The organism is Burkholderia latens (assembly GCF_902499045.1).
GTDB classification, from domain to species: Bacteria; Pseudomonadota; Gammaproteobacteria; order Burkholderiales; family Burkholderiaceae; genus Burkholderia; species Burkholderia latens.
In genome coordinates, this window is the sequence record NZ_CABVPL010000007.1 from 57,672 (window position 1) to 112,700 (window position 55,029).

General features: G+C 65.4%; 55 protein-coding genes, 5 tRNA genes and 1 pseudogene (1 of these 61 cut by a window edge). 29 read left to right on the top strand and 32 right to left on the bottom strand.

The window, feature by feature from the left end:
• Nucleotides 1–131 precede the first annotated feature (131 nt).
• Nucleotides 132–755: a phospholipase D family nuclease gene (locus BSE24067_RS07380; RefSeq protein WP_151063550.1), complete on the top strand. Its 624-nt coding sequence runs from the start codon at nt 132–134 to the stop codon at nt 753–755.
• Nucleotides 756–914: 159 nt separating this feature from the next.
• Here the strand turns inward: BSE24067_RS07380 and BSE24067_RS07385 are convergent, their stop codons facing one another.
• Nucleotides 915–1,133 (bottom strand): hypothetical protein, encoded by a 219-nt coding sequence (locus tag BSE24067_RS07385; protein WP_151063551.1) that lies wholly within the window; start codon nt 1,131–1,133, stop codon nt 915–917.
• Nucleotides 1,134–1,272: 139 nt separating this feature from the next.
• Between BSE24067_RS07385 and BSE24067_RS32405 the strand changes: the two are divergent.
• Nucleotides 1,273–1,509: pseudogene (locus BSE24067_RS32405) on the top strand (GGDEF domain-containing protein); the annotation flags it as partial.
• Between the two features lie 95 nt (nt 1,510–1,604).
• On the opposite strand, the gene BSE24067_RS07395 reads toward BSE24067_RS32405, so the two are convergent.
• The 3 genes from BSE24067_RS07395 to BSE24067_RS07405 all read right to left on the bottom strand — a co-directional run bounded on the left by BSE24067_RS07395 (nt 1,605) and on the right by BSE24067_RS07405 (nt 3,072).
• Complete coding sequence (locus BSE24067_RS07395) at nt 1,605–2,078, bottom strand: VOC family protein (RefSeq protein ID WP_151063552.1); 474 nt, start codon at nt 2,076–2,078, stop codon at nt 1,605–1,607.
• A 393-nt stretch (nt 2,079–2,471) separates the two neighbouring features.
• Nucleotides 2,472–2,699, bottom strand: a complete 228-nt coding sequence (locus BSE24067_RS07400; RefSeq protein ID WP_151063553.1) for a hypothetical protein — start codon at nt 2,697–2,699, stop codon at nt 2,472–2,474.
• Between the two features lie 64 nt (nt 2,700–2,763).
• Entirely contained in the window at nt 2,764–3,072 is a 309-nt protein-coding gene (locus BSE24067_RS07405; RefSeq protein ID WP_151063554.1) for a phosphatidylserine/phosphatidylglycerophosphate/cardiolipin synthase, read from the bottom strand.
• A gap of 201 nt (nt 3,073–3,273) precedes the next feature.
• Here BSE24067_RS07405 and BSE24067_RS07410 point away from each other — a divergent pair, with 201 nt between their 5' ends.
• A complete protein-coding gene (locus BSE24067_RS07410; protein ID WP_151063555.1) occupies nt 3,274–4,017 on the top strand; it encodes a DUF695 domain-containing protein in 744 nt (247 codons plus the stop codon).
• Nucleotides 4,018–4,763: 746 nt separating this feature from the next.
• Here the strand turns inward: BSE24067_RS07410 and BSE24067_RS07415 are convergent.
• Nucleotides 4,764–5,054: a hypothetical protein gene (locus BSE24067_RS07415; protein WP_151063556.1), complete on the bottom strand. Its 291-nt coding sequence runs from the start codon at nt 5,052–5,054 to the stop codon at nt 4,764–4,766.
• A gap of 114 nt (nt 5,055–5,168) precedes the next feature.
• Here BSE24067_RS07415 and BSE24067_RS07420 point away from each other — a divergent pair, with 114 nt between their 5' ends.
• Together BSE24067_RS07420 and BSE24067_RS07425 are read left to right on the top strand one after the other, a co-directional pair.
• Nucleotides 5,169–5,633: a plasmid fertility inhibition factor family protein gene (locus tag BSE24067_RS07420; RefSeq protein ID WP_151063557.1), complete on the top strand. Its 465-nt coding sequence runs from the start codon at nt 5,169–5,171 to the stop codon at nt 5,631–5,633.
• 223 nt (nt 5,634–5,856) lie between these two features.
• Nucleotides 5,857–6,963: an acyltransferase family protein gene (locus tag BSE24067_RS07425; RefSeq protein WP_151063558.1), complete on the top strand. Its 1,107-nt coding sequence runs from the start codon at nt 5,857–5,859 to the stop codon at nt 6,961–6,963.
• A 322-nt stretch (nt 6,964–7,285) separates the two neighbouring features.
• On the opposite strand, the gene BSE24067_RS07430 is transcribed toward BSE24067_RS07425, so the two are convergent.
• Nucleotides 7,286–8,415, bottom strand: a protein-coding gene (locus tag BSE24067_RS07430) for an IS3 family transposase (protein WP_151063559.1) whose coding sequence is annotated in 2 segments (ribosomal slippage) — nt 7,286–8,166 and nt 8,166–8,415 — 1,131 coding nt in all. Because the reading frame shifts where the segments join, the coding sequence is not laid out codon by codon here.
• A gap of 468 nt (nt 8,416–8,883) precedes the next feature.
• Here BSE24067_RS07430 and BSE24067_RS07435 point away from each other — a divergent pair.
• Complete coding sequence (locus BSE24067_RS07435; RefSeq protein WP_151063560.1) at nt 8,884–9,780, top strand: DUF1796 family putative cysteine peptidase; 897 nt, start codon at nt 8,884–8,886, stop codon at nt 9,778–9,780.
• A 606-nt stretch (nt 9,781–10,386) separates the two neighbouring features.
• On the top strand, nt 10,387–10,740 hold the full coding sequence (locus BSE24067_RS07440; RefSeq protein WP_170297433.1) for a hypothetical protein: 354 nt from the start codon (nt 10,387–10,389) through the stop codon (nt 10,738–10,740).
• Between the two features lie 25 nt (nt 10,741–10,765).
• On the opposite strand, the gene BSE24067_RS07445 is transcribed toward BSE24067_RS07440, so the two are convergent.
• The 8 genes from BSE24067_RS07445 to ssuD all read right to left on the bottom strand — a co-directional run bounded on the left by BSE24067_RS07445 (nt 10,766) and on the right by ssuD (nt 15,888).
• Nucleotides 10,766–10,841, bottom strand: a tRNA-His gene (locus BSE24067_RS07445).
• A 59-nt stretch (nt 10,842–10,900) separates the two neighbouring features.
• Complete coding sequence (gene dusA, locus BSE24067_RS07450) at nt 10,901–11,887, bottom strand: tRNA dihydrouridine(20/20a) synthase DusA (RefSeq protein WP_244122183.1); 987 nt, start codon at nt 11,885–11,887, stop codon at nt 10,901–10,903.
• Nucleotides 11,888–12,013: 126 nt separating this feature from the next.
• Nucleotides 12,014–12,268, bottom strand: a complete 255-nt coding sequence (locus tag BSE24067_RS07455) for a hypothetical protein (protein WP_151063563.1) — start codon at nt 12,266–12,268, stop codon at nt 12,014–12,016.
• Nucleotides 12,269–12,327: 59 nt separating this feature from the next.
• Nucleotides 12,328–12,525, bottom strand: a complete 198-nt coding sequence (locus BSE24067_RS07460; protein ID WP_151063564.1) for a hypothetical protein — start codon at nt 12,523–12,525, stop codon at nt 12,328–12,330.
• Between the two features lie 136 nt (nt 12,526–12,661).
• Nucleotides 12,662–12,877, bottom strand: coding sequence for a TOBE domain-containing protein (locus tag BSE24067_RS07465; protein WP_006400187.1), 216 nt, complete (start codon nt 12,875–12,877; stop codon nt 12,662–12,664).
• 56 nt (nt 12,878–12,933) lie between these two features.
• On the bottom strand, nt 12,934–13,908 hold the full coding sequence (locus BSE24067_RS07470) for an ATP-binding cassette domain-containing protein (protein WP_151063565.1): 975 nt from the start codon (nt 13,906–13,908) through the stop codon (nt 12,934–12,936).
• Entirely contained in the window at nt 13,905–14,714 is an 810-nt protein-coding gene (gene ssuC / locus BSE24067_RS07475; RefSeq protein WP_151063566.1) for an aliphatic sulfonate ABC transporter permease SsuC, read from the bottom strand. The genes BSE24067_RS07470 and ssuC overlap by 4 nt, the downstream gene beginning before the upstream one ends.
• A 16-nt stretch (nt 14,715–14,730) precedes the next feature.
• Nucleotides 14,731–15,888, bottom strand: coding sequence for an FMNH2-dependent alkanesulfonate monooxygenase (ssuD, locus tag BSE24067_RS07480; protein ID WP_151063567.1), 1,158 nt, complete (start codon nt 15,886–15,888; stop codon nt 14,731–14,733).
• A gap of 341 nt (nt 15,889–16,229) precedes the next feature.
• On the opposite strand from ssuD, the gene BSE24067_RS07485 reads away from it, so the two are divergent.
• Nucleotides 16,230–16,658 carry a hypothetical protein gene (locus BSE24067_RS07485; protein ID WP_151063568.1) on the top strand — a complete coding sequence of 143 codons (429 nt, stop codon included), beginning with the start codon at nt 16,230–16,232 and terminating at the stop codon, nt 16,656–16,658.
• Between the two features lie 130 nt (nt 16,659–16,788).
• Here BSE24067_RS07485 and BSE24067_RS07490 read toward each other — a convergent pair whose 3' ends face one another.
• Genes BSE24067_RS07490 through BSE24067_RS07500 form a run of 3 tightly spaced genes read right to left on the bottom strand, consistent with a single transcriptional unit; the run spans nt 16,789 to nt 18,808 of the window.
• Nucleotides 16,789–17,937 carry an enoyl-CoA hydratase/isomerase family protein gene (locus BSE24067_RS07490; protein ID WP_174904721.1) on the bottom strand — a complete coding sequence of 383 codons (1,149 nt, stop codon included), beginning with the start codon at nt 17,935–17,937 and terminating at the stop codon, nt 16,789–16,791.
• A 31-nt stretch (nt 17,938–17,968) separates the two neighbouring features.
• Nucleotides 17,969–18,307, bottom strand: coding sequence for a DMT family transporter (locus BSE24067_RS07495; RefSeq protein WP_151063570.1), 339 nt, complete (start codon nt 18,305–18,307; stop codon nt 17,969–17,971).
• 3 nt (nt 18,308–18,310) lie between these two features.
• On the bottom strand, nt 18,311–18,808 hold the full coding sequence (locus BSE24067_RS07500) for a heme-degrading domain-containing protein (protein ID WP_151063571.1): 498 nt from the start codon (nt 18,806–18,808) through the stop codon (nt 18,311–18,313).
• Between the two features lie 213 nt (nt 18,809–19,021).
• On the opposite strand from BSE24067_RS07500, the gene BSE24067_RS07505 reads away from it, so the two are divergent.
• From BSE24067_RS07505 to BSE24067_RS07535, 7 genes are all read left to right on the top strand, one after another.
• A tRNA-Met gene (locus BSE24067_RS07505) sits at nt 19,022–19,098 on the top strand.
• A 183-nt stretch (nt 19,099–19,281) separates the two neighbouring features.
• Nucleotides 19,282–19,827 carry an NUDIX hydrolase gene (locus tag BSE24067_RS07510; protein WP_040144100.1) on the top strand — a complete coding sequence of 182 codons (546 nt, stop codon included), beginning with the start codon at nt 19,282–19,284 and terminating at the stop codon, nt 19,825–19,827.
• A gap of 10 nt (nt 19,828–19,837) precedes the next feature.
• On the top strand, nt 19,838–20,602 hold the full coding sequence (gene aat / locus BSE24067_RS07515; RefSeq protein WP_151063572.1) for a leucyl/phenylalanyl-tRNA--protein transferase: 765 nt from the start codon (nt 19,838–19,840) through the stop codon (nt 20,600–20,602).
• 33 nt (nt 20,603–20,635) lie between these two features.
• Nucleotides 20,636–21,466: an arginyltransferase gene (locus BSE24067_RS07520; RefSeq protein WP_151063573.1), complete on the top strand. Its 831-nt coding sequence runs from the start codon at nt 20,636–20,638 to the stop codon at nt 21,464–21,466.
• Nucleotides 21,467–21,669: 203 nt separating this feature from the next.
• Nucleotides 21,670–22,707: a quinone-dependent dihydroorotate dehydrogenase gene (locus tag BSE24067_RS07525; RefSeq protein WP_151063574.1), complete on the top strand. Its 1,038-nt coding sequence runs from the start codon at nt 21,670–21,672 to the stop codon at nt 22,705–22,707.
• 102 nt (nt 22,708–22,809) lie between these two features.
• Entirely contained in the window at nt 22,810–23,604 is a 795-nt protein-coding gene (locus tag BSE24067_RS07530) for a cystine ABC transporter substrate-binding protein (RefSeq protein ID WP_151063575.1), read from the top strand.
• A gap of 122 nt (nt 23,605–23,726) precedes the next feature.
• On the top strand, nt 23,727–24,419 hold the full coding sequence (locus BSE24067_RS07535; RefSeq protein ID WP_151063576.1) for an amino acid ABC transporter permease: 693 nt from the start codon (nt 23,727–23,729) through the stop codon (nt 24,417–24,419).
• Between the two features lie 62 nt (nt 24,420–24,481).
• Here BSE24067_RS07535 and BSE24067_RS07540 read toward each other — a convergent pair whose 3' ends face one another.
• The 6 genes from BSE24067_RS07540 to rnr form a co-directional block, all read right to left on the bottom strand.
• Nucleotides 24,482–25,468 carry a Gfo/Idh/MocA family protein gene (locus BSE24067_RS07540; protein ID WP_151063577.1) on the bottom strand — a complete coding sequence of 329 codons (987 nt, stop codon included), beginning with the start codon at nt 25,466–25,468 and terminating at the stop codon, nt 24,482–24,484.
• A 101-nt stretch (nt 25,469–25,569) separates the two neighbouring features.
• Nucleotides 25,570–26,286, bottom strand: a complete 717-nt coding sequence (locus BSE24067_RS07545; RefSeq protein ID WP_151063578.1) for a FadR/GntR family transcriptional regulator — start codon at nt 26,284–26,286, stop codon at nt 25,570–25,572.
• Nucleotides 26,287–26,569: 283 nt separating this feature from the next.
• On the bottom strand, nt 26,570–27,262 hold the full coding sequence (gene rpiA, locus BSE24067_RS07550) for a ribose-5-phosphate isomerase RpiA (RefSeq protein ID WP_151063579.1): 693 nt from the start codon (nt 27,260–27,262) through the stop codon (nt 26,570–26,572).
• 94 nt (nt 27,263–27,356) lie between these two features.
• Complete coding sequence (locus BSE24067_RS07555; protein WP_151063580.1) at nt 27,357–28,229, bottom strand: N-acetylmuramoyl-L-alanine amidase; 873 nt, start codon at nt 28,227–28,229, stop codon at nt 27,357–27,359.
• A 114-nt stretch (nt 28,230–28,343) separates the two neighbouring features.
• Nucleotides 28,344–29,087 (bottom strand): 23S rRNA (guanosine(2251)-2'-O)-methyltransferase RlmB, encoded by a 744-nt coding sequence (gene rlmB / locus BSE24067_RS07560; protein ID WP_151063581.1) that lies wholly within the window; start codon nt 29,085–29,087, stop codon nt 28,344–28,346.
• 154 nt (nt 29,088–29,241) lie between these two features.
• Nucleotides 29,242–31,710 (bottom strand): ribonuclease R, encoded by a 2,469-nt coding sequence (gene rnr, locus BSE24067_RS07565; protein ID WP_151063582.1) that lies wholly within the window; start codon nt 31,708–31,710, stop codon nt 29,242–29,244.
• A gap of 249 nt (nt 31,711–31,959) precedes the next feature.
• Here rnr and BSE24067_RS07570 point away from each other — a divergent pair.
• From BSE24067_RS07570 to BSE24067_RS07585, 4 genes are all read left to right on the top strand, one after another.
• Nucleotides 31,960–32,046, top strand: a tRNA-Leu gene (locus BSE24067_RS07570).
• A 338-nt stretch (nt 32,047–32,384) separates the two neighbouring features.
• Nucleotides 32,385–33,374: an aliphatic sulfonate ABC transporter substrate-binding protein gene (locus tag BSE24067_RS07575; protein WP_151063583.1), complete on the top strand. Its 990-nt coding sequence runs from the start codon at nt 32,385–32,387 to the stop codon at nt 33,372–33,374.
• A 112-nt stretch (nt 33,375–33,486) separates the two neighbouring features.
• Nucleotides 33,487–33,573: transfer RNA gene (locus BSE24067_RS07580), tRNA-Leu, on the top strand.
• Between the two features lie 246 nt (nt 33,574–33,819).
• Nucleotides 33,820–33,906 (top strand) — tRNA-Leu (locus BSE24067_RS07585).
• Nucleotides 33,907–33,989: 83 nt separating this feature from the next.
• Here the strand turns inward: BSE24067_RS07585 and BSE24067_RS07590 are convergent.
• The gene (locus tag BSE24067_RS07590) at nt 33,990–34,667 is read right to left on the bottom strand and encodes an Ohr family peroxiredoxin (protein ID WP_341826486.1); all 678 of its coding nucleotides are present in this window, start codon (nt 34,665–34,667) and stop codon (nt 33,990–33,992) included.
• Nucleotides 34,668–34,830: 163 nt separating this feature from the next.
• Here BSE24067_RS07590 and BSE24067_RS07595 point away from each other — a divergent pair, with 163 nt between their 5' ends.
• The 5 genes from BSE24067_RS07595 to BSE24067_RS07615 all read left to right on the top strand — a co-directional run bounded on the left by BSE24067_RS07595 (nt 34,831) and on the right by BSE24067_RS07615 (nt 40,822).
• Nucleotides 34,831–36,078, top strand: coding sequence for an ROK family protein (locus BSE24067_RS07595; RefSeq protein ID WP_151067965.1), 1,248 nt, complete (start codon nt 34,831–34,833; stop codon nt 36,076–36,078).
• Nucleotides 36,065–37,618, top strand: coding sequence for a sugar ABC transporter ATP-binding protein (locus BSE24067_RS07600; RefSeq protein WP_151067967.1), 1,554 nt, complete (start codon nt 36,065–36,067; stop codon nt 37,616–37,618). Before BSE24067_RS07595 ends, BSE24067_RS07600 begins: the two co-directional genes overlap by 14 nt.
• A gap of 40 nt (nt 37,619–37,658) precedes the next feature.
• Nucleotides 37,659–38,696 (top strand): ABC transporter permease subunit, encoded by a 1,038-nt coding sequence (locus BSE24067_RS07605; protein ID WP_151067969.1) that lies wholly within the window; start codon nt 37,659–37,661, stop codon nt 38,694–38,696.
• 97 nt (nt 38,697–38,793) lie between these two features.
• Nucleotides 38,794–39,738, top strand: coding sequence for an ABC transporter substrate-binding protein (locus BSE24067_RS07610; RefSeq protein ID WP_151067971.1), 945 nt, complete (start codon nt 38,794–38,796; stop codon nt 39,736–39,738).
• A gap of 133 nt (nt 39,739–39,871) precedes the next feature.
• Nucleotides 39,872–40,822 carry a carbohydrate kinase family protein gene (locus BSE24067_RS07615; protein ID WP_151067972.1) on the top strand — a complete coding sequence of 317 codons (951 nt, stop codon included), beginning with the start codon at nt 39,872–39,874 and terminating at the stop codon, nt 40,820–40,822.
• Between the two features lie 72 nt (nt 40,823–40,894).
• On the opposite strand, the gene BSE24067_RS07620 is transcribed toward BSE24067_RS07615, so the two are convergent.
• The 3 genes from BSE24067_RS07620 to BSE24067_RS07630 all read right to left on the bottom strand — a co-directional run bounded on the left by BSE24067_RS07620 (nt 40,895) and on the right by BSE24067_RS07630 (nt 43,963).
• Complete coding sequence (locus BSE24067_RS07620; RefSeq protein ID WP_151067974.1) at nt 40,895–42,625, bottom strand: SulP family inorganic anion transporter; 1,731 nt, start codon at nt 42,623–42,625, stop codon at nt 40,895–40,897.
• 23 nt (nt 42,626–42,648) lie between these two features.
• Nucleotides 42,649–43,275 carry a ParB-like protein gene (locus BSE24067_RS07625; RefSeq protein ID WP_151067976.1) on the bottom strand — a complete coding sequence of 209 codons (627 nt, stop codon included), beginning with the start codon at nt 43,273–43,275 and terminating at the stop codon, nt 42,649–42,651.
• Nucleotides 43,276–43,420: 145 nt separating this feature from the next.
• Complete coding sequence (locus BSE24067_RS07630) at nt 43,421–43,963, bottom strand: GNAT family N-acetyltransferase (RefSeq protein WP_151067978.1); 543 nt, start codon at nt 43,961–43,963, stop codon at nt 43,421–43,423.
• A 284-nt stretch (nt 43,964–44,247) separates the two neighbouring features.
• Between BSE24067_RS07630 and BSE24067_RS07635 the strand changes: the two genes are divergently transcribed.
• From BSE24067_RS07635 to BSE24067_RS07650, 4 genes are all read left to right on the top strand, one after another.
• Nucleotides 44,248–45,468 carry an MFS transporter gene (locus tag BSE24067_RS07635; RefSeq protein WP_151067980.1) on the top strand — a complete coding sequence of 407 codons (1,221 nt, stop codon included), beginning with the start codon at nt 44,248–44,250 and terminating at the stop codon, nt 45,466–45,468.
• A gap of 216 nt (nt 45,469–45,684) precedes the next feature.
• A complete protein-coding gene (locus BSE24067_RS07640) occupies nt 45,685–46,503 on the top strand; it encodes a TetR/AcrR family transcriptional regulator (RefSeq protein WP_151067982.1) in 819 nt (272 codons plus the stop codon).
• A 324-nt stretch (nt 46,504–46,827) separates the two neighbouring features.
• On the top strand, nt 46,828–48,582 hold the full coding sequence (locus BSE24067_RS07645; protein ID WP_151067983.1) for an AMP-binding protein: 1,755 nt from the start codon (nt 46,828–46,830) through the stop codon (nt 48,580–48,582).
• A gap of 29 nt (nt 48,583–48,611) precedes the next feature.
• Complete coding sequence (locus tag BSE24067_RS07650) at nt 48,612–49,529, top strand: DUF1571 domain-containing protein (protein ID WP_151067985.1); 918 nt, start codon at nt 48,612–48,614, stop codon at nt 49,527–49,529.
• Nucleotides 49,530–49,556: 27 nt separating this feature from the next.
• Here BSE24067_RS07650 and BSE24067_RS07655 read toward each other — a convergent pair whose 3' ends face one another.
• Nucleotides 49,557–49,838, bottom strand: a complete 282-nt coding sequence (locus BSE24067_RS07655; protein ID WP_151067986.1) for a PXPV repeat protein — start codon at nt 49,836–49,838, stop codon at nt 49,557–49,559.
• Between the two features lie 294 nt (nt 49,839–50,132).
• On the opposite strand from BSE24067_RS07655, the gene hfq reads away from it, so the two are divergent.
• On the top strand, nt 50,133–50,720 hold the full coding sequence (gene hfq / locus BSE24067_RS07660; RefSeq protein ID WP_174904725.1) for an RNA chaperone Hfq: 588 nt from the start codon (nt 50,133–50,135) through the stop codon (nt 50,718–50,720).
• Nucleotides 50,721–50,802: 82 nt separating this feature from the next.
• Here hfq and BSE24067_RS07665 read toward each other — a convergent pair whose 3' ends face one another.
• The 4 genes in view from BSE24067_RS07665 to BSE24067_RS07680 are tightly spaced (at most 54 nt apart) and all read right to left on the bottom strand, a layout consistent with a single transcriptional unit that may run on beyond the window.
• On the bottom strand, nt 50,803–51,510 hold the full coding sequence (locus BSE24067_RS07665; RefSeq protein WP_151064336.1) for a DUF2968 domain-containing protein: 708 nt from the start codon (nt 51,508–51,510) through the stop codon (nt 50,803–50,805).
• Nucleotides 51,511–51,564: 54 nt separating this feature from the next.
• Nucleotides 51,565–52,956: a sigma 54-interacting transcriptional regulator gene (locus BSE24067_RS07670; RefSeq protein ID WP_151064335.1), complete on the bottom strand. Its 1,392-nt coding sequence runs from the start codon at nt 52,954–52,956 to the stop codon at nt 51,565–51,567.
• A gap of 11 nt (nt 52,957–52,967) precedes the next feature.
• Complete coding sequence (locus tag BSE24067_RS07675) at nt 52,968–55,004, bottom strand: pilus assembly protein TadG-related protein (protein WP_151064334.1); 2,037 nt, start codon at nt 55,002–55,004, stop codon at nt 52,968–52,970.
• 5 nt (nt 55,005–55,009) lie between these two features.
• Nucleotides 55,010–55,029, bottom strand: the final stretch of a protein-coding gene (locus tag BSE24067_RS07680) for a DUF3613 domain-containing protein (RefSeq protein ID WP_151064333.1). 310 nt of this gene lie beyond the right edge of the window; the window shows 20 of its 330 coding nt (coding positions 311–330); its start codon lies beyond the right edge, outside the window — the gene reads right to left on this strand; its stop codon occupies nt 55,010–55,012.

Genomic DNA, 55,029 nt, shown 5'->3' on the forward strand with positions numbered 1-55,029 from the left:
CATGGCCCACATAGCCGGCTCGTTCGCGCTGCCTGCGCTACCGTGCCGCGCATTCGCATGAAGGCGTGGCTGCGCCGCCGTGTCTGCGTTACACTCACGGCCCGCTGTCTCAAAATCATTCGCTGTCCAAGATGTTGTCGCGCAAACGCCTCGCCGCCGCCTGCCTCGCCGCTTCCCTGCTCGCCACACCGTTCGCCGCCGTCGGCAAGACGCACAACGAATCGCTGCTGCAACAGGCGATCGATTTCATCGCGCAGCTATTACCGGCCCCGACCCACGAAGCGCCGGCCACGCAGGTCGTCGAATCGGCGTTCTCGCCCGACGGCGGTGCCGAGGCACTCGTGCTCAAGGCGATCGGCGCCGCGCGCAGCTCGATTCGCGTCGCCGCGTACTCGTTCACGTCACCGCCCGTCACGCGTGCGCTGCTGGCTGCGAAGCGGCGCGGCGTGAATGTCGCGGTCGTCGTGGACGACAAGGGCAATCGCGCGAAGAACAGCAAGCAGGCACTGAACCTGCTCGTCAATGCGGGCATTCCGACGCGCACGATCGACGCCTATGCGATCCACCACGACAAGTATCTCGTGATCGATGCCGAACACGTCGAGACGGGCTCGTTCAACTACAGCGCTTCGGCCGCCAGCCGCAATTCGGAAAACGTCGTCGTAGTGTGGAACAACCCGCAGCTCGCGTCGCGCTACCTCACGCATTGGCAGAGCCGCTTCGATCAGGGCACGCCGTACCGGTCGTCCTACTGACGCATCGCGCGCACGCGAGCGCCGTTTGCGACGCCCGCCGTTGGCCGTTGCCCGCCTTCGCCGCAGGATGTCGTCAATGATCGCCGCGCACCGGGCGCCAATCAACCTGGCCGAACGGCCTGTCCGCCGGGCGTGACATCGTCGCGGCAAGCAGCCGGATTAGCGGATATTGGTCGATCGCTCCGAGATTTGCGCGACCGCGACACAGCTGCGCGCGTGTGCATGCGCATCGCTCGTCGCGGGCTTCGGCAGTTCGCGGACGCCGCCCGGCAGCGCACCGAGTACGCAGTCCGTGCTGAAATTCAGCGTGTTCTGGACCATCGGGTACAGCAAGTACAGCGCAAACGCGAGATACCCCGCGTACAAGAGTCGAACCATGGTGTGATAGATGAGCGATTGATCTCATCCTGTTTACGGCATCGCGGCAGGCGCCTTGAGGCGCCGGACATCCGATTCATGCCAGCGCGAAGCACGATGCGTCCGCTCCCGGCCATGTCGGCACCGGTCAGAATGCGCGATAGATTGCGCGCTCGTGAGCCTCGTCGACGAGAATCGCCAATAGTTCAAGGGCCACCCCGGGCTCGATGCCGCGCAGACTCCCCGCGACGTATCGTTCTGCTCGCATGCGCTGCTCGCGAACGATACGAAGGCGATCCCGGATGCACGCAACGATGATCGCTTCCGCGACAATCCGCTCGTCACCGCCCAGCCCGGCATCCGCGTCTACGCGGGCCGGCCGCTTGCCGCACCGGACGACACACGCAGCCATGCCCGCTCGTCGCCCAACGCCGGTCGCCCGCAGCCGGTCGCCCGCAGCGGGTCGCCTTCAACCGGGTTGGCGCGGTCCGCTCAGCTTCCGCACGGCGGCGCGCTCGCCATCGCTTCCGCGATCTGTTCGGGAGTCAGGTCGCGCTGGCGGGTCGCGATCGACCAGCGATGGCCGAACGGATCCTCGACCTGTCCATAGCGGTCTCCCCAGAACATGTCCGCGGCCGGCACCCGGACCGTCGCGCCCGCCGCGACTGCCTGTGCGATCGCCGCATCGGTATCCGGCACGAACAGGTGCAGGCAGACCGGCGTGCCTTTCAGCGTTTTCGGGCCGAGCGCGCCGTGCTCGGGCATTTCGTCGACGAGCATCAGCGTCGAATCGCCGATTGCGAGGCACGCGTGCGCGAGCTTGCCGTCGGGCGTCGGCAGGCGAAACCGTTCGGTCGCGTTGAATGCGCGCTTGTAGAACTCGATGGCGGCGGTGGCGCCGGCGCAGATCAGGTGTGGCGTCAGCGTGCGCATCCCTTCCGGGATCGGGTTGACGGTCGTGGCCATGGGTGTCGCTCCTTCAGTCGGTTGTCGTGTCGGAAAACGGGACGGATGCGCGCTGCGCACGCCCCCGACGCTACGACGAACGGGATCGACGGAAATCGACACGTGAGCCAAAATTTTTTGTTCGTTCTCGACGGGCTCGCCGGGACACCGACGATGCGTGGAACCAGTCCGTTCGGCCAATGAGCTCATTCAACATGCCGAGGTGCCGGCGGCATGTTTTGAGCGGCGCGGCCTGCACCGGTCAAACGTGCCCTCACGTCTACCGCTGCGCGCGTCTCCCGCCTGCAGGACTATCGGGAATGCGGCACGCCGGCCACTGTTCCCGTGACCGGATCGACCTGCCGGCCGGAATCGTTCAGCGGGCTTGCATCGCTGGTCGCTTCGGCCGCTCCGTCAATCGCATGCCTTGGCCGTGCCGTCGGACGCGCAGTGATGGACGGTCCAGTGACTCTGCCCCGCGAGGTGCGGTGCGAACGCGATTCCGCGAATGGGCGTCGCGGGCGACGATGCCGGAACCGCTGTCGATGCGGTCTCGGGCGACGGCTGCACCGGTTCGGTCTGGCAGGCCGCGAGCATCAGACAGGGGGCGGCGGCCAACGCGGCGATGATGGATCGGGACATGGCTTCGTGCTCGCTAGGAAATCGGGTTCTTGATCGGCTCGCGGACGCCTGCGTCAGTCGCCGCTCAGATCTGCGGAAGATCGCGCAACGTGCGCGACTCGTTCGTTGCATCGATGTCGAGTTCGATTCCTTCCGACGCGTCGCGATACAGCACGCGCTTGAGCCTCGGTCCGACCGCCGTTCCATCCGTTTCGTCGAACACGGCGCGCACCTCGCTGCCGGACGCAAGCGCGCGCGCCACTTCCGCGACCGCCGCCTCGCTCGGCGTTGCTGCCCACGACCGGTCCGCCGGATCGACGGCCGCCCAGCGCACGTGCGTGACGCGTGCGCTCAACACATCGATTCGGACACCATTTACCGCGAACATCGACATCGGGAATCTCCTTCGACAAGGTAGCGGCCACGCGAACGCCGGACGAGACGGAAGCCGGCGACGGCGCGACGGGCAGCGAAGTCCGTCGCCACGGCCGGATGCGACGCGCGATCGCCCGTCGCGCTTCGGCCGACGTGATTTTCGATGATACATTGGGACGCTTTGCAACCGTCAACAGACAATCGTGCACGGGAGAAACACATGACCGACGCCTGGGGAACCTTCCCGGCCAGAATGGGCGACCATCAGGCTTTCATCAGCTTCAATCACGGCTTCGCGGAGATCGCGGAAAGCGACCCGCGCACGGCGCTGCTCAGCGTGCGCGTCGCGCTTGCCGATCCGACTCCCGAGGGACTGCCGAGCAGCGACGAGTTCGCCGGTCTCACGCAGATCGAAGATCTGCTGGACGCCGCCGTGGCCGCGCAAAACGGCGTGCAGGTCGGCCGCATCACGGTCGACGGCAATCAGGATTTCCTGTTCTATGTGCCGTTCGACGAAGAAGCGGCGGCCGCAATCGTCGACTCGCTGGCCGAACGGACGACCTACGCGCTTCAATATGCGTATCAGGACGATCCGGACAAGGAAACCTACTGGCGTACGCTCTACCCGACCGACGACGACTGGCAACTGATGCGCGACATGCGCGTGCTGGAAGCGCTGCGCCAGAAAGGCGACGTGAGCGACGTGAGCCGGCGGGTGATGCACTGGGCGTATTTCGCGGAACCGAGCGATGCGCATCAGTTCGCTGACTGGGCCGAGTCGAAAGGCTATCTCGTCGAGTCGGTCGCGCCGACCGAGGACGGCAAGTCGGCCGTGCGATTCGCGCACGAAGGCACGACGGCGCTCGCGGACATCACCCGCCATACGCTCGAGATCAATGCCGAGGTGCGTACGCTCGGCGGCGATTATGACGGTTGGGAAACCAGCGTCGAACAGGCCGGCTGATCCGGCCGACGCGCGGACCGCGCGCGGACTGCGCGCGGACCTTGACGGGCTCGGTACAAAAAGCATCCCGGCAGCGCGACGGCACGCCGCCGGGACCAAGGCATCGCCGGCCGAAACCGGCGATGGGCCCAAGCGATCGCTCAGGCACGAGGAAAGCGATTCGTCCGGATCAGGCGACCGGATGCCGCGGCGCGGGACGCCGGGTGCCGAACGCCTGTCCCGTTCCGCCGGCGCGGCGTGCATGCGCCAGGCGGGCAAAAAGCCCCGCTCCTGCGCGAGCGAGCGGGGAAACGGTTGACCGGGCCGGGGTAGAACGGTCAACCGGTAAGATTGTGACCGCGGCCCGTGCAGCGGTCTGTGCGGCAACTCACCCTTTCAACGGGAAAACCCCGCTTGCGATGCACTGCGCGCATTAAGGCATGGCGAGCGCGCAGCGGCGGTGAGCGGCGCGGCCGTCAGTGTGATTGCGCTGACGAGCAACCGATCGAGGGCTATTCGTATCGGCCGTTTTCGGACAGCGTCGCGGTATGGCGTAGCAGACAGCGTCAGTGGCGATGGCCCGTTCCAGGTTCGGATTTTTCGATTTATGTCGGCGATTTTTAATCGTGCGCCGCTGCTGGCATGTCGTGTTCTTCGGCACAGCGCTGTAATTCGGCTTTTCCCGGATCGGCGATTTTTCTTTCGAATTTCGGCGAAACGACGTTGCGATTGAAATCGCTCGCTTAGGACATGCTGCGAGCCTGACGCTATACGGGACCGTCCGTGAACCATTCGGCAAGCATGTCGATCCAGCCGAAATCGCTGGCAATTTCAACGCCGACGTCGCTAACGACTTCCTCGACGGAAGCATCACGCTCGACGGCACGGATCAGACCGTTTTCAGCACGAACCGGGGCGCTACTGGCGGCCGCAGTCACCGCCGTCATTTCTGCGGTTGGTGCACCGCGCGGGCTCGCAAGCCGCTCGAGCCAGCCGACGATATTGGCGCGCGCGTCGGCCTCGTCGGCGAAGTCGTTGCGTTTCGTGATCATCTCCATGCCGCGTTTCTTGGCGGCTGGTCTCGCTGCATCCGGTCAGGTATCGGCCCGCTTGCGACCTCGCCGCGCTGCTACACTCGGGCCTCCAAGATCGCTTCCCCACTCAAGGAAACAATGACACTCGCTCGGGCACAACATGACGGCGTCGATGTGTGGATCGTCCAGCTTCCGGGACACGCCGCCTATGCCTACACGCATCTCAAGCGGGTATTCGCATCCGACGACTCGCGCCATCGCGTCGTGACGGTCGATCTGATCAAACTACTCGTATGCGCCGATCGCGACACGACCGACTATGTGCTGCCTTCGGTCCAGTATTGGGCACCCGGCAAGGCCGCAGGTATCCGCGACTTTCTCGATCCGGCCAGGGCCAGGATTCCCGACATGCCGTTCATCACGTTCCGCGAGACGAGGACGCGGACGTTGCTCGGCATCCCGGGACTGTCGAAGCTTGGCGTCGCGTCGTTCAGGAACGGCCAGCATCGCGCGCGCTATCTCGCGTATGCGGGGGCGACGAGCGTGCCGGTGGAAGTGCATGAGACGGAAGCCGATTTGCTCGTTCGGTATTGCGGGGGGTGATGGTGGCGGCGCTTCGGTTTTGTGCCGAACGGTCTTGTCTCGCGCGACGTTCCAATCAGCGCTCGGGGACCTCGGCGAGCGGCCGGCGCGCCACTGATATTTCGCGTAGACCGTGAGACGCCTGATTCGGGCTCGCGGACCTCGCGCGACCTTCACTGCGCTGTCTACGACTACGTTTTTTCTCGGATACAATCGCGCAAACCGGATATCAGGCAACAGCACGATGAGCGTAAACGAACGGCTACACGAACTAGATAGCCTCAGAGCATTGGCCGCAATCGGCGTGATCGCCTGGCACTACACGAACCACTTTCAAGCGTCGCCGTTTCCCGTACTATTGGCTCCGTTCTACGGCCACGGTCTCCTTCTCGTCGACTTCTTCTTCGTACTTTCTGGGTTCGTGCTCGCTCGAACATATTGGAATGAACGGAGATCACCGAATTTTTCTTCAAACCTTCGTGATCGGGTCGCTCGCTTGTACCCATTGCACTTTTCCATGCTGTGCGTCGTCGCGATCATGCAATGGGTGTTGGTGCATCAACTTAACTCTGCCCCATTTGTTTACACCTTCAACGACAAGCGGGAGTTTGTCCTCAACCTGCTGATGCTTAACAGAACCGGCCTCGAGCATGGCTTCTCGTTCAACGCGCCATCATGGTCAATCTCTGCCGAGTTCATCGTAAACATCGCCTTCCTTGCAGCGATTTCGGCCCGGAAAAAGCTGTCCACCGTTCTAATGGTCGCGGTATTTCTGATATCGATCGCTGCCATGTATGAGAACGGCCTGATCAGCAGTGCAACCTTTTTCGGCGTCGACAACGACGTCTTTCGAGCAACGTTCGGCTTCTGCATCGGTGTCGCGCTGTTTCGGATCAATACCTTATTCGACAAGATCACGATCCCGAAAGCCGCTTACGATCTCTTAGCGATTGTTTCGACTGCATGCTTCATGTACTACTGCGCCACCTCGAAATTCACAAGCGAAGCGGATCTGGCGGTTACGCTAATTTGCTTCCCAACCCTGATCATCGGAGCGATGCGAGGAACTGCGGTCAACAAGGCACTGAAACATCCTTCACTCGTATTCCTCGGTACGATTTCATACTCCATTTACCTGGTGCATTTCCCTATGCAGCTGGGCGTACACATCGTCGGGATTGCCGCCCGATACGACATGCCATATAGTAGCCGCGGATTTTTCGTCGTATTCGTGATGGCAACTATCTGCTTGTCGTGGGTTACGTATCGCACAATCGAGCTACCCGGCAAAAATCTGGTGAGACGATTGCTGGGCGGCTCGTCCCGAGCGCGGCCGGTCGGCCAGGCCTAGACGAACTCGCCGGCGCGGGAAGCCCGGAATCAGCTCCGCGGGCAGCGTTGTAGAGCGCCGACCACCGCGTATCCGGGCCGTCTACGGTGCCGAGGTTAGGATACGGGCTTCCGAAATACGAAGTAGTCTCGGTTCCGGTCGAATCAGAAAATTGAACGTTCAGCATCCGCTTCATTCTCAGAAAATATCGGAATTAATCGTGCTGCCCCATGTGGCACCAGTAATGCCACCGCTGATCCCGTTTGAGTAACAGAGCGCGATGCTCATTGACGTCAAGCTCGCTGACGCCGTCGTAGTCGAAATAGCGAGCATGGCAGTGACCTTACCCCGCCGAGTACACCATTCGTAAGTTAGTGGGCTCGCCGGTTTTCGGTTGATGCAATTGCCGGAATTGGTCCGGCGCCAACTGCCCCAAGGCGCTATGCGGGCGCACCGAGTTGTAGTCAGTGCGCCAGGCCTCGATGCGCATGCGCGCATCGTCGAGACTGACGAACGCATGCTGGTTCAAACATTCTTCGCGCAGTCGGCCGTTGAAGCTTTCGATGTACGCGTTTTCCACCGGCTTGCCTGGACGGATGAACTGCAGCTTGACGCCATGTTCGTGCGCCCAGGCATCGAGCGCCTTGCTGACGAACTCCGGCCCGTTATCCACCTGAATCAGATTGGGACACCGCCCTCGTTGCCGCAATTGCTCGAGCACACGCGCCACGCGTACACCCGTTAGCGAGAAGTCGACCTCGATGTGCGGGCACTCGCGGTTCCACGCGTCGATGATCGTCAACATGCGTATGCGTCGGCCGTGCACCAGCGCGTCAGCAACAAAGTCCATCGCCCACCTTTCGTCTGCGCCGTTGGGCGTCGGCATGACCGCGCGTAGATGACTCGGGCGCTTCTTTCGACGTTTCAGGCGAAGCGATAGGCCTTCTGCACGGTACAGCCGCTCAGTGCGCTTGTGGTTCTGGACCAGGCCCTCCCGGCGTAGCAAGACATGCAGGCGGGGCGAGCCAAACCGTGGCCGCTCCTGTGCCAGTTCGCGCAGCCGTTGCCGCACTTCGTGGTCGGCGTCAGGCGGCGCCGGCCGCCGGAACGTTCGGCGATTCAGGCCAATGAGCGCGCACGCCCGGCGCTCCGAATAGTCGTGCTGTTCAATCACCTGCTGCACAACTTCTCGGCGCCGCGCGGGCGAACTCACTTTTTTCCGAGAACGTCCTTCAGAACCTGGATGTCCAGCGCCTGGTCGGCCACCAGCCGCTTGAGCCGCTGATTTTCCTCCTCCAGTTGCCGCAATCGTCGCGCTTCCGACACATCCATGCCGCCGTAACGGCTACGCCAGTTATAGAACGTCGCATCCGATATGCCGTGCTTGCGGCATAGGTCTGCGACCTTCATGCCTGCGTCGGCTTCCTTCAACACCCCAATAATTTGCTCTTCGCTGAACCGCGACTTCTTCATGACAAGGGTTCTCCTGCGGCCTTGCCACTAACTTTACAGTGGGATACCCCGGAGGGGAAAGGTCAGCAGGTCACTCCCTCTTTTCCTTGTTCTTGATCTGGTAGGACGCCCGCAGCCCGATGTACGGGATCATCGCGACGGACACCCACCAATCGACGTCGTGGCACTTCAGCCACAACCAAACGTTGCCGCCCACCGATGGCGGGCCCTTGACCGCGCCTGGCTACGAGATCGTCCTTCATCGATTCCCCGAAATGAAAAAGCCGCCCACGGGGACGGCAAGCTACCGCCAAGTGGCTGATTCTTCCAGCCCAATGGCCACCCAAAAAGGTTCAATAGGAAACGTGCCCCTAGTGGAAGAGAGCTTCTTCGACGCAAAATCCGGCGGGAGCGACTCCGCCCCTGCCTTCCCTGGAATTCGCTACAGGTTAGAATGCAGAACATCAAGATAAAAATAAGCGTCCCGATATGAGAGCCGAGAATAAAATTCTTGTAGAGCAGCTTTACAGAAGCATCCTGAATCGCGAGGGCGATCAAGGCGGCGTCATCTCTGCCACAAGCGCGCTTGATTCCGCATTGGACAGGGATGCAGCAATCATTGGGCTTGTACGCAGCTTCCTCTCAAGCGAGGAATATCTTGCGCGCGCAAGCGAGCACCCCGATATGGTGCGGCGCACGACGAGCTATGGAGAAAAGAAGACTGTCAATGGCATGCCAGTAAAGCACATCATCTCCTTAGGAACGCATTGCCTAACGAGTTCATTGCTAAGGAGTTTTGGGTTGCGCCGTTACTCGCTTCCATTCGACTGGACTTTCTCTTCACCCCAGGCAATGCTTCACTGTCTGAGGGACCAGCTGCAAACGTTTCTTGACCGCGCTCACTATCGTACGGTAACCCGTAAACGCGATACTGTGGACGCTGGGGCAGATCATGTTTTTTATCTCAAAAAATTCAATATCGGGGAAATGTTTGCTCATCGCGATCCGTCCACCGATTCGGATTACGCTGATCTATTGAAGACAACGGAGCGCTTTAAACGCCTGCTCGCATCGCAGGAACCAAAACTTTTCGTGATGATCGACAGACCCCGCAAACGACCGTTCTGGATATTTCGCTCATTGTCCAGAGAAATCAACAGGATGACGCAAAACAGCGCATTCATCTACATTCAGTTGCAAAATCCGACGATGAAGAGCGGGATTCGATCCATCAGAAATATAAAGACGATTGGAAACCATGCGGCTTACGAATTCATCCCATCGTCAAACGAGCTTGGGATTAAATTCGACGATCCAATCGATAATTTATCGATAATCGGGCTCATACATCAGTATGAAATTGATCTTGCGGATAGTGCACCATGATTTCAAATGAGCGTGCTAGGCCGAGGCGGATATTGGTCATCCGGACTGCCTCCCGCGGACCGATAAAACGCCGCCCAGCGGGCATCGGACACTTCGACAGTTCCAAAATTCTCATACACCGTCGGGTCTTGCGGTGCGGAGGAATATGCATACGAAGACATGAAGATGGGCGCTGAGGTGAACGTACCGGAGGCAGCGGTTGCCGACCAATAGATCGGCTGGGGCACGAGAGCGGCCAAATTGCTGAACGACGACCCAGCGACGGAACGAAAGAAGAAATATTGAGCGCCGTCAGCGTCGAGATCTGCGACGAAGTGCTTGAGCCCGACGCATACGGAAGCGAGATGAGCCGATCGATCGCCCACAACAAACTGACCGATCTAATTGGTCGGCCGAGCCCTGACCAGTGTGGTCGCAGTGATATCGGCCGGCGCATTTGCTCCCCCGTTCACGCTCCCGCGCATGGTTGAAGTGGCGTTGCGCGCGAACAGGGTCCGAGCGCCGGCGGATGGGCTGTACCCCGCGTACAGACCCACGTACCCTGAAACAGGCACTGAGCGGTATCCATCCGCGCCGGCACCGGTCGTCGCGAGGTCGATCGTCTGGTTGAACGCTCCGAGCACATACGCGGCCGACCACTGCCACAGATTGGGCCTGCACAAGAAACGCGGCGAAGTCATCGAAGTCATCGAAGTCATCGAAGTCATCGAAGTCATCGAAGTCATCGAGGTCATCGAGGTCATCGAGGTCATCGAGGTCATCGAAGACATCGAAATCACGCCCGCCCGTGACCCGGCCCAACGCGGAACCCGGTGCGCTGCATACTCTGCACGCGAATCCGGCGACGACGGCGCGCGCCTACCATCGAACGGAGATCGCGCAGCGAAGATACAAGTAATTCCCAATATGGGAATTCCAAAACAAAAACGGCACTGTCCTTTCGAACAGTGCCGTTTCTAACTACCTGATACCGCTTGGAATTCTTTGGGGTGGCTGATGGGACTCGAACCCACGACAACAGGAATCACAATCCTGGACTCTACCAACTGAGCTACAGCCACCACTGATACTGCTTTGTTTCTTCGCTGTTTCGTTTCGTGTTCAGCAGCGAAGAACAAGATTATACGAACACTTTTGAATCTTGCAAAGCACTTTTTTCAAAAATTTCTTCGGAGACGTTCAGATGCGTGCGCGCCTCATCGAACACGGCCAGATCGCCGCGTGCGAGCTTCTTGTTGTCGGACAGCACACGACGCCAACCGCGCGCACCCGCGACGCCACGATACAGCCCGAGCGCATGCCGCACGATCGCACCGAGATACGTGCCGCGCTTCAGCTCCGCCGCGCAGTATTCGATCAGCTTCGCCTCGGCCTCTTCGCGCGTCGGCACCGCCGCGGTCGATCCATAGAAGCGCGCATCGACGCCCGCGAGCACGTACGGGTTGTGATAAGCCTCGCGGCCGAGCATCACGCCGTCGACATGCTCGAGATGCTGCGCGACTTCGTCGAGCGTCTTGATCCCGCCGTTGATCACGATCTCCAGCGACGGGAAATCGCGCTTCAACCGATACGCATAGTCGTACTTGAGCGGCGGGATCTCGCGGTTCTCCTTCGGCGACAATCCCTTCAGGATCGCATTGCGCGCATGCACGACGAACGTCTCGCAGCCGGCTTCCGCCACCGTGCCGACGAAGTCGCGCACGAACGCGTAGTCCTCGACCGCGTCGACGCCAATCCGATGCTTGACCGTGACCGGCACCGACACCGCATCGCGCATCGCCTTCACACAGTCGGCCACGAGTTGCGGCTCGTTCATCAGGCATGCGCCGAACGCACCGCGCTGCACGCGCTCTGACGGGCAGCCGCAATTCAGGTTGACCTCGTCGTAGCCCCACTGCTCGCCAAGTTTCGCGGCGCGCGCGAGATCGTCCGGCTCGCTGCCGCCGAGCTGCAGCGCCACCGGCGATTCGCTCGGTGTGAACGCGAGATGCCGCTGCGCGTCGCCGAACAGCAACGCGCCGGTCGTGATCATTTCCGTATACAGCCACGTATCGCGCGTCAGCGTGCGATGGAACGACCGGCAATGACGGTCGGTCCAGTCGAGCATGGGCGCCACGGACACGCGGCGAGGAGGAAGCGAGGACGATGCGGACATGAAATTCGGGGCAGCAAGCGGCGCGGGAAACAACCCGGCATTTTACCGCAACGCGGCCAGACCGGCCGGCCGCCCCGACTAGACCGCCCCGCCGCCGCCCAGTTCGGCGTCGACGGCCCGCCGCGCTTCGTCCAGGACGCGCTCGATCACGCGCCGTTCGGTCAGCAGCATCCCGTCGACTTTCACGAGCCGCCAGTCGATCCGTACGGCCTCGCCTTGCAGCACGCGGTAGTGCGCATGCTCGCCGTCCCATACCTGCTCGGTCTTCACTTCGATCTCGTAGCCGCGGTACGGCTCGCTGAAATCGCCGAGATCGCTGCCTCTCGGTTCCATCGCTCGCTCCGTGGCGACGCGGCACCGGGCCGCGTCGGCGGCCGGCGCCGTGCGCTCAATCAATCGTATTCGTTGGACAAAACGGATTTGCCGTCGGCGGTCAGGTCGACGCGGTCGGCGGCCGCCTGGTAGATCAGCCCTTCGTTCAGCAACGCATAGACCACGTCGTCGAACGCGGCGGGGACCGGCCGGCTGTCGCCGAACTGGTCGATCCACTTCAGCGCCTCGATGGCTTCGGGAGAAAGGATGGGGGTCATGCGTTGGCCTCCGGCGTCGGTGTCGTTCCATCCTAGCACTTCGCCTGGATGCCGAATACCGAGGCAAACGCGCGAAAAGCGCCGGCCGCCGCGGTCGGATACCCGTCCACGCGACGCCGGCGCAACGCACACGCGATCAGAGGCGCGCGATCGACACTTCAGTGGACTTCACGAGCGCGACGACTTCCGCGCCGACCTTCAGCTCCAGTTCGTCGACCGAACGCGTGGTGATCACCGACGTGACGATGCCGAACGGCGTCTCGACGTCGACTTCGGACACCACCGGCCCGCGAATGATCTCCTTTACCTTGCCCTTGAACTGATTACGTACGTTGATAGCAGTGATACTCATCGGGTTGATCGCTCCGAAGAAAAAGTCTGAGAATGGGCGGCCGGTGCCGCCCGAATTTAAACGGCCCAGCGAATCTGCCCGGCCGGTCGTACGTGATCGGTTTCAGCCGCGACGGGCTCGCCGGCACCGCCGGGCCCGCCGGGCCCGCCCGCGAGCACACGCTGCAACACGCGATCTTCGAGCGCCGCGAACGCGGCCGAGGCACGCGCACGCGGCCGGTCGAGCGGCACCGGCTGGTCGAGCGCGACGCGTCCCTGCTCGATCAGCAGGATCCGGTCGCCGAGCGCGACGGCCTCCTGCACGTCGTGTGTGACGAGCAATGCGGTGAACCGATGCTCGCGCCACAACCGCTCGATCAACGCATGCATTTCGATGCGGGTCAGCGCGTCGAGCGCGCCGAGCGGCTCGTCGAGCAACAGCAGTTGCGGCCGATGCACGAGCGCACGCGCGAGCGCGACGCGCTGCCGCTGCCCGCCGGACAGCTGCGCGGGCCAGTCGTTCGCACGCTCGAGCAGGCCGACTTCGTCGAGTACCGCACGCGCCCGGTCGCGCGCGCCGCGGCCGAGGCCGAGCATCACGTTCTGCAGCACGGTCTTCCACGGCAGCAGCCGCGCATCCTGGTACATGATCCGCGTGTCGAGCGCGCCGCCGCCGTCGCCGCGCGTCACGAGCGCGCCGCTGCTCGGTTCCTCGAGTCCCGCCACGAGGCGCAGCAGAGTGGATTTCCCGCAGCCGCTGCGCCCGACGATCGCGACGAAACTGCCGCGCGCGATGCCGAGCTCGACGTTGTCGAGCACGGTGCGCGAACCGAAACGCTTGCTGACACCCGACAGCGTCACCGCGTCGTCCGGTGCGGAACCGGGGCTCACCGCGCGGCGCCGTGCAATTGGCACGACGGATGCGCCACCGTCCCGATCGACGATCGCCGCATTGCGCGCGTCGTCGTCCGCCACGCGCGCCTGCGCCAGTTCCGCTTCGAGGTCTGCGCCGGCGAGCGGGCCGTAGGCGGCCGCGGAAGTCGTCGCATTCATGCCTTTGCTCCTGATTGATAAGCGGGGTGCCAGCGCAGCGTCACGCGCTCGATCCATTTCGCCAGCACGTCGGCCAGCTTGCCGAGCACCGCATACAGCAGGATGCCGACCACCACCACGTCGGTTTGCAGGAATTCCCGCGCGTTCATCGTCATGTAGCCGATGCCGGACTGCGCGGAAATCGTTTCCGCGACGATCAGCATCACCCACATCAGCCCGAGCGCGAAGCGCACGCCGACCAGAATCGACGGCAATGCGCCCGGAAGGATCACGTCGCGGTACAGCGCGAAGCCGCGCACGCCGTAGCTCTTCGCCATCTCGATCAGGTTCGCGTCGACCGAGCGGATCCCGTGATACGTGTTGATGTAGACCGGAAAGAACACGCCGAGCGAGACGAGGAACAGCTTCGCCTTCTCGTCGATCCCGAACCACAGGATCACGAGCGGAATCATCGCGAGCGCCGGGATGTTGCGGATCATCTGGATCGTCGAGTCGAGCGCGACTTCCGCCGCTTTCGACAGGCCGGTCGCGAGCCCGAGCGCAAGGCCCACGCCGCCGCCGATCGCGAAACCGAACAGCGCGCGCCAGGTGCTGACCTTCACGTTCGCCCACATCTCGCCCGAGCTCACGAGCGACCACGCGGCCCGCACGACCGCGACCGGCTCGGGCAGCACGCGGGTCGACAGCCAGCCGACGCGCGCGCCGACCTCCCATGCGACCAGCAGCGCGAGCGGCACGAGCCACGGCGCGACGCCTCGCCAGGCGCGGGCGGCCACGGCTACACCCGCCGTCGATTTGGTAGTCATCGCACGCCTCCTTCGCTCAGCTCTGGGCCGCCTTCGGCAGATAGTTGTTGCCGACGATCTCGCCGAACGGCCCCGACAGCGGACCGGACGCCCGTTTTGCGTCTTTGCCCTTGATCAGCGGGAACACGAGTTCGGCGAAACGGTACGACTCCTCGAGATGCGGATAGCCGGACAGGATGAACGTCTCGATCCCGAGATCCGCGTATTCGCGCATGCGCGCGGCGACCTGCTCGGGGTTGCCGACGAGCGCGGTGCCCGCGCCGCCGCGGACGAGCCCGACGCCGGCCCACAGGTTCGGATACACCTCGAGCGCTTCGCGGCCGCCGCGCTTGCCGCCGTGCAGCGCGGCCATCCGGCGCTGGCCTTCGGAATCCATGTTCGCGAATGCCTTCTGCGCGCGCGCGATCGTGTCGTCGTCGAGACGGCTGATCAGCCGGTCCGCATCGCGCCATGCCTCATCCTCGGTCTCGCGCACGATCACGTGCAGGCGGATGCCGAACTTGATCTTGCGGCCGCGCGCATCGGCGCGGGCGCGGATGTCGGCGATCTTCTTCGCGACGGCCTCGGGCGGTTCGCCCCAGGTCAGATAGGTATCGATGTGATCGGCGGCGATCGCGTGCGCGGCCGGCGACGAACCGCCGAACCACAGCGGCGGGTGCGGCCGCTGCACGGGTGGATACAGCGCCTTGCCGCCCTTCGACTGAAGGTGCTTGCCGATGTAGTCGAAGCCGCCGTTCTCGTGCGATGCGGACAGCAGCCCGCGCCAGATGTTCAGGAAGTCGTCCGTGATTTCGTAGCGCGTGTCGTGATCGGCGAACAAGCCGTCGCCTTCGAGCTCGGCCGCGTCACCGCCCGTCACGACGTTGATCAGCAGGCGGCCGCCGGACAGGCGGTCGAACGTCGCGGCCATCCGAGCCGACAGCCCCGGCGACGCGATGCCGGGACGGACCGCGACGAGGAACTTCAAACGCTGCGTCGCCGGAATCAGGCTCGACGCGACGACCCACGCGTCCTCGCAGGAACGGCCGGTCGGCAGCAGCACGCCTTCGTAGCCGAGCGTGTCGGCGGCGACGGCGATCTGCTTGAAGTAATCGTAATCCGCAGCGCGTGCGCCTTCGGCGGTGCCGAGATAACGGCTGTCGCCGTGCGTGGGGATAAACCAGAAAACATTCATCTGCTGCTCCTGCTTGACTGTCCTTGCCGGAATCGGGATAAAACGAGGCCCTGCTCGCGTCGCGAATGCGCGGCGCATGCATGGTGTGAGTTCGAATCGGGATGGCTCGCCGGTCAGCACGTGCAGCGGGCGAGTGCGCGATTGCACGGCTGTTTCTGGGAAATCAGTCTATGGATCGGTGCAGGGCTTTGGAACGATTTTTTTGAGCTTAGGTTTTCCGCTTTCGTGATTAGCACGACGCTGCAGCGAATATCGTGTCGCCCGGGCCCTATAATGACGCACCTATCCGAATAACTTCGCGCGGACAGCCCCGGCCGACCGCGCCTGCAATGCACTCATCGATGCAGAAAGTCATCCTGCCGTTCCTGTCCGGCTTCCTGGCCGCGCTCTTCTTCCGCGAAGCGACGCTCGCATTGCTGCATACGGCCGACGTGATCGCCGCAGCCGGGTTCTCCACGCAACCGTTCGCGCCGCTCGGCATTCCTGAATTTGTCGCGAACGCGCTGATCAGCGCGTGTTGCGCGATTCCGATGGCGTGGCTGCTGCGCGTGTCGCCGGAACGCGAGGCGCCGTGGATCGGCGCGCTGGTGTTCGGGGGCATCGTGCTGACCGCCGCGCGCGTGTTCGCGATCGACCCGCTGCGCGGGATCTGGCCGTCGGGCAACATGATGCCGGTGCTCGCGGCCGGTTTCGCGGCGAATGCGGTATGGGGTTTCGGCGCGCTCGTGTTCATGCGCGCATTCATGTCCGACGACGCCGGCGACGAATAACGCATACGACGGCGCCTTCCACGATGCGCGCCGCCCGAGGCGAACGGCGTCCGCCAATGAAAAGGCCGTCTGCACAATCGATGCAGGCGGCCTTTTTTGCGTTCCGTTTCGATTCGGCGACGCGCCGGCGTCAGTCCTTCAGGTTGCGCAGCGGATGCGTGTCCGGCGTCCACGGGCTGTCGAACATCGCGAGCACGTCGGCCCGGCCGACGTCCGCGAGCGACTTGAAGCGCCATGCCGGCTGGTGGTCCTTGTCGACGATCAGCGCGCGCACGCCCTCGATCACGTCGCCGCGTGCGAACGTCGAGCGCGTGAGATCGAGGTCGCGCCGCAGGCAATCCGCCATCGTCGCACCACGCGCACGCTCGACGACTTCGAGCGACACGGCCATCGACAGCGGCGACAACTGCGTGCGCATCGCATGCGCCGCTTTCTCGACCCACCCGTCGACGGCCGCGCAATCCTGCTCGGCGTCGAGCGACGCGAGAATCGCGCCGATATCGGGCTGCGCGAAGTGCCGATCGATACCGGCGCGTGCATCGGCAAGCGCCGACGTATCGGGCGTCGGCACGACCTTGTGCGCGGCGGCCGCGGCGGCCACGCAGGCAACGGCCTGCGCACCGCTGTCGATGCGCGCGCTACGCAGCGTGTCGAGCAGCGCCGGCAGCGCGGCGTCGGGCACGTAGACGTCGGCGAGCTGCGCATACAGCGCGCCGGCCGCGTCCAGCGTCGCGCCGGTCACGGCCAGATAGCGGCCGAGCGCGCCGGGCGCGCGCGCGAGGAACCAGCTCATCCCGACGTCCGGGAACAGGCCGATGCGCGTTTCGGGCATCGCCATCTTCGTCGAATCGGTGACGACGCGCAGCCCGCCCGTATGCCGCGCCGCCTGCGAAATACCCATGCCGCCGCCCATCACGACACCGTGCATCAGCGCGATATACGGCTTCGGATACGTGAAGATCGTATGGTTGAGCGTGTATTCGTCGATGAAGAACGTATCGACCGCGGCGCGGTCGCCGCGCTGCCACGCGTCGTGGAAGAAGCGCACGTCGCCGCCCGCGCAGAATGCACGCGGATGCGGGCTGTGCACGACGACGGCAACGACGTCGGCGTCGTCGCGCCACGCGTCGAGCGCCTGCTGCATCAGGCGGATCATCCCGACCGACAGCGCATTCAGCGCCTTCGGCCGGTTCAGTTCGAGATAGCCGATACGGTTCGCGACGTACGCGCGCACGTCGGGCTGGGCGGCCTCCGCGGAAGCGAAAGTGGAATCGGTCATGTAAGCCATCCGGCGTAGTGGAAGCGCACGCTCAGTGCGCCTGCATCTTCGAGAACAGGTTCAACACCACGACGCCCGCGATGATCAGCCCAAGACCGATCACCGCCGGCAGATCCGGCACCTGACGATAGAGCAGCATCGCGACGAGCGTGATCAGCACGATGCCGGCGCCCGACCACACCGCGTAAATGATGCCGACGGGCATCGTGCGCAGCGTGAGCGACAGGCAGTAGAACGCCGTGCCGTAACCGGCCACGACGAGCACGGACGGCCACAGGCGCGTGAAGCCGTCTGCCGCGCGCAGCGCGGACGTGCCGATCACTTCCGCGACGATCGCGATCGCGAGCCATGCATAGCCCGGAAGCTGCATCGTTCAGCTCCTCGCAAGCGCCAGCACGGCGTAGTCGTGCCCGAGTTCCGCACACAGCGCCTCGACGACGAACTCGTGATCCGCGCGCTGCGGCAGCCCCGATGCGGTGATCGAGCCGATCACGCCGGCTCCCGCGACCGTCAACGGAAACGACCCGCCATGCGGCGAATACTCGGAAACCGGCAACCCGTGCTTGTCCGCGAGCGTCGCGCCGGCCTGCTGCATGCGCAGCCCGATCGCATACGAGCTGCGGCGGAAATGCGCGACGACGTTGCGCTTGCGGCGCACCCAGTCCGCGTTGTCGGGCGTTGCGCCGGCGAGCGCCACATAGAACAGCGGCTGCCCGAACGTGACGATGTCGATCGCGATCGCATGGCCGCGCGACGTGGCGAGCGCATGCATCCGGTTGCCGAGCGCCCAAGCACGTGCGGGGTCGAAATGGGGAAACACGAGCGCCTGTTCCTGCGCGCCGATCGATTGCAGATCGTGAGCGATGTCCATGAATCCGTCGATGCAGTAGTGAGAGTTGCAACGCCGCCCGCGCAATCGCGCGCGGCAGCGCCGCAGAAATGAACGACATAGCAAACCGCTCGATTCTAGCGCACGCGCGTGCCGTACCGGCCCTGCAAGGACTCCGCCGCCGATTGCAGCGCGGTCGTCAGAAAGTGCTTGCACGCATTCGCGTTACTCCCTATAATTCAATTCTTCGACGGACGCGGGGTGGAGCAGTCTGGCAGCTCGTCGGGCTCATAACCCGAAGGTCGTAGGTTCAAATCCTACCCCCGCAACCAACGTCCCGATTCGATGCAAAAAGCCCGGCTCCTTGCCGGGCTTTTTGTTTTTCCGCACCCGATTGCGCGCATCGCGCGCGCATCGCGGAGTCGCTCGGCATTGCGCGCAGCGCACGTGCGCTGGCGTTCGAGAATGCCCCGCCCCGGTGATACACTCGCATCACCTCGTCCCTTCCACTCGACATGAAATTCTGCTCCGTCTGCGGTCACGAAGTCATCGCGCGCATTCCTCCGGGCGACAACCGCGAGCGCTTCATTTGCGATCACTGCGGCACGATCCATTACCAGAATCCGCGCAACGTGGTGGGCACGGTGCCGGTCTGGGGCGATCAGGTGCTGCTGTGCCGCCGCGCGATCGAGCCGCGCTACGGGTTCTGGACGCTGCCGGCGGGTTTCATGGAAATGGGCGAGACGACGGCCGAAGCCGCCGCGCGCGAGACGCTCGAGGAAGCCGGCGCACGCGTCGAGGTGCAGAACCTGTTCACGCTGCTCAACGTGCCGCACGTGCACCAGGTCCATCTGTTCTATCTGGCGCGGCTCGTCGATCCGGCCTACGAGGCCGGCGAGGAAAGCCTCGAAGTCAAGCTGTTCGACGAAGCCGACATTCCGTGGGACGAAATCGCGTTCCCGACCGTCAGCCAGACCTTGCGCTTCTTCTTCGCCGATCGCGCCGCCGGCGACTACGGCGTCCATACCGGCGATATCTTCCGCTCGCTGCGCAACGGCTGAGCCGCGCCCCATGGTTCCCTGGCTCGGCCCGGACGATCCGTTTCCGCCCATCGAGCGCGCGCTCGGCGCCGCGACCGGCGCGCCGGGGCTGCTTGCCGCGAGCGCCGACCTGCTGCCGTCGCGGCTGATCGACGCATATCTGCGCGGCATCTTTCCGTGGTACTCCGACGGGCAGCCCGTGCTGTGGTGGAGCCCCGACCCGCGAATGATCCTCGTGCCGGCCGAATTCAAGGTCTCCCCGTCGCTGCGCAAGACACTCAAGCGCGTGCTGCGCGATCCCGCGTGGGAAGTGCGCGTCGACCACGATTTCCCGGGCGTGATGCGCGCGTGCGCGCAGGCGCCGCGCCGCGGGCAGCGCGGCACCTGGATCACGGCGGAGATCGTCGACGCCTATACGTCGCTCTATCGTTCCGGCAACGCGCACAGCATCGAGACTTGGCATGACGGGCGCCGCGTCGGCGGCCTGTACGGCGTCGCGTTCGGACGGATGTTCTTCGGCGAGTCGATGTATGCGGACGTCACCGACGCGTCGAAGATCGCGCTGGCGTCGCTCGTCGCCCACCTTCGCGAGCACGGGCTGGAGATGATAGACTGCCAGCAGAATACGTCGCATCTAGCGTCGCTCGGTGGCCGCGAGATCGCACGCAAGGCCTTTGTCGCTCACGTGCGCCGCGCGGTCGCCGAACCGCCGATTCCGTGGCAGTTCGACAAGCGCGTGCTCGCCGCGCTGACGGGCCCCGCCGAACCGGCGGCTCCCTCCGGGAACGAGCGCTAGCGCGGCACTCCCTCCCTGCATCGAGAGCTGCCCATGACTCACCCGACTGAGCTGCCGCTTTCACCGCTTTCGGCGCTGCAATTCTATGCAACGGCGCCCTATCCGTGCAGCTATCTGGACGGCCGCATCGCACGCTCGCAAGTCGCGACGCCGAGCCACCTGATCAATTCCGATATCTATACCGAGCTCGTGAAGGCCGGCTTCCGGCGCTCGGGCGTGTTCACCTATCGCCCGTACTGCGACGGCTGCCGCGCGTGCGTGCCCGTGCGCGTGCCGGTCGGCGCGTTCACGCCGTCGCGCACGCAGCGCCGGATGTGGAAGCGCCACCGCGCGCTCGTCGCGACGGTCTCGCCGCTGCACTACGACGAGGAGCACTACGCGCTCTACATGCGCTACCAGTCCGCGCGCCACGCGGGCGGCGGCATGGACCGCGACAGCCGCGACCAGTACGAGCAGTTCCTGCTGCAGAGCCGGATCAATTCGCGGCTCGTCGAATTCCGCGACCTCGACGCGCCGGCCGGCGAGCCCGGCAAGCTGCGCATGGTCAGCATGATCGACATCCTCGGCGACGGACTGTCGTCGGTCTATACGTTCTTCGAGCCGGACGACGAGCACACGAGCTACGGCACGTACAACATCCTGTGGCAGATCGAGCAGGCGAAAAGCCTCGGGCTGCCGTACGTGTATCTCGGCTACTGGATCCGCGAGAGCCCGAAGATGGCGTACAAGGCGAACTTCCATCCGCTCGAAGGGCTGCTCGACGGCCGCTGGAAAATACTCGATCCGGATCGCGTCGACCTGCCGCCGGTCGACGCCGCGCTCGCGCGCGCGCCGCTGCCGGGCGGGCATTCCGGCGCCGGTTGACGCGCACGTCACGGGCGGCGTTGCACGGCGGGCGGCGTTGCACGGCGCGCGGCGTGTGCCCGCTGCGGGTCATGAAGCTGCCGATGCACGGCGCGGCACCGCACGCATCGTCGCCGCACGCTACGAACCGAACCGCGCCCTTGCCGCGCAACTCCCGGTAAAATAGCGGGTTGTCATTCATTCCGGCCGTCCGCCCAATTCCCGTGTTCAGTTCCCTCTATCCGCTGGCCCGCGCATCCCTGTTCAAGATGGATGCGGAAGACGCTCACCACCTCACATTGCGCGCGCTCGGCGCGGCCGGCCGCACGGGCCTCGCCTGCGCGCTGTCGGCCCGCGTGCCCGACGCGCCGCGCACCGTGATGGGGCTCACGTTCCGCAACCCGGTCGGCCTCGCCGCCGGCCTCGACAAGGACGGCGCGGCCATCGATGGCCTTGCGGCGCTCGGCTTCGGCTTCATCGAGGTCGGCACGGTCACGCCGCGCGCGCAGCCGGGCAACCCGCGTCCGCGGATGTTCCGCCTGCCGCAAGCCGACGCGCTGATCAACCGGATGGGCTTCAACAACCATGGCGTCGACCAGTTCGTGAAGAACGTGCAGGCGGCCCGCTATCGCGGCATCCTGGGTCTCAACATCGGCAAGAACGCCGACACGCCGATCGAGCGCGCCGCCGAAGACTACCTCTACTGCCTCGAACGCGTATACCCGTTCGCGAGCTACGTGACGATCAACATTTCGTCGCCGAACACGAAGAACCTGCGCCAGCTGCAGGGCGCGGGCGAACTCGACGCGCTCCTTGCAGCGCTCAAGGACAAGCAGCAGCGTCTCGCCGACCTGCATGGCAAGCTCGTGCCGCTCGCACTGAAGATCGCGCCCGATCTCGACGACGAACAGGTGAAGGAGATCGCCGACACGCTGCTGCGCCACAAGATCGAAGCGGTGATCGCCACCAACACGACGCTGTCGCGCGCCGCCGTGCAGGGCCTGCCGCACGCGGACGAAGCCGGCGGCCTGTCGGGCCGCCCGGTGTTCGACGCGTCGAACGAAGTGATCCGCAAGCTGCACGCCGAAGTCGGCAGCGCGGTGCCGATCATCGGCGTCGGCGGGATTTTCTCGGGCGACGACGCACGCGCGAAGCTCGCGGCCGGCGCCTCGCTCGTCCAGCTGTACACAGGCTTCATCTATCGCGGGCCGGCGCTCGTCGCGGAATGCGTGAAGGCCATCGCGCGCGATCGCGCTGCGTAATATAGCGATAAACAAACGATATTTAGAGGTCGATTGTATTTTTGCTATGATCGGCGCCACAGTCAGAATCAAGCGCCCCACCGGGGCAAGGAAACTCACACGATGAAAATCTCGCTGCTGAAGAAGTTGCTGGTCGCCGGCCTGATCGGCACGTCGTTCGCCGCCGCCACTGCGCATGCGGCCGACCTCCTCGACCAGGTGAAGCAACGCGGCACGCTGCGCGTCGGCCTCGAAGGTACGTTCCCGCCGTTCAACTCGAAGAACCCGCAAGGCGAACTCGTCGGCTTCGACGTCGACATCGCGAAGGCCGTCGCCGCGAAGCTCGGCGTGAAGGCCGAATTCGTGACGACCGAATGGAGCGGCATCATCGCGGGCCTGCAGGCCGGCAAGTTCGACGTGATCGTCAACCAGGTCGGCATCACCGACAAGCGCAAGGAAACGCTGGACTTCTCGCCCGCGTACACGTACTCGTCGGCACAGCTGATCCAGCGCAAGGACGACACGCGCGAGTTCAAGTCGCTCGAAGACCTGAAGGGCAAGAAGCTCGGCGTCGCGCTCGGCACGAACTACATGGACATGGCGAAGTCGGTGCCGGGCATCGACGTGAAGACGTACCCGGGCGCGCCCGAGTATCTGCGCGACCTCGCGGCCGGCCGTCTCGACGCGGCGCTGAACGATCGCCTGATGCTCGCGTACCTGACGAAGAACTCGCAGCTGCCGCTGCGCCCGGGCGCGAACGTCGGCTCGGCGAATCCGTCGGGCATCCCGTTCAAGAAGGGCAACCCGAAGTTCCAGAAGGCGATCGACGACGCGATGGCGCAGCTCTCGGCCGACGGCACGTTCACGAAGATCTCGGACAAGTGGTTCGGCATCGACGTGACGAAGCCGATCAAGTAAGCACCCCTCTGTTTCCCGCCTGACGGCGGGCCGGAAAGGGCGGCATCTGCAACGATGCCGCCCTTTGTTTTATCGGTCCGGTTTATGATTGCGCTTTCGCGCACCCATTCGATTCGTATTCCATGTCGACAACGTCCCTGCTCGTCCAATCGCTGCCGGTGCTCGCCCAGGGTGCCGTACTGACCGTCAAGTTCGCCGTGCTGTCGATGGTGTTCGGCCTGCTCGGCGCCGTCGTGCTCGCGATGATGGGCATTCGGCAAAGCGAGACGCTCGAAGGTTTCGAACGCATCTGGGTCAACGCGCTCGCGTGGCTCGCGCGCGCGTACGTGAGCCTGATGCGCGGCACGCCGCTGCTCGTGCAGATCTTCGTCATCTATTACGGGCTGCCGAGCCTCGGCATCTCGCTCGATCCGACGCCGGCCGGCGTCATCGCGCTGTCCGCGAACGTCGCCGCGTACATGTCGGAAAGCATGCGCGGCGCGATCAACGGGATCGCGCGCGGTCAATGGCTGGCCGCCTACAGCCTCGGGCTGTCGTGGGGGCAGACGCTGCGCTACGTGATCGGCCCGCAGGCGCTGCGCATCGCGGTGCCGAGCCTGTCGAACAGCCTGATCAGCCTGATCAAGGACACATCGCTCGTGTCGGTGATCACCGTGACCGAACTGCTGCGCAGCGCGCAGGAAGTGATCGCGGCGACCTATCAGCCGCTGCCGCTGTACCTGGCCGCCGCGGCCATCTACTGGGTGCTGTGCCAGATCCTCGAATGGGTGCAGCGCTGGTACGAAAATCGCCTGTCGCTGCCGGCGCGCCACTGAGCACGCTGTCGCACCACCAGCCGGGCCGCTGCTTGCGCGCGGCCCCCGTCTTTTTTCCGCGCCTACTCCCCCGAATAACGCACGCCGAGCGCCGCACGCGCCGCATCGGTCATCGCGATCATCCGTCGCGAATGCGCGTGCGTCATGATCGGACTCTCGAGTTCGCCCGCGCGTAGCAGGTCGCAGAAATGCGCGGTCTCGTAGTTCAGGCCGCCGCCTTCGACCGGCGCATCGAGTTCGACGGTGCGCCCGTCCGCATAGCGGATCGTCGCACGTGCCGGATTCCACCACTTTTCGTGGATCGTCACGTGGCCGCCCGCCGCGGCGATCAACGCATCGCCGCGACCCATCACGTCGAGCCCGCAAAAGAGCTGCGCGATGCCGCCGTTCGCATGACGGCTGTTCAGGCTCGCGAATACGTCGACACCGGTTGCGCCGACACGGCCGAGCGTCTGCACGTCGAGCGCGGCACCGAGCCAGTCGATGGCGAGAAACGCTTCGTAGATGCCGATGTCCAGCAGCGCGCCGCCGGCGCGGTCGAGCCGATACACGGAATGATCTCCGGGCACCGACGACGACGCGCAACCCGCACGCACGAGCCGGATCTCGCCGATCGGATCGTCATCGAGATGCGCGCGCAATTGACGGTACAGCGGAAAGAACGGCGGCTTCATCGCTTCCATGAACAGGCGGCCGGACGCGTGCGCCGCATCCAGCACGGCGTCGAGTTGCGCCGCGTTCAGTGTTGCGGGTTTTTCGCACAGCACGGCCTTGCCGGCAGCCAGCGCGGCCAGCGCGTACTGCGCATGGCTGTCGTGAAGCGTTGCGATATAGACGGCGTCGATATCGGTCGCGAGCAGGGCGTCGAGGCTCGCGGCCGGCGTGCCGCCGCAGGCGGCGCAGAACGCGGCGGTCGCGTCCGCGCGGCGTGCCCACACGCCGGCCAGCACCGCGCCCGGCACGTGTGCGAGACTCTGCGCGAAACGGTGTGCGATGCTGCCGGCGCCGACGATGCCGAAGCGCACCGGGCGGTTGTCGAGGTCGTTCATCCGGATCTTCCGTGTCGGTCGTATGACGGTGGCCGGCACGCTGCCGGCCGGCCGTCATGATAAACGGCTCGCCGGCTCGCGGATCAACGACGCATGCGGATTCAGGCGCGCACCGGCACGTCGACGGAGAAATCGCGCGAGATCTCGTCCGAACTGAAATCGATCAGCGCGAGCGACGCCGCTTCGGCTTCGCGCGGATCGCGCCGCTCGATCGCATCGACGACGCGCGCATGTGCGTTGACGGCGATTTCGTGCGCGCCCTCCTTCTGCACGACGCGCGGATTGACGAGCCGCACGGCCCCGCGCACGATCGCCGCCATCTGCTGGAAAAACTGGTTGCCGCTCGCCTGAACGATACGCGTGTGCAGCAGTTCGTCGGCGGTGTCGTAGCCGGGGTCGCCCGGTTGCAACACCTTGAACGCGTCGAACGCCTCGCGAATGCCCGCGATGTCGACGGCCGTCGCGCGGACCGCCGCCTGCGCGGTCGCACGCGGCTCGATCAGCATCCGGAATTCGATGACGTCGCGCATGAACTGCGGATCCGGCTTCGCACGAAACCGCCAGCTCACGACGTCTTCATCGATCATGCGCCAGTCGCGCATCGGTCGAACGCGCGTACCGACTTTCGGACGCACGTCGAGCATGTCGCGCGCAAGCAACATCGACAATGCTTCGCGCATCACCGTGCGGCTCACGTCGAACTCTTTCGACAGCACGTCCTGCGGCGGCAGAATGCCTCCGTACTTGTCCTCGACGATACCCGCGACAAGCCCATCCATCACTTTCGCGACCAGTGACCGGTCTTTGCCCTGCTCCATGACACCTCCCCGTGCGTCGATTTGCGAACAACTGCTCCGCAGTTCCGCCGGCCCTGGTTACGACTGTTCTTATGATCTATAAGTTGATGAGTTCGGGGATATTTCGCTATCTGGTAAACACCTGACAGGGTTATCCCTCTTTTGGACGGGGTGATTTATAAGGCTTCAAAAAAAGCCCGGGAAGCGCGCTGCGCTTGCCGGGCCGGGATTTCTACAAGATTTAAACATGCGATCCATTACGGCATCGAGACGCCATTACGGAGTGCTTCTCATTCAATTCCGATTAACCGGGATAAACGATCGTTTCCACGCCGTTTTCGGTGCCGAGCAGGCACAGATTCGCGCCGCGCTCCGCGAACAGGCCGACCGTCACGACGCCCGGCCATGCGTTCACCCGCGCTTCGAAACCGCGCGGATCGGTGATCTGCAGCCCCTTGACGTCGAGGATCTCGTTGCCGTTGTCGGTGATGTACGGCGCGCCGTCCTTCGTCACGCGCAGCACCGGCACGCCGCCGAGCGCCGTCACGCGCCGGCCGATCGCCGTGCGCGCCATCGGCACGACTTCGATCGGCAGCGGGAACGCGCCGAGCACCGGCACGCGCTTGCTGCCGTCGGCGATGCAGACGAACGTGTCGGCCACCGACGCGACGATCTTCTCGCGCGTGAGCGCGCCGCCGCCGCCCTTGATCATCGCGCCGCTCGCGTCGATTTCGTCCGCGCCGTCGACGTACACCTGCAGCGAGTCGATCTCGTTCAGGTCGAACACCTTGATGCCGTGCGATTTCAGGCGCTCGGTCGTCGCGATCGAGCTCGACACCGCGCCGCGATAGCGCGACTTGACGGCCGCGAGCGCGTCGATGAAGCAGTTGGCGGTCGAGCCGGTGCCGACGCCGATCACCGCGCCTTCCGGCACGTTCTGGATCACATAATCGGCGGCCGCCTGGCCGACCAGGCGTTTGAGTTCGTCTTGAGTCATGAGAGGTGGGAATACAGCGGGATTACGGAAAACCGCCAGTTTACCGGACCCGGAAGACGTCCCGGGCTTTTTCGGCGGCATCGGCCGGCGGCGATCACGGCGCGCCGGCGGCCGATGCCGTGCCGGCTGCCGGCGTGTCGGGAAAGTACTTGTCGAGCAGCGCCTGCGCGATCGCGTCGGTGCCGGCGTCGGGATTGCCGGCATAGTCGGACGGCCGGAAATGCATCTGGAACGCGGCGAACACGCGCCGCGTGCGCGCGTCGAGCACGCCGTCGGTCGGCACGTCGTAGCCGTAACGCGCGAGTTTCAACTGCAGGCCGCGCACGTCGACGAGCGCGTGCGGATCGCGGCCGGCGAGCCGCGCGGTCACGGTCGCGTCGTCCGGCCACGCACCGACGCCCGCTTGCGCGAGCGCATGCCACGGAAACAGCGGACCGGGATCGATCTTGCGTTGCGGCGCGATGTCGCTGTGCCCGACCACGCGCGTCGGCGGGATGCGATTGCGCGCGACGATGTCCTTCGACAACCGGATCAGCGCATCGACCTGTTCGGGCGGATACGGCTGCCACGTGCGGTTCTGCGGATCGAGCGGGCCGCGATTCACGTTCTCGATACCGATCGACGCCGCGTTCAGTTCGGTCGTGCCCTGCCATGCGCTGATGCCCGCATGCCATGCGCGCCGCGATTCGGGAACGAGCTGGTAGACGACCGGCATCCCGCGTTCGATGCGCGGTTGCGGCGGCACGACGTAATGCACGCTGACCGAGTCGCCTGTCAGCGTGCGCAGCGCGTTCGCTTCGTCGCTTTCCGTGTAGTGCATCACGAGGAAGCGGATTCGCGAATCGGCGCCGCGCGCAGGCAGGCTCGTATCGGCGTAGTAAGTGCCGCGCCCGACGAGCGACGGCGACGTACAGGCGGCCAGCAGGCCGAGGACGGCGCACGCTGCGCCGAGGCGAAACAGGTTCATGGTTCGCGCGTTCGAGGAGCCGCGTGCCGCGCGCGATCGCGGCACGCGTCGTTCGGTCGTTGCGGCCCGCGCGTCGCGCGCAGCCGCGTGTGCGCCGGCGTACCGGCCGGCCAGTCAGCCCTTCACGCGCCGCTGCCGCACCGCTTCGTACAGACACACGCCGCTTGCGACCGACACGTTCAGGCTTTCGACGCTGCCGGCCATCGGGATGCTCATCACGTCGTCGCAAGTGTCGCGCGTGAGCCGGCGCATGCCTTCGCCTTCCGCGCCCATCACGATCGCGACGGGGCCGTCGAGCTTCGTGTCGTAGAGCGTGCCCGACGCCTCGTCCGACGTGCCGATGATCCACACGCCCGCTTCCTTCAGCTCGCGCAGCGCGCGGGCAAGGTTCGTGACCGTGATGTACGGCACCGTGTCGGCCGCGCCGCTCGCGACCTTGGCCGCGGTCGCGTTCAGGCCGACCGCGCGGTCGCGCGGGGCAATCACCGCATGCGCGCCGGCCGCATCGGCGACGCGCAGGCAAGCGCCCAGATTGTGCGGATCCGTGACGCCGTCGAGCACCAGCAGCAGTGCCGGACCCTGGATGCCGTCGAGCAGCTCGGACAGGTTCTGTGCGAGCGGGACGTCCTCGACGCGTGCGACGACACCCTGGTGGCGCTCGGTATGCGCAAGGCCCCACAGGCGCGTTTCGTCGGCCGCGATCAGCCGCACGCCCGCTTCCTTCGCGGCGTGCAGGAACTCCTGCATGCGGCGGTCGCGGCGCGTCTGGTCGTACAGCACCTCCGCAACCGTCGATGCATCGTGCCGCAAACGTGCGGTCACCGCATGGAAACCGTAAAGAACCTTCAGACGTGACATGACGGAAACAACCTTCGATCAAACGTGCGGCCGCGCGACACGCGCAGCCGCGATCCATGGAAAAGGAAAGCGCCGCGTTGCCGGCGGTGACCGGTGGAACGCGGCGTCTGTCGATACTGCAACGGGCGTGCGCGTGCGCCGCCCCATACGCTCGTCAATACTTCTTGCGTGCGTGCGCCTTTTTCGCGGCCGTCTTGGCCGCCGCGCCGCCCTTCTTCTTTGCCGCACGCGCGGCACGCGCTTCCTTCACCGCGGCAGTCGGCGCGCTCGCCGCCTTCTTGCGGCGCGGCGCGGCTTCGTCCGCCGGCGGCAGCGAACGCACGCGCGGGCCGCCGCGATCGCTGCCGCTGCCATTGCCGCTACCGGCGGCAGCCGGCGCCGGACGCGGCGCCTTCACCGGCGTGTCGCGCACCAGGCGGAAGTCGATCTTGCGTGCATCGAGATCGACGCGGCTGACCTGCACGCGCACACGATCCGACAACCGGTAACGGATGCCCGTGCGCTCGCCGCGCAGCTCGTTCTTGATCTCGTCGTACTGGAAGTAGTCCGAGCCGAGTTCCGTGACATGCACGAGCCCTTCGATGAACAGCGTGTCGAGCTGCACGAAGATACCGAACGACGTGACGCCGTTCACCATCCCGCCGTACTCCTCGCCGAGCTTGTCGCGCATGAAGTAGCACTTGAGCCAGGCCTCGACGTCGCGCGACGCTTCGTCGGCACGCCGCTCGTTCGCCGAGCAATGCAGGCCGAGCTCTTCCCAGATCGCCGTGTTCGCGCGCGAGCGGCCGCGCGATTCGTCGTCGGCCTGCTGCATCGCACGGGCGCGCGGGGACAGCGCGGTATTGAGCTCGAAGCCGTCCGGCGCCTTCGGCGTGTACTTCTTGCCGGACAGGATCGCGTAGATCGCGCGGTGCGTAAGCAGGTCGGGATAGCGGCGGATCGGACTCGTGAAGTGCGCGTACGCCTCGTACGCGAGACCGAAGTGGCCGATGTTGTCCGGGCTGTAGACGGCCTGCTGCATCGAGCGCAGCAGCATCGGCTGCAGCATCTGCGCGTCGGGCCGGTCGCGGATCTGCGCCATCAGCGCCGCGTAATCGCTCGCGTGCGGCTTGTCGCCGCCGCCGAGCGACAGCCCCATGCCGCGCAGGAACGCGCGCAGGTTCTCGAGCTTTTCCGGTGTCGGACCGGCGTGCACGCGGTACAGGCCCGCGTGCTTGTGACGCTTCAGGAAGTCGGCCGCGCAGACGTTCGCGGCCAGCATGCACTCTTCGATCAGCTTGTGCGCATCGTTGCGCTGACGCGGGACGATCTGCTCGATCTTGCCCTGCGAGTTGCAGACGATGTACGTCTCGGTCGTGTCGAAGTCGATCGCGCCGCGCTTCTGGCGCGCGGCAAACAGCGCCTTGTAGACGCCGTACAGATCCTGCAGGTGCGGCAGCAGATCCGCGCGGCGCGCGGCCTCCGGCCCCTTCGTGTTCGACAGCACGGCGGCGACTTCGGTGTACGTCAGACGCGCGGCCGAATGGATCACCGCCGGATAGAACTGGTACGCCTTGATCTCGCCGCGCGCGGTAATCACCATGTCGCACGCGAGCACGCAACGGTCGACCTGCGGATTCAGCGAACACAGCCCGTTCGACAGCTTCTCCGGCAGCATCGGGATCACGCGGCGCGGGAAATACACCGACGTGCTGCGCTCGAGCGCGTCGGCATCGAGGCCGCTGCCCGGCTGCACGTAGTGCGACACGTCGGCGATCGCGACGATCAGGCGGAAGCCGTCGCCGCGGCCGACCTTCATCGGCTCGCAATAGACGGCATCGTCGAAGTCGCGCGCGTCCTCGCCGTCGATCGTCACGAGCGGGACGTCGCGCAGGTCGACGCGGAAGCGCAGGTCGGCCGGACGCACCTTGTCCGGCAGCGCGGCCGCTTCGTCGAGCGCCGGCTGGCTGAATTCGTGCGGCACGCCGTACTTGCGCACCGCGATCTCGATTTCCATGCCCGGATCGTCGATGTCGCCGAGCACTTCGACGACGCGGCCGAGCGGTTGCGAATGGCGGCTCGGGAAATCGGTCAGCTCGACGACGACGACCTGCCCGACCTTCGCCTTCTTCACGTTCTGCGTGATCAGGATGTCGTGGCCGATGCGCTTGTCTTCAGGCGCGACGATCAGCGCGCCGTTCTCGTTGAGCAGGCGGCCGATCACGCGCTTGTTCGCGCGCTCGGTGACTTCGACGACGTGACCTTCCGGCCGCCCGCGGCGATCGTAGCCGACGATCCGCGCGAGCACGCGGTCGTTGTGCATGACCTTCTGCATTTCGCCGTTCGGCAGGAACAGGTCGTCCTGGCCGTCGTCGCGGATCACGAACCCGTAGCCGTCGCGATGGCCCTGCACGCGACCGGCAACGAAATTCGATGGATGGGTGAGCTGGTAGTGGCCGCGCTTGTCGAGGCGGATCTGTCCGTCGCGTTCCATCGCGGCGACACGCCGGAAGAACCCCTCACGCTCCTGACGCTTGATCGACAGCGCTTCGGCGATGTCGTTGGCGGCCAGCGGCGCGTCGCTGGTGCGCAGCACGCCGAGAATTTCTTCCCGGCTCGGAATGGGGTACGGATATTTGCTCAAGGGTTTGTCGATGATTGTTCTCGTTGCGTTGACTGATGGTGCACGGCATCAACATAGAAGTGTCCGCCAGACAGTTCTATAGTGACGGCGGCGACCCATTCTATCACCCGCGTTGTGTCGCAAAATGACGCGAGTGCCGCGCACGGGCGCGGCGGCGGCCCGTTTGCGGCATATCGCAAAAAAGTGTTGACACGAATAATTGGGGCGCTATAATTTCACTTCTTTGCAGCAAGCAGCTACTGCAAACGTGCCCAGGTGGCGGAATTGGTAGACGCACTAGGTTCAGGTCCTAGCGGTGGCAACATCGTGGAGGTTCGAGTCCTCTCCTGGGCACCATCTGTTTTTAAAAAGGTCGGCTTATAGTCGGCCTTTTTTCATTTTCGCGCCCAGGAAGCAAAGCGCCTGCGCGCTTTGCGCGAGGACTCGAAAGGCTGCGCTTGCAAGCGCAGCCGGGGTCGCGCGCGTGTGACCGAGTCCTCTCCTGGGCACCATCTGTTTTTAAAAAGGTCGGCTTATAGCCGGCCTTTTTTCATTTTCGGCATCGCATTACCAGTACCCGCTGCGCCATATGCCCACAGCTGCGATCGATAGCAGAATTAATCGCTTATCGATCGGCTTCCCCGTTGGTACGTTAGCCGCCTCGCTTTCAACGAATCCAACGAGGAACACGCTCCATGACGTTGATGAACCGCCGCGCGTTCACCCGCGCGATGCTGGCCGCCGGCATGAGCGCCGCCGGCATCGGGGCGCACGCCGAGAACACGTCCGCCACGTTGCGTATCGGATACCAGAAATCGTCGACGCTCATTACGCTGCTCAAGTCGCGCGGCACGCTCGAGCAGTCGCTGGCGCCGCTCGGCCTGCGCGTGTCGTGGCATGAATTCGCGAGCGGCCTGCCGCTGACCGAAGCACTGAACGTCGGCGCGGTCGACTTCAGCGCCGACGTGGCGGACACGGTTCCGGTCTTCGCGCAGGCCGCGCATGCCCGCTTCGTGTACGTCGCGCAGGAAGCGCCGTCACCGAAAGCGCAGGCCATCATCGTGAAGCAGGACAGCAGCGTGCGCGCGCTCGCCGATCTCAAGGACAAGCGAATCGCCGTCACGAAGGCCGCCGGCAGTCACTACCTGCTGCTTGCCGCGCTCGCACGCGCAAAGCTCACCGCGAGGGACACAGTCATCCACTACCTGACACCCGCGGACGGCCGCGCGGCATTCGAGCGCGACAGCGTCGATGCCTGGATCACGTGGGATCCGTACGTCGCGTCGGTCGATGCGAATCCCGACGTGCGGATCCTGGCCGACGGCAACGGTCTCGCGTCGTATCAGCGCTATTACCTCGCGTCGAGCAGTTTTGCCGCCGCGCACCCGGACGCCATCCAAGTCGTGTTCGATCGGTTGTCGCAGGCAGGCGCATGGCTGCGCGACCATCAGCAGGAAGCCGCCAATACGCTGGCGCCGATCTGGGGACTCGACGCAAAGACGATCGAGCGCGCGAACGCACGCCGCAGCTATCTGGTGCGGGCCGTTGCCGCGCAGAATTTCGGTGAACAGCAGACGATCGCCGATACTTTTCTCGCGGCCGGCTTGCTGCCCGCCCGCGTCGACACGCGGGAGGCGCTGCGATGGAATTTCACGGCCAAACGGGCGGAGCCGATTGGCGCGTGACGTCGCGGCACACGGCACGCGATATTTTTATCGCATCGATCGAATTGTGTTGACAGCGTTTCCAGACACGCTATAATCTCGCTTCTTTGCAGCAAGCAGCTACTGCAAACGTGCCCAGGTGGCGGAATTGGTAGACGCACTAGGTTCAGGTCCTAGCGGTGGCAACATCGTGGAGGTTCGAGTCCTCTCCTGGGCACCATCTGTTTTTAAAAAGGTCGGCTTATAGCCGGCCTTTTTTATTTCCGGCGTCGAATCGCAAAGTACGCGCAACGGCCCCGTCTGCACTCGATCACTTCGGCGAGCACGTGTATTGCCCCCCGCTCACCCCCTTCTGTCGCCGACGAAACAAGCTGGAAAATATTTGCGTTCAAGCCGTCAAATTGTGTTGACAGAACCTTCGGACACGCTAGAATAGCGGTCTTTCGCATCGCAGCAAGCGAAACGTGCCCAGGTGGCGGAATTGGTAGACGCACTAGGTTCAGGTCCTAGCGGTGGCAACACCGTGGAGGTTCGAGTCCTCTCCTGGGCACCATCTGTTTTTAAAAAGGCCGGCTTATAGCCGGCCTTTTTTCATTTCCGCCCTCCCCCGCGGAAAACTCACCACCCCATCGCGCTTTACACCGCCCCACTGATGCGCACAGCGTGCCGGATCCCCTCTCTCGCCATCTTCGCGTAAGGACAAATCGCCTCGGTCTGTGCAACGAGTTCGCGCGCATCGTTCGCATCGACGCCCGGCATGTGGACTTCCAGGTCGAGCGCAATCGCAAACATCCCATCCGCCGGATCGCGCTCGAACGTCGCACTGGCCGAGATGGCGAGATCATCGGGCAACCGGACCCGCCGCTTCATCGCAACCAGCGTCAACGCGCCATGAAAACACGCCGCGAAGCCGGCCGCGAACAGTTGCTCCGGATTCGTACCGCCGCCCGCGCCGCCCAATTCAACCGGCAGGCGTAACGACAGATCGAGTTCGCCAGTTGCCGAACGCGCGCGCCCGGACGATCGCCCGTGGGCCGCTTCGCCGCCGGTGACGGTGACCGTCGTCGTGTAAAGCGGCAGCGGCCCGCTGCCGGTATAAGGATCGAGCAGCGATACTGAAGGCCGCGTCGTACGATGCATGGCGTTTCTCCCGAATGCTGGCGCTGGACGGCTTCCGCCGTACTGCGCCCAATGAACGATCGACGCTGCCGGCCCCGCATCACGCGGCGCCCGCACACATCGCCCTCTTCCCGCTGCGCTGTCGCATGCAGCATCAGCTGGCCAATCGTGACGTGCGGCCGGCAGCAAATCCATCAGACGAATTCGAAAATCCGGATCTCGCAACGGATCGCGGGATCGCCAATCGCGGACACAACCGGGATTTCCCTAGGCTGACATGCCGCTGCTCACGCGGTTAAATAAATCAACATGATTTATTTAATGCGCCGGCCGCCGGCCCAACATGGAAGGAGACGCCATGAGAAGCCCGCACATCGGCCAGGGAAGCAATTCGGCCAACGTGCGCCGTTACAACGAGCGCCTGCTGCTCAAGACGCTGCGCCGCGCGGGCAGCGCGTCGAAGGCCGATCTCGCGCGTCTCGCGAACATGACGGGCACGGCAGTCGGCAGCATCATCGCGTCGCTCGCCGACGCGAAGCTGATCGAGTTCGCCGGCCGCACCGAAGGCCAGCGCGGCCAGCCGGCGTCGCTGATCCGCCTCGATCCGCGAGGCGCGTTCGGCATCGGCGTTCATCTCGACCGGATGCGCATCGAGACTGCGCTCGTCAATTTCGCCGGCGACGTGCTCGGCCGCCGCTCGCACGACACGTTGCTCCCGCCGCCCGCCGACGTGCTCGACATCGTGCGGCGCGACATCGACGCGATGCAGGACCTCCTCCCCGCACACGAACGCGCACGCCTTGCAGGCGTCGGCGTCGCACAACCGTACAACCTCGGCGCCTGGATGCGCGAGCTCGGCCTCGCGCCCGACACGTTCCGCGCATGGGAAGACGTCGACTTCGCGAGCGACCTCAGCCGCACGGTCGCGCTGCCGGTGTTCGGCGAAAACGACGGCAACGCGGCCGCGATCGCCGAACTGTTCTACGGTTACGGCCGGCAGTGCGACGACTTCGTGTACCTGTTCATCGGGCCCGCGATCGGCGGCGGCATCGCGATCGACGGCGACTGCCTGCGCGGCGTGACCGGCAACGCCGGCGACATCGCCGTGATTCCCGTGCCGCCGAGCCGGCTGGCGTCCGCGCCGCCGCCGCGCGGCCCATGGGACATCCTGCTCGCCCGCGCATCGCTGCACGCGCTCGTGCGCCACCTGCGCCATCACGGCGAGACGGTCGAGAACCGCGCCGATCTCGAAGCATGCATCGCCCGCGGCCTGCCGGCCGTCGACGAATGGATCGACGATTGCGTCGACGCGCTTGCGCCGGCGTTACGCGCGGTGCTCTGCGTGATCGATGCGCCGGTGGTCGTGCTCGACGCCGATACCGACGCCGGTCTCCTCGACGCGGTGACGACGCGCCTGCGCGCGGCGCTCGTCGCAACTGCGCCGGAAGCGCGCGGCACGCCGACGCTGGTGCGCGGCACGTTCGGCGCCGACGCCGGCGCGATCGGCGCCGCGACGCTGCCGATGTATTTCAATTTCTCCCCGCGGGCCGGCATCCTCAAGGGCGCCCGCATCGAATCGCAGGAGGTGAACCATGTCGCGATCTGAGTCGCCCCGGCCGTTGCTCGAGATGCGCCGGATCAGCAAGACGTTCCCGGCCGTGCGCGCGCTCGACAACGTCAGCCTGACCGTCTATCCGGGCGAGATCCATTCGCTGATGGGCGAGAACGGCGCCGGCAAGTCGACGCTGATGAAGATCCTGTCGGGCGCGTACCAGGCCGACGCCGGCGGCGAGATCCTGATCGACGGCGAGCGCATCGACGTCGACGGCCCGCTCGCCGCGCGCGATGCCGGCGTCGCGGTGATCTACCAGGAGCTGTGCCTCGCGCCGAACCTGAGCGTCGCGGAAAACATCTACGTCGGCCGCGAACTGCGACGCGGCAACCGGCGCTGGGGCACCATCGACCGCGCGGCGATGGCGCGCGGCTGCCAGGACGTGCTCGCGCGCCTCGGCGCGCCGTTCGGCCCCGACACGCTCGTCGGCACGCTGTCGATCGCCGAACAGCAGCTCGTCGAGATCGCGCGCGCCGTGCACACCCGCGCGCGCATCCTCGTGATGGACGAGCCGACGACGCCGCTGTCGTCGCGCGAAACCGAGCACCTGTTCGGCCTGATCCGCCAGTTGCGCGAGGAAGGTCTCGCGATCATCTACATCAGCCATCGGATGGCGGAGATCTACGAACTGTCGGACCGCGTGTCGGTGCTCCGCGACGGGTCGTACGTCGGCACGCTCGAACGCGCGTCGCTGTCGGCCGAGCGGCTCGTCGCGATGATGGTGGGCCGCGACATCTCGGGCTTCTACAAGAAGGAACACGCGCCGTACGACCCCGGCCACCTGCTGCTGTCTGTACGCGACATCGCCGACGGCGACCGCGTGCGCGGCTGCAGCCTCGATCTGCATGCGGGCGAAGTGCTGGGCATCGCGGGGCTCGTCGGCGCGGGCCGCACCGAGCTCGCGCGGCTGATCTTCGGCGCGGAGCCGCGCACGCGCGGCGACGTGAAGCTCGGCGATCGCACGTTCGGCGCGCATTCGCCGCGCGACGCGATCGACGCAGGCCTCGTCTACCTGACGGAAGACCGCAAGCGCCAGGGCCTGTTCCTCGACATGAGCGTGCGCGACAACATCAACATCTCGGTGTGCAACCGCGACGCGCGGCTCGGCGCGCTCGATCTCGCGCGCGGCGCCGAACGCGCGCGCGACGCGATCGCGTCGCTGTCGATCCGCGTGCCGAACGCGAACGTGAACGTCGGCGCGCTGTCGGGCGGCAATCAGCAGAAGGTGCTGCTGTCGCGCCTGCTCGAGACGAAGCCGCGCGTGCTGATCCTCGACGAACCGACGCGCGGCGTCGATATCGGCGCGAAGTCCGAGATCTACCGGATCATCAACGAACTGGCCCGCGCGGGCGTCGGCGTGATCGTGATCTCGAGCGAATTGCCGGAAATCATCGGCGTCGCCGACCGCGTGCTCGTGATGCGCGAAGGCGAGATCGCCGGCGAACTCGGCGGCCACACGCACACGCCGATCACGCAGGAAGCGATCATCGCGCTCGCGACCGGCTCGCAGGCCGAACTCGCCGACGCGCACTGACCACGGCCCCTTCATTTCCCTCTTCATTCAAGGTACCGAAATGATCAACCCGACCAAGCAGCGGAACCTCGCTTCCGCGGCGGCCCATCCGGTCGCCAACCGTACGCCGCTGTTGCGCGGCGCCGATCATCGCGCGCGCATGCAGTCGCTGATGCGCACCGCCGGCATGCTGCCGGTGCTGCTGGTCCTGTGCATCGGCTTCGGCTTTCTGACCGACGGCTTCTTCACGCTGCAAAACCTGTCGATCGTTACGCAGCAGGCATCGATCAACATCGTGCTCGCCGCCGGCATGACGTTCGTGATCCTGACGGGCGGCATCGACCTGTCGGTCGGCTCGGTGCTCGCCGCGTCGGCCGTCGCCGCGCTGCTCGCGTCGACCATCCCCGGCTGGGGCTGGCTCGGTGTGCCGATCGCGCTTGCCGTCGGTCTCGTGTTCGGCGCGATCAACGGCGGCCTGATCTCGTTCCTGCGCCTGCCGCCGTTCATCGTCACGCTCGGCGCGATGACCGCCGTGCGCGGCGTCGCCCGCCTGATCGGCAACGACACGACCGTCTTCAACCCGCAGTTGCCGTTCGCGTTCATCGGCAACGGCTCGGTGCTCGGCGTGCCGTGGCTCGTCATCATCGCGGTCGCGGTGATCGCGCTGTCGTGGTTCATCCTGCGCCGCACCGTGCTCGGGATGCGCATCTATTCGGTCGGCGGCAATCCCGAGGCCGCGCGGCTCTCAGGCATCAACGTGCGCGCGATCCAGCTGTTCGTCTATGCGGCGTCGGGCCTGCTCGCCGGCCTCGGTGCGGTGATGTCGGCCGCGCGCCTCTATGCGGCCAACGGGCTGCAGCTCGGCCAGTCGTACGAACTCGACGCGATCGCCGCGGTGATCCTCGGCGGCACGAGCTTCGTCGGCGGGGTCGGGTCGATCGTCGGCACGCTGATCGGCGCGCTGATCATCGCGGTGCTGACCAACGGCCTCGTGCTGCTCGGCGTGTCCGACATCTGGCAATACATCATCAAGGGGCTCGTGATCATCGGCGCGGTCGCGCTCGACCGCTACCGCCAGCGCGACTCGGCCCGTACCTGACGCGTATCCGCCCCGTATCGCTCAACGTTCAACCATCGAGGCGCAGGCAGGTCCTCCTGCGCCCGTCCGCCAACGGACCTTCCGGAGACACAACGACATGTTCAAGCACCAAGCCGCCCTGACCGCCGTCGCCTGCGCACTCGCCTTCGGCGCCCCCGCCGCCCATGCCGCCGACAAGCCGCTGAAATCGATCGGCGTCACGGTCGGGTCGCTCGGCAACCCGTACTTCGTCACGATCGTCAAGGGCGCCGAAGCGCGCGCGAAGCAACTCAATCCGAATGCGAAAGTCACCGCGGTTTCGGCGGACTACGACCTGAACAAGCAGTTCACGCAGATCGACAACTTCATCTCCGCGCACGTCGACATGATCCTGCTGAACGCGACCGATCCGAAGGCGATCGAGCCCGCGGTGAAGAAGGCGCAGGCGGCCGGCATCACGGTCGTCGCGGTGGACGTCGCGGCCGCCGGCGCGAACGCGACCGTGCAGACCAACAACGTGAAGGCCGGCGAGCTCGCATGCGACTACCTCGCGAAGAAACTGAACGGCAAGGGCAACGTGATCATCGAGAACGGCCCGCAGGTGTCGGCGGTGATCGATCGCGTGAACGGCTGCAAGGCCGTGCTCGCGAAGAACCCGGGCATCAAGCTGCTGTCGAGCGACCAGGATGGCAAGGGCTCGCGCGAAGGCGGGATGAACGCGATGCAGGGTTATCTGACGCGCTTCCCGAAGCTCGACGGCGTGTTCACGATCAATGACCCGCAGGCGATCGGCAGCGATCTCGCGGCGAAGCAGCTGAACCGCCCGAACATCGTGATCACGTCGGTCGACGGCGCGCCCGATATCGAAGTGGCGCTGAAGTCGAACACGCTCGTGCAGGCGTCGTCGAGCCAGGATCCGTGGGCGATGGCGCAGCAGGCCGTCAACGTCGGCTACGGGATCATGAACGGCCAGAAGCCGGCCAATCCGATGATCCTGATCGAGCCGACGCTCGTCACGCGCGACAACGTGAAGGGCTACAAGGGCTGGAGCAGCCCGCGCTGAGCGCGCCGCACGATTCGGCGATCCCGGCCGGCGCCGGGCCGTGCCGTGTCGCGTCACGCGACGCCCGGCCCTGCCCGGCCGCTCCTCTCAACCGCTGTACCGCCGCGCGACGCGCGCGGCACGAGGTTTCGACATGACGACGACGTTGCCCCGCCTGATCGTATTCGGCGAAGCGCTGACCGATTTCATCCGCGACGGCGCGCAGCACTGGCGCAGCATCGCCGGCGGCTCGTGCTGGAACGTCGCGCGCGTCAGTGCGCGGCTCGGCGTGCCGACGGCGTTCGCCGGCACGGTCAGCCGCGACATCTTCGGCGACGAACTGATGCGCAGAAGCGCCGAAGCCGGGCTCGACCTGCGCTTCATCCGCCAGGTCGACCGCCCGCCGCTGCTCGCGATGGTCGTGTCGAAACAGCCGCCCGAGTATTTCTTCATCGGCGAGAACAGCGCCGACCTCGCGTTCGATCCTGCCGATCTGCCCGACGGCGCGCTCGACGCGGCGGAAATCGTGCATGTCGGCTCGCTCGGCGTCGTGCGGGAGCCGCTCGCGTCGCGCCTGATCGACGTCGTGCAGGCCGCGCGCGCGGCCGGCAAGCGGATCTCGTTCGACCCGAACTATCGCGCGCCGATGGCCGCGCCGTCGTATCGCGACACGCTGCGCCGGCTCGCCGGTCTCGCCGACTGGATCAAGGTATCCGATGAAGATCTGCGCGGGCTGTTTCCCGAACTCGACGAAGCAGCCGCGCTCGCGCAATTGCGTACGTGGGCGCCCGATGCGACCGTGCTCGTCACGCGCGGCGCGGCCGGCATGCAGCTGCTGCATCGCGACACCGCGCTGTTCCAGCCGGCGTTCGCGACCGAGGTCGCCGACACCGTCGGCTGCGGCGACGCCAGCATCGGAGGCTGGCTCGCGAGCCAGCTCGCGCATCCCGACGCAACGGCCGCCGATCATCTGCGCTACGCGGCCGCGTGCGCGGCGGTCACCTGCGCGCATGCGGGTGCGTATGCGCCGACGGCGGAAGAAGTCGCCGGCGTCGTCGGCCGTCGCGCGCACGGTGAGCCGGCCGACACCGCGCTGTCGCACTAGGCGGCAGCGAGCGGCGCTGAATCGCACGGAGCCGCACTTCGACGTCCGAGACGGCGCATGCGCGCCGCGTCGTCACGCACCGCGCGCGTCGCGCGCTCCGGCGTTGCCGCGCGCCTGCAGCAATTGCAGGCTTTCGTCGACGCTCAGTTCCGACATCGCGTCGTCGCGCAGCGTATCGTCCGCCGCGCGGCGCAGCGCATGCAGCGCGTGCTCCTTGAGCCGCACGATCGCGAACTGCAGCCCGCGCGCCGCGCATTCGGCCGCGAACGTGCGCAGCGACTCGATCGTCGTGCCGTCGACGTCCGGCGTTTCCTCGAGGCTCAGCATCACCGTATGCGTGTCCGGCGCGGCCTTCAGCAGCACGCGCACGCGATTGAGCATCCGGTCCGCGTTCGCGAAGAACAGCTGCGCCTCGGGCCGCACGATCAGCACGCCGGCGACCGGCTTCGCATCGGCGTGATTCGCGACATCGACGAAATCGTGCCCGTCGCGCAGCCGGCCGAGCACGCTGACGTTCGGCTCCGACAGCTTGCGCAGCGTCAGCAAGAGGCTCACGCCGATCGCCGCGAGCAACCCGTGCAGCACGCCGAGCACGAGCACCGCGAGCAGCGCGGCGATCACGACGAGCCGGTCGCGATGCCAGGCCCAGTACGGCCGGAACACCGACGGGTGCAGCGAATGGCTGACCGCGAAGATCACGATCGCCGCGAGCACCGGCTCCGGCGTGCGCGCGAGCTGCGGCAGCAGCAGCCACACGATCAGCGCGACCACGGCGGCCGCCCACAAGCCCGCGAACCGCGATTGCGCACCGGCCGCCTCGTTCGCGGACGTCGCCGAATAACCGGCGCCGACCGGCATCCCGTGCAGCAGCCCCGATACCAGGTTCGCGCAGCCGAGCGCGACCAGGTCGCGGTTCGCCGACACGCTGTCGCCGTGCTTCAGCGCGAAGCTGCGAATCGATCCGTACGATTCCGCATACAGGATCAGCATCAGCGCGAACGCGAGCTCGATCGTCTGCATCCATGCGTTGCGATCGAGATGCGGCAGCCCGAAGTCGAGGTGCCGGAAATCGATGTGTCCGACCATCGCGATCCCGTAGCGCTGCCAGTCGAGCAGATAGCTGGCCGCGATCGACAGCACGATGACGACGAGCGTCGCCGGCACGCGCGAACGGCGCCCGAGCGCGAACAGCAGCGCGAGCGCGGTCGCGCCGAGCGCGACGCTCGCGAGGTTAGCGTGCGGCGCGCCGGTGACGAGCTCGAGTGCGACATGCGGCGCGTCGCCGTGATGCACGGGGATCGTAAGAATTTTCGGCAGCTGCTTGATGACGATCGTCAGCGCGAGTCCGAACGTGAAGCCGCGCAGCACCGGACGCGCGATGAAATCCGACATGCCGCCGAGCCGTGCGGCGCCCGCGAGGATGAACAGCACGCCCGTCATCGCGACGAGCGCGGCCGCGAGCGCGAGCTGCGCGGCGAGCGCCATTCCGGATTCGGCCAGCACGGTCGCGGCGAGCACCGCCGCCGACGATGACGTCGACGACACGATCGCGAAGCGGCTGCTGCCGGTCAGCGCATAGACGACGAGCCCCGACAGCAGCGCGATGAGACCGGCCTGCGGCGGCAGGTTCGCGAGGCCCGCGTACGCGACTGCCTCGGGAATCAGCAGCCCGGCGATCGACAGGCCGGCGAGCGCATCGACGCCGATGCGCCGCGTCGTCGGTGGCGGCGTTGCGGCATCGGGCGCAGCGAAATGCTCGGGATGCTGCGGGCCGGCATCCGGTCGGGTCTGTACGATGGTCATGAGCGGGAGCCGTCGTGCGCGTGTCAGGGCTTGACGGCGATCACACCCGACCAGCCGGGCAGATAGCGCGCGTCCTGGTCGTGTGCGCGGCGCAGCGCGACGTCGAGCGCCTTCGCGAAGTTCTTGCGGATCTGGTCGAGGGTCACATGCTGGCGCAGGTAGTCGGCCCACAGGAACTCGCTGAACGGCGTCGCGTCCTTCGCATAGCCGCCGGCAGTGCGCAGTTCGCCGGCGAGGCTGCGATACGGATCGTCCTCGAGCTCCGTCAACGACTTCGGCAGATGCGCGTAGTTGCGACGCGAGCCGTCCGCGCCGAACGGATGCACCCACTGGTTGTGTTCCATCATCCGCCAGAAGATCGTGTCGTCGAGCCAGGACAAGTCCTTCAACAGCATCGCGTTCACGCGCGACTCCCCTTCCTCGATCAGCGCGAGCCCGAGATGGTGATGATCGGTGATGTAGTGCAGCCCGCCTGGGCCGAGGACGGCCGGAAACCAGTGCGATTCGATCGCGGCCTTGCGTGCGCGCTTGTCGAGGGCCTTCCAGTGCTTGCGCTTCGCTTTCACTTCGCGATAGCCGACCGTCATTTGCGTCGGGCGCAGCGAGTCGAGCCGGACGGGAATCAGATGAACGTCGTTGCCGAGTGCCATGGTCGTACCCCATGTGGCGGATTTCCGGCAACGATACTCCTGATCTGGCGGGCCGTTAATACGTCACGAGCCGAACGTCACGAGCCGATGCGCGCGCGTTTGACGAGCGCGGGCAACCGGCCGCGCCGCGTTGCCGCTCGCAGCGTCACGCGCGCAGGTCGTCGCGTTCGAGACGATGGCGAATGTACGGAATTCCGTCCTGCACGACGCCCACGCGGCGCATCCCCAGCTTGCGCGCGACGTTCAGCGAGCCCGTGTTCGCGTCGGCGATGTCGGCGATCACGCGCGGCAGCCGCACGGTGTCGAACGCGTGACGCACGACGGCCGCGGCGGCCTCGCTCGCGATGCCGCGCCCCCACGCGGCACGCACGAGCCGCCAGCCGATCTCGACGTCGCGCGCGCCGTCCGCGTAGTCGGGAATCAGCAGGATCCAGCCGATGAACACGTCGGGCGCAGCCTTCTCGAAGATCGACCAGTAGCCGAGGCCGGGCGGATAGTCGCGCGTGATCCGGTGCGTGACGAAGCGCCGGTGTTCGGCCGGGTCGTGCCACGGCCCGGCGATGTGCCGCGTGACTTCCGGATCGCGATCCATCTCGATGCTCGCGTCGAGATCGGCCAGCACGCGCGGCCGCAGCCACAGCCGCTCGGTCGCGAGGACGGGCAACGTGGTGATGGAAGGTTCGGACATCGGCACTCCAGATGCGGGGACGATGCGCATCGCGCATCGCATTACATAACGGATACAGCAAGCCTTCCGGAATGATACAGATGCCTGTCGCTTGTCTCGCGCGGCCGCGTTCCCGGTTTCGCAACAGTGCATTTCGTAGGGATTATTCCCGATTCTCGGTTATCGCGCCCCACATCGCGCGGCGCGGCGGCCTACACTCGATTCATGCCCCCGCACCGCGCGCGAGCCGGACCGGCATCCGCCTGCAGATCGTGAGCGCGCAAGCCAACGAGGAGACCTCGGACATGAGCTGGACCCGCGAACAACGCAACGTCACGATCGCCGCCTATCTCGGATGGACGCTCGACGCGTTCGACTTTTTCCTGATGGTGTTCGTGCTGAAGGACATCGCCGCCGAATTCGCGTCGACGATTCCCGCCGTCGCGTTCGCGCTCACGCTGACGCTCGCGATGCGCCCGATCGGCGCGCTGATCTTCGGCCGGCTCGCCGACCGCTTCGGCCGCCGCCCGACGCTGATGGTCAACATCGCGTGCTACTCGCTGCTCGAGCTCGCGTCCGGCTTCGCGCCGAGCCTGACCGCGCTGCTGGTGCTGCGCGCGCTGTTCGGCATCGCGATGGGCGGCGAATGGGGCGTCGGCTCCGCGCTGACGATGGAAACCGTGCCGACCCACGCGCGCGGCGTCGTGTCCGGATTGCTGCAGGCCGGCTATCCGAGCGGCTATCTGCTCGCCTCGATCGTATTCGGTCTCTTCTATCAGTACATCGGCTGGCGCGGAATGTTCATGATCGGCGTGCTGCCGGCGCTGCTCGTGCTGTACGTGCGCGCGCACGTGCCCGAATCGCCTGCGTGGAAGCAGATGGAAAAGCGTGCGCGGCCGGGGCTCGCCGCCACGCTGCAGCAGAACTGGAAGCTCACGATCTACGCGATCGTGCTGATGACCGCGTTCAACTTCTTCTCGCACGGCACGCAGGATCTCTACCCGACCTTCCTGCGCGAACAGCATCACTTCGATCCGCACGCGGTGTCGTTGATCACGATCGTGCTGAACGTCGGCGCGATCGTCGGCGGGTTGTCGTTCGGCGCGATTTCCGAGCGCATCGGCCGCCGTCGCGCGATCTTCATCGCCGCGCTGATCGCGCTGCCGGTGCTGCCGCTGTGGGCGTTCTCGAGCGGCGCGCTCGCGCTCGCCGCCGGCGCGTTCCTGATGCAGATCTCCGTGCAGGGCGCGTGGGGCGTGATCCCCGTGCATCTGAACGAGATCTCGCCGGACGAAATCCGCGCGACCTTCCCCGGCGTCGTCTATCAGCTCGGCAACCTGCTCGCGTCGGGTAACGCGACGATGCAGGCGTCGCTCGCGGTTTCGCAAGGCAACAACTACGCTTTTGCGCTCGCGCTCGTCGCCGGCATCGTCGCCGTCGTGATCGCCGTGCTGATCCTGTTCAGCCGCGAACGCCGCGGCATCGACATGACGCAATCGGTCAATACGCGTACCACCGCCGGCTGAGGCCGCCCGTTTCCGCAATGCATCATCGCGTGCGCCGCGTCCGCGCGCGGTCGCTCGCGACGATTGCCGCACCTGCACATCGAACTAGAGGAATTTGTCCAGATTCCCCGCTTGCCCGCGCCGCCCGCGTTTTTTTATCTTAATAAAAACAGCCGTTTGAATCAGATAATCGAATCACCTGTTCGCGGCCGGGCGACCGGCATTGGGAGGCGGGACATGGCAGTCAGTCAGGAGGGGCGACCGTCAGCAGGACGGCCGTCCGGGGCGCGGTCAGCCGGCAATCGGCAGACCGGCGGGACGAAGGCGCGCATTCTCGATGCGGCCGAGGATCTGTTCATCGAGCACGGCTTCGAAGCGATGTCGATGCGGCAGATCACGTCGCGCGCGGCGGTGAACCTCGCCGCGGTCAACTACCACTTCGGCAGCAAGGAAGCGCTGATTCACGCGATGCTGTCGCGCCGGCTCGATCAGCTCAATCAGGAACGTCTCGGCATTCTCGATCGCTTCGACGCGCAGCTCGGCGCGCAGATCACCTGCGAACACGTGCTCGGCGCGATGTTCATTCCCGCGCTCAAGGCATCGCGCGATCCCGATCGCGGCGGGCCCGCGTTCCTGCGGCTGATCGGCCGTGCGTACACCGACCCGTCGCCGTTCGTGCGCAACTTCCTGACCGCGCACTATGCGAGCGTCGCGGGCCGTTTCTTCGATGCGTTCCAGCGTGCGCTGCCGCATCTGCCGCGCACGGAGCTCGGCTGGCGGCTGCACTTCGCGATCGGTGCGCTGTCCGGCGCGCTGGCCGGCGCCGAAACCGAAAGCCTGATCGACGAATTCTCGCAAGGCCGCACGATGAACGACGTGCAGATGATCGCGCGGCTGTCGTCGCTGATCGTCGCCGCGCTGAAGGCGCCGATGCCCGACAGCGCGCAACTGTCGATCTTCGCGGCCGTGCTCGACGATGCGGGCGCGAGCGAAGCGTTCGGATTGCCGTCGAGCACGGCAGCCGTCGATACGGCGACGATGCATTCGGCGAACTGATCGCATAGAGCCGCGCAGGCGGCATGTCACGACGGACGTTGCCTGGGCTGGCGGGGATGCGCCGGCCCGGGCCGAACGGATGTCACGCGGCGGAAGGCCGGCCGGCTTTCGTCGATGGAAAAGCACCGGGCAAGAGCAAGCGCTGAAGCGCCGACGTTCACCGACCGCGAAGCATGGACGCGAGTAAGTGCCGAAGCGCCTACTGTCGCCGACTGCAAAGCATGGGGTGAGAGTAAGCGCTGAAGCGCTAACTCTCACCGACCGCGAAGCATGGGGTGAGAGTAAGCGCTGAAGCGCTAACTCTCACCGACACGGAGACACATCATGTCATCATCCGCAGCAACCGCAGCAACCCAGCTCCCGCCGAACACCGACGGCATCTGGTACGCGTCGTATCCGCGCGGCGTGCCGCACGAAATCGACGTCACGCAATACGCATCGCTCGTGCAGTTCTTCGACGAATGCACGACGCGCTTCGCCGAACGCGTCGCCTACGTCAGCGCCGGCGCGTCGATGACGTACCGCACGCTCGCACAGAAAGTCGACGCGTTCGCGTCGTATCTGCAAGACATCGGCGTCAAGCCCGGCGACCGCGTCGCGATCATGCTGCCGAACACGTTCCAGTACCCGATCGCGCTGTTCGGCACGCTCAAGGCCGGCGCGGTCGTCGTCAACGTGAACCCGCTCTACACCGCCCGCGAACTCGCGCACCAGCTGAAGGACAGCGGCGCGCAGACGATCGTCGTGTTCGAGAACTTCGCACGCACGCTGCAGGACGCGCTGCCGGAAACCCAGGTGAAGAACATCGTCGTCACCGCGCTCGGCGATCTGCTCGCCGACGGCTTCAATGCGAAGGGACGCCTGATCAACTTCGTGCTCAAGCACGTGAAAAAGCTCGTGCCGGCCTACAACCTGCCGCAGGCGATCCGGCTGCGCGCGGCGCTCGCGCTCGGCGCCCGCGGCAAACCGCAGCCGGTACCGGCGACACGCGACGACCTCGCGTTCCTGCAATACACGGGCGGCACGACCGGCGTCGCGAAAGGCGCGATGCTCACGCACGGCAACCTGATCGCGAACCTGCTGCAGGCGAAGGCCTGGATCGCCGACCAGGTGTCGGGCGAAGTCGAAACCGTGCTGACGCCGCTGCCGCTCTATCACATCTATTCGCTGACCGTGAACGCGTTCATCTTCATGGGCCTCGGCGGGCGCAACATCCTGATCGCGAACCCGCGCGACATGACGATGGTGATGAAGATCATTCGCCACGAAACGTTCACCGGGATCACCGGCATCAACACGCTGTACAACGCGTTCCTCGACAACGAGGAATTTTGCAAGCGCGACTTCTCGAAGCTGAAGCTCGCGATGGCCGGCGGGATGGCGATGCAGCGCGCGGTCGCGGATCGCTTTCAGCAGGTCACGGGGCGGCCGGTCGTCGAAGGCTACGGGCTCACCGAATGTTCGCCGATCGTCACGATGAATCCGGTGGACCTGACCGACATGGCCTCGTTCAGCGGCTCGATCGGCCTGCCGGCGCCATCGACGATGGTGCGCTTTCGCCGCGAGGACGGCACCTGGGCCGGCATCGGCGAGCCCGGCGAGCTTTGCGTGCGCGGGCCGCAGGTGATGCGCGGCTACTGGCAACGGCCCGACGAGACCGCGAAGGTGATCGACGCCGACGGCTGGCTCGCCACCGGCGACATCGGCGTGATGGACGAGCGCGGCTTCATCCGTCTGATCGACCGCAAGAAGGACATGATCCTCGTGTCGGGCTTCAACGTGTATCCGAACGAGATCGAGGAAGTGCTGGTCATGCACCCGGGCATCAGCGAAGCGGCAGCGATCGGCATCCCCGACGACGTGCAGGGCGAGCGGATCAAGGTGTTCGTCGTGCGCCGCGACCCGGCGCTCACGGTCGACGACGTGCTCGCGCACTGCCGCAAGAACCTCACCGGCTACAAGATGCCGAAGTTCGTCGAGTTCCGGGACTCGCTGCCGCAGACGAACGTCGGCAAGATCCTGCGCCGCGCGCTGCGCGACGAGGAACTGGCGAAGCTCGACGCCGCGAAGCAACACTGACCAGCCAATCGCTTCCGGAGACGCTGTCGATGAACGAACGAAAGAAGCGGCGTGCGGCGCCCGTTGCTGCCGCTGCGATCGCAGGCATGCTGCTGCTCGCGCAGCCGGACCTGCGTGCGCAGGAAACCGCCGATGCCGCGAGCGCGGCGCAGGAGGCCACGCTGCCGGCGGAGCTGGCGAAGGTGACGCGCGAACCGGTCGCCCAGCAGGCGCGCTGGCTGCGCACGGCAGCGCAGCGCGGCACGCTCGCGCAACTCGACGACGCGACGCTCACGGCGCTCTTCAAGGCGCTCGACCCGCTCGCCGTGCCGCTCTATATCCGCAACGGCCCCAACGGCTATCCGTCGTACCAGTTCACGATGGTGCGCCAGGAGCGCATCAGCGGGAAATGGTCCGACACGCCCGACCGCATGCTCGTGAAGACCACCCGCGAGCCGCTGCGCGTCTACGCGAAATGGCTGCCCGGCGGCGCGCATGCCGGACAGGAGACGATCTACGACACGACGCAGCGCAAGGACGAAATGTACGGCCATCTCGGCGGGCTGCTCGGCAAGATTCCGTTGTGGACCGCAATCGACGGTGCGCTCGCGCGTGCGCAGTCGAATCACCAGGTGAAGGATCTCGGCACCGAGTTCATCACGAACCTGTACCTGACCGAAGGAAAGAAATACCAGGAAGCCGGCGTGCAGCGGCCGACGCAGGTGGAAGCAAAGACGATCGGCGGCGTGCGCGTCGTCGCGCTCACGTACGAGACGCCGACCGGCCGCCCCCAGTTCTATGCAAAAAAGGAAGTCCTCGGGCTCGATCTGCACGCGCCCTACTTCCGGACGGTCGAATCCTATGACAACGACGGCCGGATCTTCGAGCGGATCGTCATCGAGAAAATCGCGCCGGCGACGTTCGACGAAGCAGCTTTCGATCCGAAAAACCCGGATTACGCGTTTTGACCGTCACCGGCGCGATGCATGCCGCGCTCAATCGTCGTCATCGTCGTGATGCTTGCGCCAATGCTTGTAGTAGTGCTTGCGCCATTTGCGGTAGCGGTCGTCGTCATCGTCGCCGTAGTAGCCGTATCCGTAGCCCGGATAGGCGACCACCGCCGGCTGCGGCGCCACATAGACCGGTGCCGGCTCGACATAGACCGGTGCAACCGGCACGCCGATGCCGACGGACAAATCCACGTGCCCCGCCATTGCACTGCCGGACGCGAGCAATGCCGCGCCGCCGATCCACACTCTCCATCCCCTGTTGTTCATGTTTCCGTTCCCATTTCCGCCGGGCTGCCCGGCACGCGCGACGAATGTAATCCCGGCCGCCGCCGGCAGGTGCTACGCCGATGCGAGAGTCGTAACGCGACGTAACGAACGGCGCTAGCCATTTGACCGAATCGCGAAAACGCGCGGGAACGTCTATAGTGGGTTACGGTTCGACACAATCGCGATCGCGCGCGGGCGGGACGAACAGGGTAAAATCCCGCCAAATACCCGGTGGGCGACCACGCCACACACACGCACAACATATTCTCTGACGCAGGCTCCTGCCGCACCTCAATGGCCAATCCCGCAGAATCCCATCCGCAAAACGACTTCATCAATGCGGCGCGCAAGGAACGTAAGCGCGTTGAAATCTATCTCGTCAACGGCATTCGTCTGACGGGGTGCATCGAGTCGTTCGATCAGTACCTGGTGATGCTGCGCACCCCCGTGGGTCTGCAAGGCATCTACAAGCGTGCCATTTCCACGATCCAGCTCGACACCGGCGGCTCGCGCCCGGGCGGCGGCGGTCCCCGCGGCCCGCGCACCGGTGGCCGGCCGGGCGGCCGCGAAGGCGGCGGCCACAGCCCGTACGGCTCGCACGGCGGCTCGCGCGAGCCGCGCGGCGACGGCGGCTACGGCTCGCGCGAGCCTCGTGAAGGCTACGGCGCCCGTGAACCGCGCGAAGGTTATGGCTCCCGCGAGCCGCGCGAAGGTTACGGCGCGCCCCGCGAAGGCTACGGCGCCCCGCGCGAACCGCGCGAAAGCTACGGTGCGCCGCGCGATGCCGGCGATGCATCGGGCAACGCGCCGTCCGACTCGCGCGGCGGCAACGGGCCGGTGATCGTCACCCGCCGCCGGCGCATCGTGCCGGACGGCCAGTAAAACGAAAGGGCAAGCCAACCGGCTTGCCCTTTTTGCTGGTGGATCGGCGCGGCATGTCGCCGCACCGCCGGGCCGCGATCGCTCAGCGTGCCGTCGTCGACAAACCCGCGTTGGCCTCGCGCTGCAGCGAGCGCACCCGCTGCTGCAACGCACGCAGTTGCGCCTGCAGCTCCGCCTGTTGCGCCTGCAGCGCCGCCGTTTCGTTGCGAACGCTCTTCTGGCGATCGGCCACCGCCGCCTGCTGCTCGCGCGCGATCGCGATGTCGGCCTGCAGACGCCGCGCCCGTTCCTGCGTGACTTCGATCTGCCGATCCATCTGCGCCTTCTGCGATTCCAGCTTCGCCGCACGCAGCTCGTTCACGGCCAGTCGCTCCGCCTGACGCGAAAAATCGCGATAGATCGCTTCCGCGCGCGTATCGTCGTGCGTCTTGATCACACGCCAGAACGCCTTCTGCTGGAACAGCGCGACGAAGTACGAGCCGTCCTTGACGCTGAACAACAGGCTCGCGCCGTAACTGCCGTTATAGCTCGTGCGCATTTCCGTCAGCGAATGCGCCTGGATCTGCCGTTGCAGTTCGTCGACCGTGCTCGGCCCAGTCGTCTCGCCGGCCTGCGGCTGCACCGACGTCTGCGCCTGCTGATCGATCGCCGGAATCGCCGCCACCGGCGCCGACGCCTGCTGCACCACCGGCGCCGCATCGCCCGCCAATCCTTGCGCGGACGCGCCCTGCATGCCTCCCATCATGGCGAACACCACACATGCCCGCCCCAACCCCGTCATATGGCTCATGAATTTTTATTCCCGCCCGTGTCGTTGTAATTCCGGGCGATTTTATCTCATTAATTACTCGCTTTCGCGTGTCTCGGGCTCTTCGTCGAAGATCTGATACTTGCGCATCTTTTCCCACAACACCTTGCGGCTGATGCCGAGCTGCTGGGCCGTATCCTGGCGCCGCCAACCGTTTGCGTCCAACGCCGCGATCACGCGGCTGCGCTCGTTCATGTCCCATTTGCTGCGGTCCACGAACACTTCCGCCGCACTCTCCGCCGGCACCGGCTGCGCCGAACTCCGTGCATGCGCGACGAGGCGCTGCAGCCGCGCTGCGTCCCAGCCGCCCGTCTGCCGCACCGTCACGCCGACGCGTTCGGCCAGGTTGCGCAACTCGCGCACGTTGCCGGGGAAATAGCTGTCGGCGACCGCGTCCGCAAGCCAGTAAGGCAGGTCGGACAACTGCGCGAGCCGCTCTTCGCCGACCACTTCCGCGACGAACGACTTGAACAGCGCGATCTTGTCGACCGCGCCGCGCTCCTCCAGCGACGGAATGTTGAGCTCGATCACCGCGAGCCGATAGTAGAGATCCGCGCGGAACAGGCCGTCCTTCACGAGTTGCGGCAGTTTCTTGTTGCTGGCCGCGACGAGGCGGAAATCGACCTTGATCGGCGTCGTCGCGCCGACCCGCAGCACCGCGCCGTCTTCGAGCACGCGCAGCAGCTTGACCTGCTGGTACAGCGGCAGGTCGCCCACTTCGTCGAGGAACAGCGTGCCGCCGGCCGCCTGTTCGAAATAGCCTTTATGCGCAACAACCGCGCCGGTGAACGAGCCTTTCGCGTGCCCGAAGAACAGCGATTCGAACAGGCCGTCCGGAATCGCGCCGCAGTTGACCGGCACGAATTCGCCCTGCCGGTAGCGCGAATGTTTTTCGTGGAGCAGTTGCGCGATGCGCTCCTTGCCGACGCCCGTTTCGCCGTGCAGCAGCACGTTGGTGTCGCAGTCGGCGAACGTATCGACTTCGCGCAGCAGCGCCTGCATCGATTCGGAGTGCGCGACGAGTTCGGATGGCCGCAGCGTTTCCGCGGCATGCGCGCGCAGCTGCGTGACCAGCTTGCCGACCATCCCGCGCAGCTCGGCGCACGTGAAGTCGAGCGGCAGGATGTGCGAATAGTCGGGCGGATACTGCGATGCGTCGTGGTCGCGTGCCGCACCGACCCATACGACCGGCATGCCGATGTTCGCCTGCCAGTCGCGCAGGAACGCCGCGCCGGTTTCGATCATCGTCACGCTGATGATCGCGAGCGACGGCCGCAACGCGGCGCGCTCGGGCGAGATCTCCGCGTTGTCGGCGCGGATCACCTCGACGTCGAAGCTCGCCATGCAGCGGGCAACGCGGTCGACGATGTCCGCCTTGCCTTCCCAGACGTAGAGGTCGAGTTCTGCGATTGCGGGGGGGGTTCTCATTGTTGATGCTTTCAATGAACGATTTGCGGAGCGTTGCAAGTCAAGCCATGTTGTATCACGGTCAACTGGCCGATTTGCAACCCTAGTGCCGTCAGTAGCGGCGTCACTAGCGTATTGAGCAACGGATTGACGAGGCCGAGCAGCAACGGAATGAGCTGGCCGGTCAGCGGCTGAAGAACCTGGCTAAGGATCGACAAGTCCAGCCCGAGCACATTGAGCTGAACCGACTGTAGATTTAATAGATTTGTCAGTTGCACGTTGAGCGAGTTGGTCGCCGTTGACGACGTGCTCCAGTCAGGTCCCGGAGACCATGCAGACGAAGTACACGCACCATTGCTCGGCTTGGTATTGCAGAACGAATATTGCGAGTTGTTCGGATAAACCGTCCCCGTCCCGGCCAACGACAGACTGGCGCTCAACGCTCCCGGCGTCGACGGCAGTGGCGGCCCGCTATAAACAGGCGCACTGGTGCTGCTGCCGACGTACGCTACCGGGTTCGATACGGACAAAGCGACTTGCAGAAGCGAAAAATTGCCGAGCAGCCCCCCGCCGGACAACTTCGCTACAGGTAGCGTAGCCGACGTAGATGCGCAACTCGGTGAATTGAGGTTCAAAGTACCCCCCGTATTTTGTCCGGCACAAATCATCGCCACGCCCGGCAATGCGCCGAACGTCGCGGTGCTCGATGCAGCCGCCGATTGGCAACTCGTGTTGGCCAGCCATGCCCGGCCAGGGCCGCCAAGGATGATATAGAGGGGCAAATGCGGCCCCGTCAGCTGGAGCGTCAACAGGCCCAGAATGGACAGCGGCGGCGGATCCGACAGCGCTTGCACATCGACGTAAAGCCCAATCGCCGCTTGCGACGCCTGCGTGCGCCAGATGCCGTTCACCTGTCCGGCTTCGCCAATTCCGATCGACGGCGGCGCGAGCACCTGCAATTGCAGGCTATTGACTCGAACCAGCGACGACGCCGCTGAAATCAGCGGACACAATGCACTGCCGGGGCAGTTCGCTTGTCCGACCGATACGGTCAGCGCGCTGTTGTACGCGCCGATCTGCGCCGTCGTGACCAGCAACTGAAGCACGTTGATGCTGGCATTCGCCGCCGCCTCCGGATTGCTGCCCGAGTATTGCAGAAGGCTGCCCAAGGCGATCTTGTTCGCGTTGACGCTGGCACCAACGCTGTTCTTCAGTACGGTGAGCACCGCGCCGGCCGTGGTATTGCTGCCCACCGCCGTAGCGGCGAGGTTCAGAATGTCCGATACGGTCAGGTCGAGACCAAGCAACTTCCCGACGCTGGCGGGAGCCGACATGCCTGCCGTGCCGAGTTGGGTCGCGACGTTCGCCAATTGCCCCAGCGTGACGTTTGCGGCCGCCAACGCCTGGTAATTGGCCAAGCCCACATTGATGTTGGCCGAAGCACCCAGCAATCCGGTCAGCAGCGGATCGAGTATCGCGGACGACGCGCTATTCAAGTTCGCAAGCGTCGAACCCACGCTAAACGTATCGATTGCTGCCGCACGTGCGGTCGCGGTCGCGGAAATAATCGTCCGACGTCCGCTCAATTGATTCAGCAGCCCCAGGAAGAAGTAGTTCACCTGCCGGTACGCCGTAACCTGCGCAGCATTCGCCGCGGCCGGCGCCGGCGTCATGTAGGCGGTCGACGAATCCCACTTCCCGCACGTGACGGCGATCTGGTCGTTTCCCGCGGTAGGGCTTGCGGTCGCCGTGGCGCTTATCAACGTGAACGCATAACCCTTGTCATTGATGTTCGCGCTCGTCGTCACATTATTCTTTGCATCGGCCAGGCAACCGGTCGGATCGCTCGTCATCGGCTGCACTGCCGCCAACGCAGCCAGGTCTGCCACCCTCTGCAGATCGCGCTTCTGCAAATACAGATTCGCGACGTCGATCACGCCGAGCACCACGATCGCAACCAAGACCCAGATCGCTGCCATGATCGCGATGGAGCCACGTTGACGCCGCCCGCCCAACCATGGCGCGCCGCGCTGAGGGAACCCATGTGCTTGATCTGCGCGCATCGTCATCTCGCTTACTGCGCACCCTGCCCGC

Excerpts from the sequence above, each read along its gene's own strand:
- BSE24067_RS07380 (WP_151063550.1), top strand. The coding sequence starts at position 132 with ATGTTGTCGCGCAAACGCCTCGCCGCCGCCTGCCTCGCCGCTTCCCTG.
- BSE24067_RS07385 (WP_151063551.1), bottom strand. The coding sequence starts at position 1,133 with ATGGTTCGACTCTTGTACGCGGGGTATCTCGCGTTTGCGCTGTACTTG.
- BSE24067_RS07395 (WP_151063552.1), bottom strand. The coding sequence starts at position 2,078 with ATGGCCACGACCGTCAACCCGATCCCGGAAGGGATGCGCACGCTGACG.
- BSE24067_RS07400 (WP_151063553.1), bottom strand. The coding sequence starts at position 2,699 with ATGTCCCGATCCATCATCGCCGCGTTGGCCGCCGCCCCCTGTCTGATG.
- BSE24067_RS07405 (WP_151063554.1), bottom strand. The coding sequence starts at position 3,072 with ATGTCGATGTTCGCGGTAAATGGTGTCCGAATCGATGTGTTGAGCGCA.
- BSE24067_RS07410 (WP_151063555.1), top strand. The coding sequence starts at position 3,274 with ATGACCGACGCCTGGGGAACCTTCCCGGCCAGAATGGGCGACCATCAG.
- BSE24067_RS07415 (WP_151063556.1), bottom strand. The coding sequence starts at position 5,054 with ATGGAGATGATCACGAAACGCAACGACTTCGCCGACGAGGCCGACGCG.
- BSE24067_RS07420 (WP_151063557.1), top strand. The coding sequence starts at position 5,169 with ATGACACTCGCTCGGGCACAACATGACGGCGTCGATGTGTGGATCGTC.
- BSE24067_RS07425 (WP_151063558.1), top strand. The coding sequence starts at position 5,857 with ATGAGCGTAAACGAACGGCTACACGAACTAGATAGCCTCAGAGCATTG.
- BSE24067_RS07435 (WP_151063560.1), top strand. The coding sequence starts at position 8,884 with ATGAGAGCCGAGAATAAAATTCTTGTAGAGCAGCTTTACAGAAGCATC.
- dusA (WP_244122183.1), bottom strand. The coding sequence starts at position 11,887 with ATGCTCGACTGGACCGACCGTCATTGCCGGTCGTTCCATCGCACGCTG.
- BSE24067_RS07455 (WP_151063563.1), bottom strand. The coding sequence starts at position 12,268 with ATGGAACCGAGAGGCAGCGATCTCGGCGATTTCAGCGAGCCGTACCGC.
- BSE24067_RS07460 (WP_151063564.1), bottom strand. The coding sequence starts at position 12,525 with ATGACCCCCATCCTTTCTCCCGAAGCCATCGAGGCGCTGAAGTGGATC.
- BSE24067_RS07465 (WP_006400187.1), bottom strand. The coding sequence starts at position 12,877 with ATGAGTATCACTGCTATCAACGTACGTAATCAGTTCAAGGGCAAGGTA.
- BSE24067_RS07470 (WP_151063565.1), bottom strand. The coding sequence starts at position 13,908 with ATGAATGCGACGACTTCCGCGGCCGCCTACGGCCCGCTCGCCGGCGCA.
- ssuC (WP_151063566.1), bottom strand. The coding sequence starts at position 14,714 with ATGACTACCAAATCGACGGCGGGTGTAGCCGTGGCCGCCCGCGCCTGG.
- ssuD (WP_151063567.1), bottom strand. The coding sequence starts at position 15,888 with ATGAATGTTTTCTGGTTTATCCCCACGCACGGCGACAGCCGTTATCTC.
- BSE24067_RS07485 (WP_151063568.1), top strand. The coding sequence starts at position 16,230 with ATGCAGAAAGTCATCCTGCCGTTCCTGTCCGGCTTCCTGGCCGCGCTC.
- BSE24067_RS07490 (WP_174904721.1), bottom strand. The coding sequence starts at position 17,937 with ATGACCGATTCCACTTTCGCTTCCGCGGAGGCCGCCCAGCCCGACGTG.
- BSE24067_RS07495 (WP_151063570.1), bottom strand. The coding sequence starts at position 18,307 with ATGCAGCTTCCGGGCTATGCATGGCTCGCGATCGCGATCGTCGCGGAA.
- BSE24067_RS07500 (WP_151063571.1), bottom strand. The coding sequence starts at position 18,808 with ATGGACATCGCTCACGATCTGCAATCGATCGGCGCGCAGGAACAGGCG.
- BSE24067_RS07510 (WP_040144100.1), top strand. The coding sequence starts at position 19,282 with ATGAAATTCTGCTCCGTCTGCGGTCACGAAGTCATCGCGCGCATTCCT.
- aat (WP_151063572.1), top strand. The coding sequence starts at position 19,838 with ATGGTTCCCTGGCTCGGCCCGGACGATCCGTTTCCGCCCATCGAGCGC.
- BSE24067_RS07520 (WP_151063573.1), top strand. The coding sequence starts at position 20,636 with ATGACTCACCCGACTGAGCTGCCGCTTTCACCGCTTTCGGCGCTGCAA.
- BSE24067_RS07530 (WP_151063575.1), top strand. The coding sequence starts at position 22,810 with ATGAAAATCTCGCTGCTGAAGAAGTTGCTGGTCGCCGGCCTGATCGGC.
- BSE24067_RS07535 (WP_151063576.1), top strand. The coding sequence starts at position 23,727 with ATGTCGACAACGTCCCTGCTCGTCCAATCGCTGCCGGTGCTCGCCCAG.
- BSE24067_RS07540 (WP_151063577.1), bottom strand. The coding sequence starts at position 25,468 with ATGAACGACCTCGACAACCGCCCGGTGCGCTTCGGCATCGTCGGCGCC.
- BSE24067_RS07545 (WP_151063578.1), bottom strand. The coding sequence starts at position 26,286 with ATGGAGCAGGGCAAAGACCGGTCACTGGTCGCGAAAGTGATGGATGGG.
- rpiA (WP_151063579.1), bottom strand. The coding sequence starts at position 27,262 with ATGACTCAAGACGAACTCAAACGCCTGGTCGGCCAGGCGGCCGCCGAT.
- BSE24067_RS07555 (WP_151063580.1), bottom strand. The coding sequence starts at position 28,229 with ATGAACCTGTTTCGCCTCGGCGCAGCGTGCGCCGTCCTCGGCCTGCTG.
- rlmB (WP_151063581.1), bottom strand. The coding sequence starts at position 29,087 with ATGTCACGTCTGAAGGTTCTTTACGGTTTCCATGCGGTGACCGCACGT.
- BSE24067_RS07575 (WP_151063583.1), top strand. The coding sequence starts at position 32,385 with ATGACGTTGATGAACCGCCGCGCGTTCACCCGCGCGATGCTGGCCGCC.
- BSE24067_RS07590 (WP_341826486.1), bottom strand. The coding sequence starts at position 34,667 with ATGGATTTGCTGCCGGCCGCACGTCACGATTGGCCAGCTGATGCTGCA.
- BSE24067_RS07595 (WP_151067965.1), top strand. The coding sequence starts at position 34,831 with ATGAGAAGCCCGCACATCGGCCAGGGAAGCAATTCGGCCAACGTGCGC.
- BSE24067_RS07600 (WP_151067967.1), top strand. The coding sequence starts at position 36,065 with ATGTCGCGATCTGAGTCGCCCCGGCCGTTGCTCGAGATGCGCCGGATC.
- BSE24067_RS07605 (WP_151067969.1), top strand. The coding sequence starts at position 37,659 with ATGATCAACCCGACCAAGCAGCGGAACCTCGCTTCCGCGGCGGCCCAT.
- BSE24067_RS07610 (WP_151067971.1), top strand. The coding sequence starts at position 38,794 with ATGTTCAAGCACCAAGCCGCCCTGACCGCCGTCGCCTGCGCACTCGCC.
- BSE24067_RS07615 (WP_151067972.1), top strand. The coding sequence starts at position 39,872 with ATGACGACGACGTTGCCCCGCCTGATCGTATTCGGCGAAGCGCTGACC.
- BSE24067_RS07620 (WP_151067974.1), bottom strand. The coding sequence starts at position 42,625 with ATGACCATCGTACAGACCCGACCGGATGCCGGCCCGCAGCATCCCGAG.
- BSE24067_RS07625 (WP_151067976.1), bottom strand. The coding sequence starts at position 43,275 with ATGGCACTCGGCAACGACGTTCATCTGATTCCCGTCCGGCTCGACTCG.
- BSE24067_RS07630 (WP_151067978.1), bottom strand. The coding sequence starts at position 43,963 with ATGTCCGAACCTTCCATCACCACGTTGCCCGTCCTCGCGACCGAGCGG.
- BSE24067_RS07635 (WP_151067980.1), top strand. The coding sequence starts at position 44,248 with ATGAGCTGGACCCGCGAACAACGCAACGTCACGATCGCCGCCTATCTC.
- BSE24067_RS07640 (WP_151067982.1), top strand. The coding sequence starts at position 45,685 with ATGGCAGTCAGTCAGGAGGGGCGACCGTCAGCAGGACGGCCGTCCGGG.
- BSE24067_RS07645 (WP_151067983.1), top strand. The coding sequence starts at position 46,828 with ATGTCATCATCCGCAGCAACCGCAGCAACCCAGCTCCCGCCGAACACC.
- BSE24067_RS07650 (WP_151067985.1), top strand. The coding sequence starts at position 48,612 with ATGAACGAACGAAAGAAGCGGCGTGCGGCGCCCGTTGCTGCCGCTGCG.
- BSE24067_RS07655 (WP_151067986.1), bottom strand. The coding sequence starts at position 49,838 with ATGAACAACAGGGGATGGAGAGTGTGGATCGGCGGCGCGGCATTGCTC.
- hfq (WP_174904725.1), top strand. The coding sequence starts at position 50,133 with ATGGCCAATCCCGCAGAATCCCATCCGCAAAACGACTTCATCAATGCG.
- BSE24067_RS07665 (WP_151064336.1), bottom strand. The coding sequence starts at position 51,510 with ATGAGCCATATGACGGGGTTGGGGCGGGCATGTGTGGTGTTCGCCATG.
- BSE24067_RS07670 (WP_151064335.1), bottom strand. The coding sequence starts at position 52,956 with ATGAGAACCCCCCCCGCAATCGCAGAACTCGACCTCTACGTCTGGGAA.
- BSE24067_RS07675 (WP_151064334.1), bottom strand. The coding sequence starts at position 55,004 with ATGACGATGCGCGCAGATCAAGCACATGGGTTCCCTCAGCGCGGCGCG.